Here is a 57671-nt window from a genome sequence, read left to right on the forward strand (position 1 = left end):
GTCTACGACGTGAACCCCGACACGGTGACCGCGCTCGCCGACGAGGGCGCCACCGGTGCGTCGTCGTACGCCGACCTGGCGTCGAAGCTGCAGGCCCCGCGCGTCGTGTGGCTCATGATCCCCGCCGGCCTCACCGGGCAGGTCGTCGACCAGATCGCCGAGGTGCTCGAGCCCGGCGACATCATCATCGACGGCGGCAACTCGAACTACAAAGACGACGTGCGGCGCGCAGCCGCCCTCGCCGACAAGGGCGTCCAGTACGTCGACGTGGGAACGAGCGGCGGCGTCTTCGGCCTCGAGCGCGGCTACTGCCTCATGGTGGGCGGGCCCGACGAGGCCGTCGCCACGATCGAGCCGATCCTTCGCACCATCGCCCCGGGCGTCGGCGAGATCGCCCGCACGCCCGGGCGCACCGGGGAGGTCGCACCCGAGGAACAGGGGTGGCTGCACTGCGGGCCGTCGGGCGCCGGACACTTCGTGAAGATGGTGCACAACGGCATCGAGTACGGCATCATGGCGGCGCTCGCCGAGGGACTCAACATTCTGCACAACGCCGATGCGGGCAAGCGCGAGGCCGAGCACTCGGCCGAGATCGCTCCGCTCGAAGAACCCGAGTTCTACCAGTTCACGATCGACACCCCGAAGGTCGCCGAGCTGTGGCGTCGCGGGTCGGTCATCTCTTCGTGGCTGCTCGATCTCACCGCCGCCGCGCTCGAGCAGAACCCCACCCTCGACGGCCTCGCCGGCCGCGTCTCCGACTCGGGCGAGGGCCGATGGACGGTGAAGGCCGCCGTCGACACCGGTGTTCCGGCTCCCGTGCTCGCCGCGTCGCTGTTCGAGCGTTTCGCCTCGCGCGGCGAAGACCACTACGCGAACCAGATCCTCTCGGCGATGCGCCTGCAGTTCGGCGGACACCAGGAGCTCCCCGCCGGCGACGTTCTCGAAGCCGGCGCCCGGAAGGCCGATCAGGGATGACGTTCGTCAACGCGGGCACCCTCGGCGCCGAGCCGGGAAAGCGCGACGAGCTCGCCGCGCACCTCACGCGGCGAAGCCCCGCTCTCGCCGACGCCGGATGCCTGGCATACGAGGTGGGCGTGATCGACGATGAGCCCGACACGGTGTTCGTCGTCGAGATCTGGACGGATGCCGCGGCGCACCGCGCCTCGCTGGAGCTGCCCGACGTGCAGGCCTCGATCGCGGCGGCGCGGCCGTTGCTGTCGGGGGAGTTCGGCGGGTTCCGCTTCGACGCGGTCGGGTCGCCGCTGCGCGACTGACCGAGGTGGACGAGGGGTCATGGACGATCGGACGAGCGCGGAGCTGACGTCGCTGCGCGCGCGGGCGTACGGTCGGGGGACCGGTCTTGAGGACGATCGCGAGGCGCTCGACCGGCTGGCGGAGCTGGAGGAGCTCTCGCTCGCCGAACGTGCGCCGACGCCGCCCCCGAGCGAGACGTACGCGCCCGATGCCGCGGGGGAACCCGTTCGCGGCGCCGATCCGGAGGTGTCGATCGACGGCGCCGTCGTCGGCCCCGAGACGGAGGAGGAGGCGCCCGAGCCTCGGCGGCCCCTCATCTGGTGGACGCGTCGGCGGATCGCCGCGGTGGGTGCGTTGGGGCTGGTCGCGGTGATCATCGCGGTCGCGGCGATCTCGGCCGCCTTCACGTACCGGCTGCAGGCCGACCCTCGTGAGATCGCGGTGCTGCAGATCGACCCGAGCGCCGAGTGGCCGGAGATGATGGGGAACCGTCCGGACGGGAGCGAGATCTTCGAGGAGTTCTACGGTCTGCGGGCCTTCGTCCAGGACAACGCACCGCGCTTGTCGGCCGTCGACGTGTGTCTGTCGGTGATCGAGGCGTCGGCGGTGACCGGGCGGAGTTCCTATAGCAACTTCTACATCGGTGCGTGCGGGGCCGGCGAGTTCCCGGCCACGGTCTCGATGCTCGTCAACAGCACCGCTCCCGACGAACTGCAGGAGCGCTTCCCGGCGGGCACCTCGTTGCAGTTCATCCTGCGCGGCGACGAACTGGCCGTCTTGAGCTCCCCGCCGGCGCCCGTCGCCGTCGACGAGGCCGCCGACGCGGGCTGAGCCAGTCAGACCACGTAGGCGACGACGTTCTCGGAGAGACGTACCGGGTCGCCGAAGGCGGATCCCTGCACGTCGCCCACGTAGACGGTCACGCCGCCCACGCCGCTGAAGCCGACGCTTCCGCGGCCCGTGGGGTTCTCCGAGCAGCCCGCGCCCGAGAGCACGTCGGAGCCCGCGACCCGCACGAAGACGCAGACGCCGGCCACGTCGGCCGGTCGCGCGAGGAAGACGTCGTAGCCGTTCAGTCGGGCGATGAAGCGGGTCGACGACAGGTCGATCGATTCTGCGACGGGATCCTCGGGTGCCGCGGCGATCACGTCCTCCTCGGTCTGCGGCAGGAGGAGCTCGGAGAAGTCGTCGGGGGCGGCGGGAGTGGCGACGACGAGGCCGGCGGCGAAGGCGGCGCCGCCCACCGCCGCGGCCACGACCGTGGCCGAGACCGCGGCGCGCCACCGGGAGCGGCGCGGCGCGTGCTCGGCCGGCGCGGGGGGTGTCGGCTCGTAGCCGGACGTGTCGGGGATGTGCTCGTCGCGCATGGCCGGAGTCGTCTGGCTGGTCGCCGGGTCGGCGGCAACGGATGCGGCGTCGCTCAGCGCCCCCGGGTCCCGGAATGCCGCTTCGAGCTCGTGGAGGCGTGCGATGTCGGCGTCGCTCGGGTGACCGCCGGTGCCGTAGACGCGCTCCCGCAGCCGTCGGAGTTCGTCGTCAGGCGTCATGCGACAAGTCTCGCGCAGCATCCGCTCTCGCGAACACACGGGTTCGGCGCCAGCGCACGGCCTGCGCACGGGCCGCGGCCGTGTGCTCGGGCACAAGCCGTGTGCGGGGGCGATGGGGCGCGCGACTACGCTGGTGCAGTGACCCGAGCGATCGTCGTGCTGCCGTGGCGCCCCGCGCCCTCCCGCATCCCCGCCTACGAGCGCGTGCGCGACTGGTACGCGATGCAGCTGCCGGAGCTCGAGGTCACCACGATCGACACCGACGATCAGCCGTTCGTGCTCGCCGCGTGCCGCAACAAGGCGATGCGCGACGCGCCCGACGACACCGTCGTCGTCATCGGCGACGCCGACACCCTGCCCGAACCCGCCCCGCTGCGCGCCGCGATCGCGGCCGCACGGCACAGCGACCGCGTGCACCTGCCCTACGACGAGTACCGCTGGCTGGGCCGCCCCGGGTCCGCGCAGTTCGACGCCGGTGTGCCGCTCGCCGACTGCGAGTACGAGCTCGTGCTCGGCGCCTGCTCGGGCGTCTACGTCGCGACCCCGCGCACGTGGGCCGCGCACGGCGGGCAGGACGAGAACTTCCGCGGGTGGGGTTTCGAAGACGCCGCCTGGTTCCTCGCGCACGAGACCCTCCTCGGCGGTCCTCCCGTGCGGCACGCGGGCCGTGTCTACGCGCTCCACCACACCGGGGAGGTGCGTGCCGGAGCGCAGTACGACCTGAACGCCGCCCGCATGGAGCGATACCGGCAGGCGGCGGGCGACCCGGCGGCGATGGCTCAGCTGGTCGCCGAGGTGCCGGTCAGCGCCGCGTAGGCGATCGCCGGACCCGGTCGCTCCTGCTGCGCGCGGGCGATGTCGGCGAGGGTCGAAGACCCCGACCGCAGCACGGCGTCGATCGCCGCCGCAAGGTCGGCGGCATCCGCCCGGTTCGGGTCGAGTGCACGCCCGAGTCCGGTGCGTTCGATCGCCGCTGCGCCGGCGAACTGGTCGGTCGAGAAGGGCAGCACCACGAGCGGTACCCCCTGGCCGACGGCCTCGGTCACGGAGTTGTTGCCGCCGTGTGTGACTCCCGCCGCCGCTCGCCCCAGGAGGCGCACCTGGGGGAGGAACCCGCGCACGAGCCAGTTCGAGGGGATCGGGCCCAGCGCCGACGTCTCGGTGGCCCCCGTCGCTATCGCCGCACGCAGCCCGAGGCTGCGGAGCGCATCGGCCACCCGCGCGAGCACGTCGTCGCGCACCGAGAGGAAGCTGCCGAAACTGACGTAGACGAACGGTTCGTCGTCGGCGAGCCAACGCTCGACCTCGGCGTCGGCGGCCTCGTCGCGGCGCGTCGAGCCGAGGAAGGCGTGGGCCGGCAGTGCGCGTCCGTCGCCGTTCGCGAGCTCGGCGGGGTAGTTGTACAGCACGAGGTCGCCGTGGGAGGCGAAGGCGTCGGGGATGCCGGATGCTGAGGGGTCGAGCTCTCTCGCCGCGGCGTTCCACTGGTCGGTGAAGCGTCGCGAGACCTCGGTGCACAGCATCCGCAGGTCTTCGAGCTCGGGGGCGTCGGGCGCGAAAGCGGCCGGCCAGGCGGGAGGGAAACCGTAGACCTCGCCGGCGACCGGGAGGGCGCTCGGGTGACCCAGCACCACATCGGCGTAGGAGATGCCCGCCGTCTGCAGCGCCAGACGCGCACTGAAGGCGAGATGGTCGACGACGATCGCGTCGGGGGCGACGTCGTCGATGACCTCGAGCGTGCGTCGGGCGCGCCCGACCGGGTCCCACATCAGGTCGGTCAGTCGCTCGCGGGCCTGGTAGGCGAGGGTGGGCACCATGCCGCGTCGCGTCGCGTCGAAGAATCCCTGGAGCGAGGCCGCTTCGTCCGTGGGCTGTTCGCCGGGGCGCATCACGCCCGCGTTCGAGCCGCGCCCGAGCGGCAGGTCGACGCGGCGCAGTCCGAACTCGTGAACGATCGGCTCCGTCGCCGGGCCGGTCGCCACGACGACGTCGTCACCGGCGTCGCGCCAGGCCGTGGCGATCGTCGCGAGCGGCAGCAGGTGCGAGGCGTAGTCGGGCGTGATGACGAGCAGTGTCATGCGACCGGGCCCACGGTGCGCAGCAGCTCCGCCTCGGAGGCGGCGACTCCGCGGTAGACGGGGCCGAGGGCGGAGGCCATGCCCTGGATCGTGAAGCGCGCGGCGACCATGTCGTGGGCCCGCCGGGCGAGGTCGTCGTCGCCGCGTGCGGCGAGGTCGAGTGCGGCGGAGATCGCCGTCGTCAGCATCGCGGGATCCCACGTGGCCGTGAGCACCCCGGTGAGTCCGTCCTCGACATAGGTCGCAGGCCCGCCGGCGTCGGGGGCGACGACCGTGAGCCCGGTCGCCATGGCCTCCAGCAGGGCGATGCCGAACTCCTCCTTCAGGCTCGCGCAGACGTACACGCCGCGCGGTGCGATGATTCCGGGGATGCCGAACCGCACCGCCGCGAGCCACCGGGCGGCGACATCGTTGGGCTGATGCCCGGCGAGCAACAGCCCTGCCTCGGCACGACGGTCGGGGGAGAGGACGGCGTCGATGCGCTCGAGCTGCTCGCGCTCGTCGAGCGAGGGGTGCTCGAGGTCACCGCCGATCACGAGCAGATTCACGCGTTCGGCCAGGGCGCTCGTCGCCCACGCCTCGACGAGGGTCGCCATGCCCTTCACGCGATGCAGGCGCCCCACGGTGGCGATGATCGGCAGCCCGCGTCGGTGCGCGGGGAGGGCCTGGATCAGAGCATGCAGGTCGTCGAATCGATCGTCGCCCGCCGGGGTGATCGCGTGAGCGGATGCGTCGACCACCGCGCGGTCGACGACCTCCAGGTCGACGCCCTCGGCGACGATGGTGTGCCGCTCGGGGTAGGAGGCGATATCGATCCCGACGAGCTCGCGCATGTCGCGGGCGAGTTCGGGCCGGGGGAAGAGCACCGTGTGCGCGGCGTTCGCCGCCAGGTTCTGCACCAGCCGGGTGCGGAACCAGAAGTGCTCGCGCAGATCGGTCTGACCGAACGTCGTGCGGGTGAGGTCGCCCGAGCGGTCGAGCGCCTGGATGATCGAGTGCGGGTCGGGCGCGACGGTGAACACCACGGGGATGCCGAGCTCGCGGGCGACGTCGACCGCGGCGAGGCTGCCCACATCGGCCATGCGCAGGTGCAGCACGTCGACGCGACCGGCGGCGCGAAGGAGACGCCGGATGCCGCGACGCGCGGTGACCCGCAGGGGCCAGGCGGCGGCCGACGGCACGGCGGACGGAGCCAGCGGCACATGCCCGTAGACGTGGCCGGTGTCGCCGCCGACGGAGAGCAGGTCGGCGGCCGCGCGCGGCACGGCGCCGCGGGAGAGAGTCAGCACGCGATCGACGTGCGCCGCGGGATCGGCCACGAGCGCGTCGCCGAGGCGGACGAGCAGGGTGGCGATGCCGCCGTTGTCTCCGGCGCCGGCCGACGACAGGGTGGGGTCGATGTCGGCGTGGAGGAAGAGCTGGGCGACGGTGAGTGCGCCCTCCGTCTCGATGTTGCGCTGAGGAACCACCTGCAGGTCGATCACCGACAACCGCGCCACTTCGGCGAGGCGTCCCTCGCGCTCGATGAGGTGCTCCAGGCGATCGGCGATGTAGCGGGCCCCCGTCCGCTGACCGAGGGCGGCCACCGCCGCAACGCGGACGTCTTCGTGCTCGGCTTCGTCGAGCGCGATCTCGAGCAGCTGACGCTCGGCGATCGACTGGCGAACGAGTCCGAGCGTCTCGACGAGACGCGTGCGCGCGGGAACGTCGGCGACGCCGAGGAGAGCGCTCTCGATCGCGACCGCGAGGGTCTCGCCGATGGCGCCCGACCAGTTCTCGAGCGTGGTCTGTGCCAGCATCCCGGTGAACCCGCCATCGGTGACGAGACCGAGAAGCCGACCGACCGCGTCGTAGCGCGGGAGCGTCTCGGCCAGCGCCCACGCGGCGTGCTCGCGGATGAACGGACGTTCGTCGGAGAGGAGGTTGCTCAAGCTCTTCGACGCCTGCTCATCGAAGACGGCGGCCAGCGCGTGGACGGCGGCGATCGCGACGACCTGGTCGGATCCCGCCACGGCCCCCAGCAGGATGCGGAGCGTGCGCACGCCCGGATCGCGTCGCGCCTCGAAGGCGAGATCGTCGGCGAGGCGTATCGCGTCGATGATGCGGGGGGCGCCGGCGACGGCGTCGAGCGTGGTCTGAATGCCCATGTGCGGCTTCTTCTGTAGAGCGTGCCGCGATCGCGGTCGTTTCGAATGGTATCCGGCGAACCTGACGCACAAGTAGCGTGGAGAGGTTCTTCACATCTACCCGGAGGTTGTTGTATGTCCGTCATCGTCATCGGAGACATCGGCGTGGTCGATGGGATGATGCACATCGGCGACGAGGCGATGTTCGAAGCCGCCGCGACCGAGCTCTCCGCCCGGGGAGTCGACGTCGTGGGGGTGTCGTCCGCGCCCGACGAATCGGCCGCCCGTTACGGCGTCGGCGCCGTCCCCCGCCTGGGCTTCGCCGGTCTTGATCGCGCCGCAGCCGCCGCACGGTCGGAGCTGCTGGTGGCCGCCGCATCCGGTCGTCTCGCACTCCCGACAGGCGACCCCGCGACCGCCGTCGTCGAGGCCGTCCAGGCGGCGACGGGCGTGCTCGTGGCCGGCGGCGGCAACCTCGCCTCGCGGTGGCCGGTGCACATCCACGAACGCGGCACCCTCGCCGCGATGGCGCGGAGCCTCGGCCTCCCCGTCGTCGTGAGCGGCCAGACGCTCGGCCCCGACCTCATCGATACCGACGCCGCGGCCGTGCGCGAACTCCTCGGCACCGCGGCGCTCGCCGCCGTGCGCGAGCCGACGTCGGCAGCGCTCGCCGCGTCGTGGGACGTGCCGGTGCGCCTGGGCGTCGACGACGCGTCGTTCCTCGGCGGCGACGGAGCGGACGAGCGGTCGGGCATCGTGGTGAGCGTCTCGGGCTGGTTCGACCATCGCCCGCCGGCCGAGGTCGAAGCATCCATCGCCCGTCTCATCGACCACGCGGCGAGCGTCGTCGGGGGTCCCGTGCGCTTCCACGCCCACTTCGGCCCGCTCGATGCCGACGCCGAGCCGCGCGGTGACGCGGCGCTGCACGAGCGCATCCGCGCGCACCTCACGGCGCCGAGCGAGGTGGTTCCCACCGGCGACTCGCTGCATTCCGCCGCGCTCGCTCGCAGCGCCGCCCTCTTGATCACGAGCCGGTACCACCCGGCCGTCTTCGCGGCGCCGGCCGGTGTGCCGACGCTCGGGCTCGTCGCCGACGCCTACACGCAGATCAAGCTCAGCGGTGTGCTGGGCCACTGGGGCGAGCCTGCCACGGCCACGCTCGACGAACTCGACACCCGCGCTCGCACCCTCGTCGAGGGGCTGGATGCGGCGCGCCCCCGCATCCGCGACGAGGCCGACGCGCGGCGACCCGCCCACCGCGCCGCGTACACCGCCTGGTGGGACGACGTCGCCGGCGTGCTCGCCCCCTGACCCCCTCTTCCTCTTCCCTCTTCCCCAGCCCCGTCCCTCTTCCCCTGTCGCGAATGGCGAGCGGCACCCACCATCTGCGACGGGCGAGCGTTCCACAGTGCGCTCGCCTGTCGCGAATAGTGGGACTGGCCCGCCGAAAGCGACAGGGGAGCGCCGTCCGCGACGGACGAAGCCACCCCACCCAGAGGGAACGGTCGTACGATGGCTGACAATCGCAGTTCGAGCGCGACGGGAGGCACCATGGTTCAGGTCAGGGTGATCGGCGTCGCGCGCGACACCGAGCAGCAGCACGTCATTCTGCTCAAACCCGTCGACGAACCCGCAGCCGAGGGGCGGATGCTGCCGGTGTGGATCGGCGAGCAGGAGGCCACCGCGATCCTCGTGGCCGTGCAGGGTTCGATCACGCCCCGGCCGCTCGCACACGATCTCATGGCGAGCATGCTGCACGAGCTCGAGGCCGAGGTCGAGCGCGTGGAGGTCACCCGCATCGAAGACGGCACGTACTTCGCCGAGATCACGCTGTTCACCCCTCACGGGCTCCGCGTGATCGACGCCAGGCCGTCCGATGCGATCGCGCTCGCGTCGCGCACGCACACCTCCATCTGGGTGGCCGACGAGGTGCTCGATGTCGCGGGCGTCGAAGACACGGTCTCGGAGCCGGCGGCCGACGAGCACGAGGTCGACGAGTTCCGTCGCTTCCTCGAGGGCATCGACCCCGAGGACTTCAGCGACTGACCCGCTGTTCGTGCCGTGATGAGTCGGCCCGGAGAGGTGCGACGAGCCCCGCCTCGGGTTTCATCGCGCCGAGGCGCGGCGGAGGAAGGCGTACTGACCGGCGACCGCCAGGGCGATGGCCACGACGGAGGCCACCGCGAGCCACCACGGCTGGAACGCGTCGAAGACGGGTACGAGCACGATGGCGACGATGCCGAGGGCGATCACGGCGGCGGCGGCGAGGGCGGTGGGTCCGAGAGCACCGAAGCGCACCCAGGCGGCCGCCATGGCGCCGCCGACGGAGAGCACCAGCAGCGTGCCGAGGAACGCGGTGACGGCCAGCTGGAACGGGTTGCCCGAGCCGAGCACCACCACATCGGTCACATAGATGTGGAAGAACCAGTGGCCCGTCGCCTGTTCGAGGCCCAGCAGCACGAGCAGCAGCGCCGTGACGTAGAGCGAGAGAGCGATGTGCGTCAGCACCGTCCCCGCGACGAAGGTGCGCCGCGTGCTGCCGAGAGAGAGCGCGAGCGGGAAGGTCAGCGAGACGGTCTGCACGCCGATCCAGCCGAAGAATCCCGGGAGAGCCCACGTGACGGCCGGATTGTTGCGGCTGTTCGCGACCCATTCGGCGCTGCCGGGCTCGAACCCGAGACGCCAGAAGACGACCGCGATGATCGCGGTGATCACCAAGACCAGGAGCATGATGCCGGGAGGGGTGAGCAGCAGCATGGCGCGCTGGGCGAAGTGCAGCCGGAAGACGTCGACAGGCCCGGAAGCGCGGGAGGGGGCGAGGGCTGCGGCGGTCATGCGTGCGTTCCTTCCAGGGATTCGGCCTCGACGCCGTAAGCCGCGACGAGGTCTTGCAGGGTCGCGGGGGAGACCTGCGCACCGGCGCGGGTCGCACGCTCCGTGATGCTGTCGGCGTCGGTCGCCTCGACGACCACCGAGCTGAGTCCGCCGACGGTCCGGCGCTGCAGCACGCGATGCCCGGCGGCGAGGTCGTCGACGGTGGCGGTCAACCCGCTCAGAGTGATCGCGCTGCCGCGGAGCTCGTCGGCGGCGGCCTCGCGTACGAGTCGGCCCCCGTCGACGATCACGACGTGCTCGAGCAGCGGTTCCATCTCGTCGATGAGGTGCGTCGACACGATGATCGTGCGGGGGTGGTCGATGTAGTCCTGCATGAGGGCGTCGTAGAAGAACCGGCGGGCCGTAGCATCCAACCCCAGATACGGTTCGTCGAAGATCGTCACCGGAGCGCGCGATGCGAGCCCGAGCACGATGCCGAGCGACGACGCCTGACCTCGCGACATCTTCTTGACCGTGGTCTTGCGAGGCAGCCGGAACCCCGACACCAGCTTCTCGGCGACGTCGGCGTCCCAGCCCGCGTGGAAGAGGGGCGCGACCTCGAGCAGGTGACGGAGCGTGAAGTCCTCCGGATAGCGCTGGTTGTCGCGCACGAAGCTGATCGACGACATGACCGCCGCGCGCTCGAAGGGATCGGCGCCGAGCACCCTCACCGTGCCGGAGTCGGCGCGATCGTGCCCCGCGATGATCGACATGAGCGTGGTCTTCCCCGCTCCGTTGCGACCGAGCAGCCCCGTGATGGCGTTGTGGGGGATGTCGACGGTGATGGAGTCGAGGGCTCGGACCCGGCCGAAGTGCCGGGAGACCTCCGACAAGCGGATGGCGGGCTGTGTCATGACGCGGACCCTTCGTGATCGATGATGCGGTGGACGTCTTCGAGGTCGAGGCCGAGCGAACGTGCCTCGGTGAGCAGCGGGGCGACGAACGACGCGCGGAACGCGGCGGTGCGTTCATCGCGCACGCGCTGGCGGGCGCCCGCGCTGACGAACATGCCGAGACCGCGGCGCTTGTGCAGCACCTCGCGGTCGACCAGCACCCCGAGGCCCTTTCCCACCGTCGCCGGATTGATGCGGTGGAAGGCGGCGAGCTCGTTCGTCGAGGGCACCTGCGTGCCCTCGGGGTAGGTGCCGGCGAGGATTCCGTCGGCGATGCTCTCGGCGATCTGCTGGAAGATCGGCTTACCGTCGTCGAGCATGCAACCCCTTTGGTTCGTTACTTGAGTAATGAACCTACGAGGCTGGACAGGGCGTGTCAAGTCCCCCCAGCCGAAGGTGCCGTGGGAGTCGAGCGGGCGCGGCCGAGCGGCCCGTCGATGCGCGGTGCGGCCTCAGGGGCCGGAGAGGTATCCCGTGGCGGGGTCTATCCCGGCCAGGAAGTCGCGGATGGCGCGCACATGCCACTCCTCGCCGACCGGCGCGCCACCGCCTGACACGCTGAAGCCGTACCCGGGATTCGGCCCCGATATCCAGTTGTAGTGGTGCGACCCGTCGCTCTCACGTCGGCGCACGCCGAACGTCTCGCCGTCCACGATGACCGCGCCGAGATCGGTGTAGGTCTCGGGGTCGGGCAGCGCCGACGACGGGACGTAGACCCAGGCGTCGTCGGAAGGGCCTGCGTCGCTCGTCATGCGCCCGACCCTACCGAGGGGTCGATCGTGGCTTATGCACTGAGAGTCGCCGTCTTCGACGTCCATCCGAGTGCGGGCGCGACGTACTTCGCGAACGACTCGACGATGCGGAGGTTGAACTCCACGCCCAGCTGGCTCGGGATGGTGAGCATGAGGGTGTCGGCGGTGCGGATCGCGGCATCGTCGAGCAGCTGCTCGACGAGCACATCGGGCTCGGCCGCGTAGGTCTTGCCGAACGTCGAGCGGGTGCCGTCGATGATGCCGACCTGGTCGCCGTCCTGGCGGCCGCCGAAGTACATGTGGTCTTCGGCCGTCGTCAGCGGAAAGATGCTGCGGCTCACCGATGTGCGGGGAGTGCCCGCGTGGCCGGCGTCGCGCCAGGCGGCGCGGAACGCGTCGATCTGCTGCGCCTGCAGTTCGTCGAAGGGCAGGCCGCGGTCTTCGGTCAGCAGGGTCGACGACATCAGGTTCACACCCACGCGTCCGGCCCATTCGGCGCTGTCGCGGTTACCCGCACCCCACCAGACGCGCGACCGCAGGCCCGGCGATTGCGGCTCGATGGCCTGGCGGCCCACGCCGCCCCCGAACGGGCTGTGCGGATCGCGGTCGGCCAAGCCCTCGCCGTCGATCGCGCGAAGGAACGTGTCGAAGTGCGCGCGGGCGATGTCGGCACCGCGCGGGTCGGTCGACCCGGTGTAGCCGAACGCCTCGTAGCCGCGCACGACCGACTCGGGTGACCCACGGCTCACGCCGAGGGCGAGCCTTCCGTCGCTGATGAGATCGACCGCCGCGGCCTCTTCGGCGAGGTAGAGCGGGTTCTCGTAGCGCATGTCGATCACGCCGGTGCCGAGCTCGATGCGCTGCGTCTTCGCGGCGATCGCCGCGAGCAGCGGCATGGGCGATGCCTGCTGGCGCGCGAAGTGGTGCACGCGGAAGTAGATGCCGTCGGCGCCGAGCTCGTCCATGCCCTGGGCGAGGTCGATCGCCTGATGCATCGAGTCGCGGGCGGTGAGCTGATGGCCCCCGCCGAGCGGGCCGTAGTGACCGAACGAGAGTGTGCCGAAACGTTCCATGCTCACGACAACGGTCGCGGCCGCCGGAGTATTCCGATGAATGGATGCGGGAATAGCCGCGCGTCACGCGCGTTGACGCGAACATGTCACGAATCGGTAACAGCGACCTCGACGTCCTTCCTCTCTCCCTCGGCGGCAACGTGTTCGGCTGGACGGCCGACCGCGACACCTCGTTCGCCGTGCTCGATGCGTTCCACGCGGGCGGGGGAGACTTCATCGACACCGCCGATGCGTACAGCGCCTGGGCGCCGGGCAACTCGGGCGGCGAGAGCGAAACCCTCATCGGCGAATGGCTGGCCTCGCGCCGCCCCGAGAACGTCGTCGTGGCGACCAAGGTGAGTCAGCACCCGCAGTTCCGGGGGCTGTCCGCAGCGAACGTCCGCGCCGCCGCCGAAGCCTCGCTGAAGCGCCTGGGCGTCGACACGATCGATCTCTACTACGCCCACTTCGATGACGAGAGCGTGCCGCTCGAAGAGACCGTCGCCGCGTTCGGCGACCTCGTGAAGGACGGGCTCGTTCGCTACACGGCCGTGTCGAACTACACCGGACCCCGTATCCGCGAGTGGATCGACTACGCGCAGGCCGCGGGCAGCGCCCTCCCCGTCGCCGTGCAGCCGCACTACAACCTCGTGCACCGCAACGAGGTCGAGGAGGGCGTGGTGCCCGTGGCCGAGGAATTCGGCCTCGGACTCGTGCCGTACTCGGCACTGGCGAGCGGCTTCCTCACCGGCAAGTACCGCTCGACCGACGCGACGGGCCAGTCGTCGCCGCGCGCTCAGGGGGCGGCGAAGTACGCCACCGCGCAGGGACTGACGATCATCGACGCCCTCGAGGGCATCGGCAAGGCGCACGGCGTCTCGATCGCATCGACCGCTCTCGCGTGGCTGCGCGCGCAGCCGACGGTCGTCGCGCCGATCGCGAGCGCCAGCCGCGTCGACCAGGTCGGCGGCCTCCTCGACAGCGCGCGCGTGGATCTCACCGCCGACGAGATCGACGAGCTCACCCGCCTGTCGGAGTGGAACGCCGACCAGGGCTGACCCGGTCAGGCCCGACCCCGCTAGCGCAGGTGGTCGGGCCCGGCCCAGCCGCCGACGTGCGGCTCGACGCGCGGGTGCGGGCGGAGCGGGAAGGCCCCGTCGATCGCGATCGAGCCGACGCGCACCGCCGCCTCGTCGCCCCAGCGGGCACGCCGCGCGCGCGACCGACGACTCACGGCTCGAGCGAGCACGACGCCCTCGCTCGAGCGGATCTCCAGTTCGTCCTCATCGCCGGTGCCGAGCGCGCGCAGACGCTCGAGCAGGGCTTGATCGGCCGGGAGCACGACCGGGCCCGCCAGGTCGACCTCGACGCGAGCGGCGGGAGAGGCGGGGTCGATCGCTCTGACGCGGGGGTCGGCGGCGAAGACCGGAGCCGGCGCCCCGTGCTCGAGCTCGACCCGCGCCCGCGGAAACGCCGCGAGCAGCGCATCCACGCAGACGAATGTGGCGGCGTCGTCGAACCGCCCGTGGAGGCGGAACACGATGTCGGCGACGGGGGAGAGCACTCCCGTTCCCCGCGAGCCGTCGACGGGGATGCGTCCGCTCAGCAGCAGCGTCTGCACGTTGCCCCGGCGCACCCGTTCCTCGGGGTCGGCCATCCGCCCCGCCCACTCCGGACCGTCGTGCCACGCGACCGCGTCGGGCACGTGGGCGAAGATCGCCCCGATCTGCCACGCTCGGTGCGCCCACTCCCAGTCTTCGCCGCCGTACTCGTCGAAGCTCTCGTCCATTCCGCCGATCTCGTCGAAGAACCAGCGGGTGCAGGCGAAGGCGGCCCCGATGATGTACCGGTACGAGCGGTCGTCGGCATCCAGCAGATCTCGCGAGCGCTCGTAGGCCTCGGAGAGCCACGCGGGTTCCGGCAGCCGGTGGGCCGGTCCGGCCGTCTCGATCGGCGCGTCGACGGGCTGCTCGGCGAGCTCTGCGTGGCGACGGCGTCCGACCGTGACGGTCTCGGGCAGCAGCGCCGGAAGCCGCGTCATCCGCCGCACGTAGCCCGGCTCTGGCGACGTGTCGGCGTCGAGGAAGCAGAGCACGTCGCCGGTGGCCCGGGTCACCCCGAGGTTGCGGACGGCCGCAGCACGGAATCCGCGATCCTCCTGGCGCACGAGGTCCACTCCGGAGGGCACGTCGGGCGCCACGGCCGAGCCGTCATCGGCGACGACCACCTGCATGAGGGCGGCCGGATAGTCCTGGCGGGCGAGGGCGGCGAGGGTGCGGGCGAGCTCCCCGGGCTGCTCGAAATGCGTGACGATGACCGTGACCGACGGCCAGGGGTCGGGCGCCGCATCCGCCACCAGATCCCACCGGTTGCCGGGCACCGTCGTGCCGAACGGAGGTCTCACCACGCGAGCCCCGCCCACCAGTCGAGGTAGGCCTCGGCGACATCGCGCCGTCCGTGCGGCACCGTCGCGGTCGACAGCCAGGTGGATTCCGGATGCTGCGCCGCCCGGCCGACCGCGGAGGTCAGCGCTTCGGGGTCGGCGACGGTCACCGTGCCGGGGCGGAGCGCGGCCATCTCGGCGATGTAGCGGTTCGCGCTCGCCACGGGCCGGCGCCCGGCCGCAATCCACGAGCCGAGCGAGCCCGAGGCCGAGACGTGGCGGTGGGCAACGACGGGAACGCCGGTCGTCCGGCAGCGTCGCAGCAGTTCGCCGTCGTCGAGGTACCCCGTGACCTCGACCGCGACGCCCTGTGACGCGGCTCCCCGCACGAAGGCCTCGAGGTCGGCGGCGTGGCCGTCGGAGGCACGACCGAGGATCGACAGCGATCCGATCCCGGCGCCGGCGGCCGCCCGCAACGCTTCGTCGTGCCCCTTACCGGGGTAGAAGAACCCGAGCACTCCGACGCTCGCGTGGGTCGCGTGGGGCTCTCCGCCGGCAGCCAGGTCGACCGGCAGCGGGATCACGCCCACGCGCTCCGCACGCACGTCGTGCTCGCGGAGCAGCTCGGCCTCGTGCCGGCTGTTGACGACGACCCCCACCGCGCTTCGCGCGACGGCGCGGTAGCACGCGAGGCGGCGCGGGAGGTTGCGCTCGCCGTCGGACGGCTGCGGCACGTCGTGGAACGTGACCGAGAGCGGATGCTGCGCGGCCAGCCGCGTCACGATCGTCGCCGCGTCTTCGGGCGAGCCGGCCCACAGCCGATCGGTGAACTGCAGGTGGAGGGGAGTGCCGACGGCGAGGGATGCCAGCTCGCCGCGGAGCACCGCCAGGTCGGAGAATCCCGCGTCGGCGATCGCGTCGGCCACGTCGCGCGCGTAGGTCGCGACGCCGTGCTGATCGACGTCGTGCACGACCACCCGGGGGAGCCGTGCCGTCATCCGCGCCACCTCCGCAGCAACGGGGCGAGGCGCCCCACGGCGCGCTCGACGTAGATCGGGTGGTCGCGATACCAGGCGCCCTGTGCCTCGCGCACCTCGGCGGACGCGACCCGCTCTCCGGCGATCAGCCAGAAGTCGGTGGGTTCGTCGGCGAGGTCCCAGGCGTCGGCGACCCACGCCTCCCTCGGCGCCTGCACGCCCGCCAGCAGCGGGCGACCGGGGTCGGTCGCCAAATGGGGTGAACCGAGCGCCTCGAGCACGCGCGCCCCGAGCCCGAGCCAGATCGGGTTGCCGGGGTGGTTGACCGTGCGCATGTGATCGAAGGTCGGCCGGGAGAACAGATCCGATGCGGCGACGTCGAGGTCGTCCTCGCGGCGACGCAGCTCGGCCAGCGCGTCGTCGGCGACCGCGCGCACCGTAACGCGATCGAGCCGCTCCGCCAGCGGAAGACCGGCGGCGAGCGCCAGTTGTCGGATGTCGAGGTAGTCGACGTACGGCGGGAGCTCGGGCACCTCCGGCACCCGGATCACCCATTGGAAGGGCTGCAGCCCGGTGTAGCGCACGATGGGAACGGTCACCGCGCGTGCCCCGGCAGGCAGGAGCGCGCGCAGCTGCCCGGTGCCCAGGGGCAGGCCGTGGTAGTCGTCGCGCACCGGTTGCGCGACGAGGAACGACGCCCGCGAGATCAGTCGGTGCAGGAGCGGCACCTCGCTCGGGGCGATCTCGTGCACGGGCGGCACCCGCACCGTGGGAGTGCCGGGCGTGTCGATGACGATCCGCAGCGACTCCGCCTGGCAGTTGCCGACCACGACTCCGGCGCCGGCGGGGGCGTCGCGGAGACCGTAGAACTCGCCGTAGTGGAGTCGTCGCCCCTCGTCGTCGGAGGCTTTTACCACCGGGGTCGCCGATACCGCAACCGCCGGATGGGGAAGTGACGCCGGACTCATAGTGAGAAACGTATATCGTCGGAGTCGTCGCCTCCCTCGCCGAGGGATCGCGTTGCGAGGACTCCGCCCGTGCGGTAGGCCGCACGCGAGAGCTTCACAGCGAGGAGGACGACCATCGGTTCCCAGGCTCAGCCGTTCGTCCGCGTCGCCGCGGTTCCCGCGCAGCATCCGTACTCCCGGGCGATCATCGATGCCGATCGTGTCGCCGTCCTCGCCGACCCGCCCCCGCCGGGCGCCGCTGCCGGCCAGTGGTGGCCGCCGCAGATCCTCGATGCCGAGTGGATCCGTCGGCACAGTGACGAGTTCGACGTGCTGCACCTGCATTTCGGCGCGGAGTCGTATACGCCCGAGCACGTGCTCGCCGCCGTCCGGGCCGCCCAGCAGGCCGGCAAGCCCGTGGTCTACACGGTGCACGACCTCGAGAACCCGCAGCTGGCCGACCAGTCGGGGCACGTCCGCATGCTCGACGCGATCATCCCTGCCGTCGACGTGCTGGTGACCCTGACACCCTCGGCGCGCGATGAGATCGCCGAGCGCTGGGGGCGCGAGGCCGTGGTCATCTCCCACCCCACGCTGCTCGAGACGGGCGCCGTGACGGGGCGCCCGCGCCACGGTCGCCGGATCGGCGTGCACCTGCGCGACCTGCGTCCGAACATCGACGCCGTCGGCGTGGTCACGACCCTGGTCCGCGCCGTGGCCGAGCTGCGCGCAGCCGGGGGCGACGTCGTCGGGATCGTCCGGCTCAACGAGAGCGTGCGCGACGAGGAGACGGCGCGCATTCTCGAACACCTCGCCGGTGACGGCGTGGAGATCGTCCGCGCCGCGCGGCTCTCCGACGACGACCTCGCCGCGGCGCTCGCCGATCTCGACGCGTGCGTGCTGCCCTACGCGCACGGCACCCACTCGGGGTGGCTCGAGCTGTGCTACGACCTTGCGGTACCCGTGATCGGGCCGCGCGGCGGACATTTCCGCGATCAGCATCCATCCGACTACACCCGGTACGACATCGGCGACCCGCTCTCTCTCGCCGCCGCGATCGAGCACGCCACGCTCCCGGCGTGGTCGGCCCCGGGCTCCACGGCCCGCATCGCCGAGGTCGCGGCGCGTGCCGTCGACCGCGCGGCGCAACGCGTCGACGTGCGAGCCGCGCACGCCGATCTGTATCGAGACCTGACGACGCACAGGTCCGCCGCGTGACGGGGCGGGCACTGCGCGTCGCCGTCATCGCGCCGTCGCGGCATCCCATCCGCCAACCGCACCCCGGAGGCCTCGAGGCGTGCGTGTGGGAGCGCGTGCGGGGTCTGCGCGCGCGGGGTCACGAGGTCACGCTCTGCGGGCCCGACGGGTCGGACTTCCTCGACGGACCACCCGAGTTCGTGCTGCCGCGTCCGCACTGGGCGAGCGACGAGGAACCCTCCGACACCGCCTACCCCCGCGGCTACCTCGAGCGGATCGACGACGCGATGGAACGGGCCATGGGCCACCTCGCGCGCCACCGCGCCCGCTTCGACGTGATCGACAATCACAGCCTCCACGGCGCCCCCATCGCGTGGCGCGACCGGGTCGGCATCCCCATGGTCACTACCCTCCACACCCCGCCGCTTCCCGACATGATCGCCGCGGCGCGGTCGACGGCGGGCGCCGAGCACCGGTTCCTCTCGGTCAGCCGGCACACCGCTCGGGAGTGGGACGCCGCCGGGGTCGAGTCCACGGTCTTCCCCAACGGCGTCGACACCGACCGGTGGACGGCAGGACCCGGTGGCGACCGCTGGGTGTGGTTCGGCCGCATCGTGCCCGAGAAGGCGCCGCACCTCGCCATCGACGCCGCCCTTCTCGCCGGCAAACGCATCGTGCTCGCCGGCCGGGTCGGGGACGCCGAGTACTTCGAGACCGAGGTGAGGCCGCGTCTGGGCTCGCAGGCCCGCTACGTCGGGGCCCTCCGCCAGAGCGCCCTCGCCCGACTCGTCGGTCGAAGTGCCGTGGCCCTCGTCACCCCGATGTGGGACGAACCGTTCGGGCTCGTCCTCGCCGAGACCCTCGCCACCGGCACACCGCTGGCCGCGTTCGACGCCGGGGGCGTGCGCGAGGTCGTCGCCGCGGCGCCCGGGGCCATGGTCGTCTCGCGCGGAGACATCGACTCGCTCGCGCTGGCGGCCGCCGAGCTCGCCGAGAGGTCGGCCCTCGAACCGGGTTTGCGGGTGCAGATCCGGGCGGCCGCCGTCGCGCAGTTCTCTCTCGAACGGCGCCACACGCAGCTCGAGGGGCTGCTCGCCTCGGTGTCCGTGGGCGCCCAGCGTCTCGAGGTCGCATGACCGCGGTCGGCTGGTACGTGCACCATCACGGGCGCGGTCACCTCACGAGGTTCGAGGCCGTGCGTCCGCACCTACCCGGTCGGGTCGTCGCGTTCTCCTCGCTCGAAGCGCCGTCCGACCTGCCGCCCGACACGCGATGGGTCGAGCTGCCCCGTGATGACGCTGCGTACGTCCGCAACGGCGAGAGCATCGATCCGCGCTCGTCCGACCCGACGGCGGGGGGTCTGCTGCACTGGGCGCCGCTCGGCCACCCGGGGCATCGGCGACGGCTCGCCGCGATCGCCGCAGCATCCATCGATCTCGACGCGTTCGTGGTCGACGTCTCGGTCGAGGTGGCGCTGTGGGTGCGGCTGCTGGGTCTTCCGACCGTCGTCGTGACGCAGCCCGGAGACCGCACGGACGGCGTGCACGCCCTCGCCTATCGCGCGGCAGATCGCATTGTCGCGCCCTGGCCCGAGGGGTCGGTGCCGTCGGTCGCCCTCGACGAGGCGCGCGACCGTGTCGCGTGGGTGGGCGGCGTCTCGCGGTTCGCCGGGCGCTCCCGCACCGTCGTGCGCGAGCCGCGGTCGGTGCTGGTGCTCGGCGCCGCGCTCGCCGGCGGGGCGCTCGAGCGCGCCCGCGCCGAGGCCACGAACGCCGGGTGGACGTTCCGCACGGTCGGAACGGATGCTGCGCAGTGGAGCGCCGACCCGTGGGACGCCCTGTGCGCGGCCGAGGTCGTCGTCAGCGCGGCCGGCCAGAACAGCGTGGCCGACCTGGCCGCCGCCGGCGCGCGCGCCGTGGTGATCGCGCAGGAGCGCCCGTTCGACGAGCAGGCGGCGACCGCGGCGGAGCTCGACCGAGCGGGGCTCGCCGTGGTGTCGCACCCGCCGGAGCCCGGCGGATTCGTCGATCTGCTCGACCGGGCCCGCGCGCTCGACCCGCGGTGGGAGCGGTGGCGCACCGACGGTGCGCCCGAGCGCGCCGCGGCCGTGATCGCCTCGGTGAGGCGATGACGACGGCGGTGCTGACCGTCGCCTCGCGGGCGAGAGCCGCGCACGTCGAGCGTCAGCGCGCGTTCCTCGCGCAGCTCGATCGCCCCGACGTGCTGCGGGTGGAGGCCTGGCTCGACCCCGACCCGCCCACCGGCGACGGCGTTCTCGTGCACGTGCCGCCGGGGGAGTTCGGGTTGCGCGTGGGCGAGGGGCGAAACGCCGCTGCCGCCGCGGCGATCGCCGCCGGCGCCGACCTGTTGATCTTCCTCGACGCCGACTGTCTGCCGGGTCCGGGCCTGATCGAGCGCTACGACGCGGTGGCTCGGGAGCCCGGCCTCTACGCCGGGCCCGTGACGTACCTCGCCGAGGGCACCGTGCCCGAGAGCCTCCGCGCCCTCGAAGTGCTGACGCGACCGCACGCGGCGCGACCGTGGCCGGCCGACGGCGAGGTGCTCCGCGCCGACCCGGCGGCCTACGACCTGTTCTGGTCGCTCTCGTTCGCCGTGTCGGCGTCGACATGGGAGGAGCTGGGCGGCTTCTCCGAGGCGTTCCAGGGTTACGGCGCTGAAGACACCGATTTCGCCTGGCGCGCGCGAGAGATGGCCGTGCCGCTGTTGTGGGTGGGTGGCGCGCACGCCTACCACCAGTGGCATCCCACCTCCGATCCGCCCTGGCAGCACCTCGACGACATCCTCCGCAACGGTGCCGTCTTCGCCCACCGATGGGGTCGCTGGCCGATGAGCGGCTGGCTGGAGAAGTTCGAGCAGGCCGGCGCGATCACCCGCGACGGGGAGGGCTGGCGCCGCGTCTGACGCGTGGTCGCGGGCTACGCTCGAGACGTGGGGCGCTCCGGGATCTACGTCGAGACGACGATCCGGGCACCGATGGAGACCGTGTGGTCGCTGTCGCAGGACGCCGCGGCCCACCCCCGCTGGGACGTACGGTTCTCGCGGATCGTGCCCGTCCCCGGTGACGACGGACCGACCCACTTCACGTACGAACGGGGCGTGGTGGTCCACACCGTGCGCGGCACCGGCGTGAGCATCGGCGAGACCGAGCGCCCCGACGGCTCACGCACCTCGGCCCTGCGGTTCTCGACCGAAGATCGGCTCTCACCCATCCGCGAGGGGCGCGGGTACTGGCGCTACGTCCCGACCGCAGACGGGGTGCGGTTCGTGACCGGATACGACTACGACCCGGGGTGGGGGCGGGTGCTGGACGCCCTCGTGCGCCCGGCCCTCGGCTGGGCCACGGCGTGGAGTTTCGACCGCCTCCGCATCTGGGCCGAACGCGACGAGCCGCCCGAGCGGTGGCCGCTGCGCAGCATCCTGTGGTTCTGGCGTCCCGACCGTCCGCGGGCGGCCCGCTGCCGTCGCGCGCCGGCGGGCGGTCGTCGCCGCGGCGACCAGCTGACGGATGCGCCCCCGACGCTCGACGACCTGCCCGCGCCGAGGCGGCGACGGTGACCTCGATCTTCGAGACCGCCCTGGGCGCCGACTTCCAGCGGCTCCACCCCATGCTGCAGCGACGGTTCGGCGTCGGTCTCGAGACCGGCGAGGCGTGCGTCGGACGCGGGGTGATGGATCACATCCGTCGTGGTCCGTGGTGGACCGTGCCTTTCCTGCAGATCGGGCGACTGCGCAACATCCTCATCCCCGATACCGGTGTCGCGGTGCCGTTCGTCATCGAGAACTACCCGTACCTCGACCCGTTCGGCCGTGAGACGGTCACCTTCGTGCGCGAGTACGCGGTCGGCGAGCGCGTGAGCCGCTTCGACGCGACCATGATCCTCGACGACGGCCGCATCATCGACTATCTGGGCACCCACCAGCACCTCGCGGTCGACCTCGATCTGTCGGTCGACGACGACGGCTCGCTCGTGCTCCGCTCCGAGGCCCAGCGGTTCTACGAGGGGCCGATCGCCTTCCGCTTCCCGATGCTCTTCAGCGGACGCGCGCGCCTGCGCGAGACCTATGACGACGTCGCCGGGGTGTTCCGCATCGACCTCGAGGTGCACAACGATCGCCTCGGCTTCCTCTTCGGATACCGCGGCTCCTTCGCCTGCGAGTGGGTGGCCGCCTCCGACGCGCCGGAACGACTCAAGCCCCGCCGTCACGAGCACCGCACCTGAGCGGCGTCCCGCCCCGGCGAGGCGGCGACATCGGTTCAGAACGCAGGAGGAACGGCGTCGATCTGCGCCCGACCCGGCTCTCTTGCCGCATCCTTCCTGGATTCTGAACGCAGGCGGCGTGCGAAGTGCCGTGGCCGCCTCACCGCAGGTCGGTGACGGTGGCGGAGGCGGCGTCCCATCGCCGGAGCGACAGCCCGAGTCCGACGTGGGGGCCGCCGAGCAGGGCGAGCGCCTGGGCAAGGGTGTCGAGCCGCAGTCGGCGCGCGAGGGTGACGTGCGGGGTCCAGTCGCCGGGCGCGGTGTGCGCCGCATCTGCTCCCGGTCCGGCGGCGGCGTGGACGGCGGCGTGGAGGGCGACGAGCTCGGCGCTCGGCGCGACCCGCCACGCGAGGACTCCGCGGTCGCCGTGGCCGAAGACGACCGGTTCGGCGAGGGTTACGGGGACGGGCAGCCGGGCGATGGCGTCGTGGAAGGCGAACGTCACGAGCTCGGGGCGCACGAGCAGCGTGACGTGAGGGCGGTTCGTGGGGGAGTGGTACGCGCCGAGGCTCGACATGCCCGCCGCAGCAAGACCGTGCCAGTCGGCGCGCACCCGCGCCTCGGTGTCGGGGTCGAGGAGAAGCTCGATGCTGACGACGTCGCTCATGTCTCCAGCGACAGTACCGTCGCCCGCCGCTGCCCCGGCCGGCCTGAGTCGAGGGCAATCGGCCCGCGCGCGGGCAAACGGCGCCTGATTGCCCGCGCCCGGGCCGAAAGCCCGCGTCTCGGGAACGCTGCCCGCCAGGAACAGCCGCAGGCCCGATACAGAGAAGAAGACGCCGCCCCTGACGGGACGACGTCTTCTCTGCGGCGGAGGATAGGGGATTCGAACCCCTGAGAGCTTTCACTCAACACGCTTTCCAAGCGTGCGCCATAGGCCACTAGGCGAATCCTCCATGGCCTCGAAGGGCCGACGAACATCCTACCCCGGGTGCGGCACCGACCCGTGCCCGGCCCGGCGGATGCTCAGGCCGTCGTCTCTCGCGGGGGCCGCGTCCTCCCGCTCGCGAAGGCGCTGCCGGGCCGGATCACGAGCGAGCGTGGCAGCACTCGCGCCACGAATCGGCGGAGGGGCGAGGCGGCGCCGAGCAGGCTCGCGCGGGTCGACTCGACCGCATCCGCCCAGTGCGCGCCGTCGGCCGTGCGGTGATCGCCGGCGTAGCTCACGCGTTCGATGGCGCCGACCAGCGTCGCCACCGCCGCGGCATCTGCGCCGTCGTCGACGAGGCGGGCGCCGAACACGCGCGGCGATTCCGACGCGGGCGCCGGGATGCCCAGGTCGATCGCGAGCTCCTGCACCGATCCCCACGCGGCGGTCGCCTCGCCGCGTCCCGCGGCCGACAGCAGCCTCCGGCGCCGCACCTCGCGCGTCACGCCGGGCGCCGCCAGCACGAGCAGCAGGGCGAGCGACGCCGCGAGGGGCCAGAGGGCGACGGATGCGGCGGAGCCGCCCCGCCCCGCCGACGTGCCGTCCTGATCGTCGAGGGGGTCGAGACCGGCCGAGGAGGTCGGCGTCGGAGTGGCCGTCGGCACCGGTGCACTGGGCGCCGTCGTCGGGATCGAACCGGGTGCCCCGGTCGTGCCGGAGGCGAAGTTCGTCGGGCTTCCGAGGCTGTTGGTCGGCTCGAAGGCAATCCAGCCGATCCCCTCGAAGTGCACCTCCGGCCAGGCGTGCAGCTGGGTGCTCTCGACCGAGTAGACGGTCTCGCCGTCGTCCTGGGTTCCCGCGCTCGTGCCCGGAAGGTAGCCGACGACGATGCGCGAAGGCATGCCGAGGGTGCGCGCCATCACAGCGAATGCCGAGGCGAAGTGCACGCAGTAGCCCCTGCGGGCATCGAGGAAGTCGGCGATCGCGTCGACTCCCGTGCCGTCGAAGCCGTCCGAGACGGGGGCGTCGAGCGAGTACCCGAACAGCGGACCGCGGAACCACGACTGCAGCGCGACGAGGGCGTCGTAGTCGCTGCGGGTGTCGGCGGTGACCTCCTGGGCGGCCTCGGCGATCACCGACGGGATCTCGTCGGGAAGGTCGTAGAGCGTCAGGTCGCCGGCGCCGCCGGCCGACCGCGCGCGGATCTGCTCGAGGGTCGGCCGCGGAAGCGACGCCGAGACGTCGTAGGACTGCCCCTGCACCGACCCCGACGGCGTGTCCACCGTGCGGTTGTCGGTCTGGATCGACCATTCGCCGTCGAGTCCCGATACGTCCGTCGCCGGATACGACACCGGCGCCCACCGGCTGTTGAGGTTCACGATGTCGACCGTCGTCGACGAATCGACGATCTCGATCCCCTCGTCGACGGTGACGGCCGCGAGATCGGATGCGGCGTCATCGAGCCCGACGGCATCGCCCCCGTCGGGCTGCCAGACGGCGCCGTCGAACTCCGACAGCGTCGCCACCCGCAGGTAGGGAGCTCGCGCCTCGGTCGTGCTCAGTTGCAGCACCTCGACCGCACCCGGCTGACGCAGGTCGTCGCCGAGCTCGAGGGTGGGGTCGATCGTGGCGCCGCCGATGTTGCCGCCCGATCCGCCCGCGCGGGCGACGGGCGAGGGGAGGAGGGGCGCCGCGACCATCGCGACGATCACGGCGACCGCACCGATACCGAGGGCCGCGCCCGGCGCCACCGGCGATCGGCGGGCCGCAGCGGCGGTTGCGGGCGCGGCGGCGATCGCGGCCGCCCGTTGCCGCGCGCGCGTGTCGACGGCGAGGAGGAAGAGGATGCTGCCGGCGAGGAAGACGAACGCGATGATGTCGACGTCGCCGGGCACGGCGATCGACGGGATGATCGAGACGGCGATGACGCCCACGGCGGCCAGGAGCGGCATGCGGGCGGTCACCACGACGTGATCGAGGGCGACCGCGAGCAGGCCGATCGAGGCGACGATGAGGAACGACAGCGCAGCTCCCGCTTCGAGGGGAGCGGCTCCGAGGGTCACGTCGTCGACGGCCGTGCGCACCAGCACGTTCACGAGGGAGATCGTCTCGGGGGTCGGCACGACGCCGAGCAAGCCCGTGCCGCGGCCGAAGACCGCCGTGACGACGGCCAGCCACACCACGAGTTCGACGATGCTGACCACGACCGCCGGCAGGCGCAGGCGCCGCAGCGCGAAGCCGACGCCCAGGACGATGCCGATGAGGCCGACGCCCCCGGCGACCCATGCCCCCGGGTCGACGACCCGCAGCAGCGGCATCATGGCGGCCGCGAGCGCGAGCCACAACCCGAGGGCGAGCGCGAGGTCGACCGTCGCCGGCCGCGGTGCGGCGGGCGGGCGCCGCTCAGGCCCCGACACGCGTCGCCCCCCGCTGCATCGCCGTCTCCCAGGCGTCGCCGAGCTCGGCTTCCGAGAACGCCGCCCCCGTGTGCCAGCCGCGGTCGTGCAGGCGCGCCAGCGCATCGGACGACGGGGAGGCGGCGATCACCACCGGCATCGACGAGTGGTGCGCGAGAGGCGCGAGGGACAGGGCGTCCTCGACGCGGAGGCGACCCGTGACGACGATCACCGGACCCGTCTGGTGGCCCGCGAACATTCCCGCGGTGCGCGCGATGCCGTCACCGCGCCGGGCGGTGAGGGTCGCGAACTGCGTCGCCAGAGCGTCGATCTCGTGCAGATCCCCACCGGGCACGGGTTCGGCGAGGGCGGCGCCGTCGGTGTCGAGCACCTCGACCGTGTAGCCGTCGCGCACCAGCCGGGCGATGATCGAGACGGCGGCGGCCACCGCGGTCTCGAACGCGTCGTCGGCGCCCGGGGCCCGGAGGGCCTCGGGACTCCACTGAGCGGCGCTTCGGTCGAGGATCACGGTGGCCTCGGGGCTCGTCTCCTCCTCCTCCTGCCGCACCATGAGGGTGTCGCGGTGAGCAGTGGCACGCCAGTGGATGCGTCGCATCGAATCGCCGGGGGCGTACGGCCGGGCGACGAGGTTGTCGGCGCCCTGCCCCAGCTGGGTGCTGGCGGTCTCACGGGTGCCGCCCGTCTCGCCCGACGACCCCCGGAAGAACGGGAGATCGACCACGCGCGGCGCGACGGTGACCTGCGTCTTCCCGCCCAGCCGCAGGCGCCGCCGCGCGAGACCGAACGGGTCGGTGACGGTGAGCCCGAACGGGCCGAGGGGATGGATGCCGCGCACTCGCCCCTCGACGGTGTAGCGCAGCTCGACGGCGCGCTCGCCGCCGCGCATGGCCGACCCGACCGCGGGGAAGACGCCGCGGGCGCGGGCGACGAGGCCCGCCGGCACCGTGTCGTCCCAGGTGCCGGGCGAGGTCGGCAGGGCGTTGCGCACGGCGATGCGCACGGTCACCGTGCTCTCGCGCCCCACGGTGGCGACCTCGGGGGAGAGCGAGCGCGAGACCGCGTCGATGCGGCGCGTGAACCAGAGTGAGACCACGCTGAGAACCAGCACCGCCACGAGCAGCGCGGCGAAGTAGACGAGTTCGATGAGCCCGGCCTCGTGTGCGACGACGAAGCCCACGACGGAGAGCGCGAGCGCGCCGGTCCCTCGCAGCGTGAGCGGCCAGACCCGCCGCACGAACCCCCTCATGTCCGGACGGCGAGGGGCACCCGGACGCTCGCGGCGACCTGGGCGAGGACGGCGGCGACCGCTTCCGCGCCGGATCGTCCGCCGGCCGCCGCGCGGGTGGGGATGAGGCGGTGGGCGAAGACGGGGGCCAGCAGCGCGGTGAGGTCATCGGGGATGACGAACCCGCGCCCGTCGAGGGCGGCCCGCACCTTGGCGGCGCGGATCAGCTGCAGCGTGGCCCGCGGGCTCGCGCCCAGGCGAAGATCGGGGTGGGTGCGGGTGGCGTGGGCGAGGGCCACCGTGTATTCCTCGAGCGAGGGGGCGACGTGCACGGCGCGCGCCCACGCGATGAGGTCGCGCACGCGTGACGCGGTGACCACCGGCTCGACGCTCTCGAGGGGGTTGATCGTGTCGCGCTGGCGCAGCATGAGCGCTTCGGCCGCAGCATCCGGATACCCCATCGAGATGCGCATCATGAAGCGGTCCCGCTGCGCCTCGGGAAGGGCGTACGTGCCCTCCATCTCGAGCGGGTTCTGCGTCGCGACGACGAGGAACGGATCGGGCAGCACGTGGGTGCTGCCGTCGACGGTGACCTGGTGCTCCTCCATCGCCTCGAGGAGGGCCGACTGCGTCTTGGGCGAGGAGCGGTTGATCTCGTCGGCGATGACGATGTTGGCGAACACCGCCCCGCGCTTGAACTCGAACTCGCGCGCGACGGGGTTGAACACTGAGACCCCGGTGATGTCGCCCGGGAGGAGGTCGGGGGTGAATTGGATGCGGTGCACACTCGCATCGACGGAGGCCGCCAGGGCGCGGGCGAGCACGGTCTTGCCGACGCCCGGCACGTCTTCGATGAGGAGGTGCCCCTCGGCGAGCAGGGTGATCAGCGCCGTGCGGACGGCTTCGGGCTTGCCGTCGATCACCCGCTCGACAGACCGCGTGATCCCGCCGGTGAGGGCTTCGAACGAATCGGCCGTGATCGGCTGGCCGTCCGACTCCTCACGCGTGATTCGGCGTCGAGTGGCCGAGACGGTCTGATCCATGCGTCTTCCCCCGGGTGCGGACGGCGGGGCCGTTCCCACCGTTACGCAAGCGTAACCTCTGGCCGCGGGCCGGGGCCGGGAGGTGCCTGTGTGCGAAGTCGGTTAGACTCGTCGTCGGCTCTCCGCGTGGCGGCATCCAGGCCAACTCCCCCAGGACGGAAACGTAGCAAGGGTAACCAGGCTCTACCGGGTGCGCGGAGAGTCTTTTCTTTGCCCGTCAGCCGGTCGTCGAGCCCGTCGGCGCGTGCGTCCGGAACGGGCCGTCGAGCACCGCCCACTGCAACAGCATGATCGTCTTCGCGTCCTGGATGCGGCCGTCGCGGATGCGGGCGAGGGCCTCGTCGATGTCGAGCTCGATCAGTTCGATGTCCTCGCCCTCCTCGACGAGGCCCCCGCGGTCGCCGTCGCGCGATCCGCCGTCGTAGGCCGCCGCGTAGAAGTGCAGCCGCTCGGTGACCGAGCCCGGGCTCATGTAGACGTCGAAGACGTGCGCGATCTCCCCGATCGCGACCCCCGTCTCCTCCTCCGCCTCGCGCCGTATCGCCGTCTCGGGATCGTCGTCGTCGAGGAGTCCGGCGGCGGTCTCCACCAGCATCCCGTCGGGGTGGTCGTTGACGTAGACGGGATAGCGGAACTGCCGGGTCAGCAGAACAGTGCGCCGCTCGGCGTCGTACAGCAGCACGGTCGCGCCGTTGCCGCGGTCGTAGGTTTCGCGCTGCTGGGTCGTCCATTCGCCGTCGGAGTCCTGGTAGTCCAGCGTCGTCTTGCGCAGCACGTGCCAGCTCGACGCCAGCAGCTCGACGTCGCGCACGCGCACCCGGGGGTTGCGGTCGAGGTCGAGCCCCGTGCGGTGCAGGCCCGTGCGCCCGCGCGCGTCGGGAACGTCGGCGCCGGGGCGTACTGAGGAATCCGTGCTCACGAGGTGCTCCCGTCCGGCCCGCCGTTGCGATCGTGCGTGCGCCGTCTCACGCTACCGAGTGTTCTCACGAGGTCGAGAGATCCCCAGGTTCGCGCGGCCTGTCGCCGCCTACGCTGGAGTCGTGGCGCAGAGCATCTACATCACCTCGGCCGAAGGACACTCCGGCAAGTCCAGCGTCGCGCTGGGCGTGCTCGACGCGCTCAGCCGCGCGACTCCGCGGGTGGGGGTGTTCCGGCCGATCGCGAGATCGACCGTCGAGCGCGACTACGTGCTCGAGATGCTGCTGGCCCACGACGGCGTCGACCTCGACTACGACGAGTGCGTCGGCGTCACCTACGACGACGTGCGCGCGGATGCCGACGCCGCTCTCGCTCGCATCGTCGAGCGCTACAAGGCCGTCGAGGCGCAGTGCGACGCGGTCGTCATCATCGGCTCGGACTTCACCGATGTCGGCAGCCCGGCAGAGCTCGCCTACAACGCGCGGATCGCGGCGAACCTCGGGGCGCCCGTGCTCCTGGTCGTCGGCGGGCGCGCGCATCAGGGGCTCAGCGAGCACCTCGGCGCGAGCCTTCCCCGCACACCCGACGAGATGGGGCAGATCGCCTCGCTCGCGCTCGTCGAGGTCGTGCACGAGCGGGCCGAGATCTTCGCGGTGATCGCCAACCGCGTCGACCCCGAGGCGCTGGACGAGACCATCGCCGCCGTGAAGGCCGTCGCCGACGCTCAGCCGTTGCGCACCGCCGCGTCCGCAACGGGGATCCCCGTGTGGGCACTCCCCGAAGACCGGTTCCTGATCGCCCCGTCGGTGCGCGGCGTGCTGCGTTCCGTCGACGGCGAGCTGCTCAAGGGCGACCCCGAACTCCTCACCCGCGAGGTGCTGGGCGTCGTCGTGGCGGGCATGTCGATGGTGAACGTGCTGCCGCGCCTGACCGAGTCGGCGATCGTGGTCATCCCCGCCGATCGCACCGAGGTGGTGCTCGCCACCCTGCTCGCGAACGCGTCGGGCACGTTCCCCTCGCTCGCCGGAATCGTCCTGAACGGCGGGTTCGCCCTCCCCGAGACGATCGACACGCTCATCGACGGGCTCGGCTCGTCTCTTCCGATCATCGCCACCGACCTCGGAACGTACGAGACCGCGGTGCGCATCATGAACACGCGCGGCCGGCTGGCGGCCGACTCGCAGCGGCGCTACGACACCGCGCTCGCGATCTTCGAGAAGCACGTCGACATCTCGGAGCTGACCCGCACGCTCGGGGTCGCGCGGCCGTCGGTCGTCACCCCGCTGATGTTCGAGTACGCACTGGTCGAGCGCGCGCGCTCCGACAGGCGGCGCATCGTGCTGCCGGAGGGCGACGACGACCGCGTGCTGCGTGCCGCGGCGACGGTGCTCGCGCGGGGCATCGCGGATCTCACGATCTTGGGCGAGGAGATCGAGGTGCGCAACCGCGCGATCGAGCTCGGGATCGACATCCGCGACGCGGAGGTGCTGAGCCCCTTCGACGCGGTGCACGTCGCGAAGTTCGCCACCGAGTACGAGCGCCTGCGCGCCCACAAGGGCGTGACGTATTCGCAGGCGGCCGACACGGTGACCGATGCGTCGTACTTCGGCACGTTGATGGTGCATCTGGGCATGGCCGACGGAATGGTCTCGGGTGCGGCGCACACCACGGCGCACACGATCCGGCCCGCGTTCGAGATCATCAAGACCCGACCCGGCGTCTCGGTCGTCTCGAGCGTCTTCCTCATGGCGCTCGCCGACCGCGTGCTGGTGTACGGCGACTGCGCGGTGATCCCCGATCCGACGAGCGAGCAACTCGCCGACATCGCGATCTCGTCGGCCGCGACCGCCGAGCAGTTCGGCATCGAGCCTCGCGTGGCCATGCTGTCGTACTCGACGGGGGAGTCGGGCACCGGCGCCGACGTCGAGAAGGTGCGCGCGGCGACCTCGCTCGTCCGCGACCGCGCCCCCGAGCTGCTCGTCGAAGGCCCCATCCAGTACGACGCGGCCGCCGACGCCGCCGTGGCGAAGGCCAAGATGCCCGATTCCGACGTCGCAGGACGCGCGACGGTGTTCGTCTTCCCCGACCTCAACACCGGCAACAACACCTATAAGGCGGTGCAGCGCTCGGCCGGTGCCGTGGCGATCGGCCCGATCCTCCAGGGGCTGAACAAGCCGATCAACGACCTCTCGCGCGGCGCTCTCGTCGACGACATCGTCAACACGATCGCGATCACCGCCATCCAGGCCCAGAGCGAGAAGGGGGATGCTGCGTGAGCGCGGTCCTCGTCGTCAACAGCGGTTCCTCCTCGCTGAAGTACCAGCTGCTCGATGCCGACACCGAGGAGGTGCTCGCCTCCGGTCTGATCGAACGCATCGGCTCGTCGACGGGCGCGGGCGGCGATCAGGGCATCGCCACGCACACGGTGACCTCCGCCGCGTTCCGTCGTGCCGATTCGGCACTCGCCGACGGCCCGGCGGCGGCGCCGACGGTGCTCGACGCCACATCGACGATCGAGCGCGCGATCCCCGACCACTCCGCCGCGTTCGAGGTCATGCTCGACGCCTTCGCCGAGTACGGACCCACCCTCGACGAGTACCCGCCGGTCGCGGTGGGGCACCGGGTCGTGCACGGCGGAGCCCGCTTCTTCGAGCCGACCCTCATCACACCCCTCGTCGAGATCAACATCGACGAGCTCTCGGTGCTCGCACCACTGCACAACCCCGCGAATCTCGCGGGCATCCGTGCCGCTCGGAAGGCGTTCCCCGACGTCCCGCACGTCGCCGTCTTCGACACCGCCTTCCACCAGACCCTCGCCCCGGCCGCCTACACCTACGCCATCGACGCCGCACTGGCCGAGGCGCACCGCATCCGGCGCTACGGGTTCCACGGCACCTCGCACAAATTCGTCAGCGAAGCCGCCGCCGCCTTCCTCGACCGCCCGCTCGGTGAGCTGAAGCAGATCGTGTTCCACCTCGGCAACGGCGCCTCCGCGACCGCGATCGACGGGGGCCGCTCGGTCGACACGTCGATGGGCCTGACCCCGCTCGAGGGACTCGTGATGGGCACGCGGTCGGGCGACCTCGATCCGGCCGTTCTCTTCCACCTCGCCCGCCGTGCCGATATGTCCACGGGTGACCTCGACGACCTCCTGAACAAGAGGTCGGGCATGCTCGGCCTCGCCGGGGTCAGCGACATGCGCGACATCCAGGCGGGGGTCGCGCGGGGCGAGGGCGCCGCCACGCTGGCATGGAACGTCTACATCCATCGCCTGCGCGCCTACGCCGGCGCGTACCTCGCCCAGCTCGGGGGTGTCGACGTCATCTCGTTCACCGCCGGGGTCGGCGAGAACGCGCCCGATGTGCGCGCCGGGGCCCTGGCGACCCTGGGGTTCGCCGGGATCGAGATCGACCACGAACGCAACGCGGCCCGCAGCCGCGGCATCCGCGTCATCTCCACCGATGCGTCGCGCGTGACGGTGCTGGTCGTCCCCACGAATGAGGAGCTCGAGATCGCCCGTCAGACCCTGGACGTGGCCCGCACCTGACCGCTTGCCTCGGGCCGCTACGCTGTACGCACGGCACGACGGAGAGCCGCCGCATCCGTTCCCCAGGAGGTCCCGTGCCCGACGAGCTTTCCGCGCTGCCCGACCTCGCCGCGTACGAGGCGGTGCTGTTCGACCTCGACGGCGTGCTGACGCCGACCGCCGAGGTGCACATGCACGCGTGGCGGGTGATGTTCGAGAAGCTCTTCGCCGACTGGAACATCTCGCGGCCCTACACCGACGCCGATTACTTCGAGCACCTCGACGGCAAGCGCCGCTATGACGGGGTTGCGAGCCTGCTGCGCAGTCGCGACGTCGAGGTGCCGTGGGGCGAGCCGAGCGACCCGTCCTCGGCCGACACCGTGAGCGGCATCGGCAACCGCAAGAACGACGTCTTCCGCGAGGTGCTCGAGAACGACGGCATCGCCCCCTACCCGGGCTCGCTCGCTCTCGTCGAGCAGTTGCGCGCCGCCGGGGTTCCCGTCGCGGTGGTGTCGAGTTCGAAGAACGCCGAGGACGTCCTGACCGCCGCCGGCATCCGCGACCTCTTCCCCGTCGTGATGGACGGTCTGATCGCCGAGCGCGACGACCTCGCCTCCAAGCCCGCCCCCGACGTCTTCCTCGAGGCGGCACGGATGCTGGGGGTCGACCCCGCCCGCTCCGCCGCCGTCGAGGACGCCATCAGCGGCGTGCAGTCCGCAGCATCCGGGGGCTTCGCCCTCGTGGTCGGCGTCGACCGCGGCACCGGCGCCGAGGCGCTCCGCGAGGCCGGGGCGACCGTCGTCGTCGACGATCTCGCCGCCTTCGTAGACTGACCCACCGAGGAAACCCGAATCTCCCTCACCGGAAGGCATTCCATGATCGATCGCGGTCGCTTCCCCGTCGACGAGTGGCGTCTCGTCGAGACCGAGGGGTCGCTCGACGACGCCGGGGTCACCGAGACCCTGTTCTCGGTCGGCAACGGCTATCTCGGGTTGCGCGGCAACCATCCCGAGGGGCGGTTCGCGCACGAGTCGGGAACCTTCATCAACGGGTTCCACGAGACCTTCCCCATCCGCCACGCCGAGCAGGCCTACGGGTTCGCCGAGGTCGGCCAGACGATCGTCAACGCCCCCGACGCGAAGGTGATGCGGGTGTACGTCGACGACGAGCCGTTGTCGTTCGACGTGGCCGACGTGCGCGAGTACGAGCGGGTGCTCGACATGCGCGAGGGTGTGCTCCGTCGGCGCCTGCAGTGGTGCACGCCGTCGGGCAAGCTCGTCGAGCTCGAGGACGAGCGCATGGTGTCGTTCGACGAGAAGCACCTCGCCGTGCTGCGCATGACGGTGACCGTGCTCAACTCCGACGCCCCCGTCACGATCAGCTGCCAGCTCATCAACCGCCAGGACGGCGAGGGCATCTACGGCGGCCGCCCGCCCGGCAAGGCCACGGCCGGCTTCGACCCCCGCAAGCAGGACAAGCTCGAAGACCGCGTGCTGCAGCCCCTGGAGTACTGGCAGGACGGCGACCGCACGGCGCTGAGCTATCGCGTGGCGGAGTCGGGCATGACGCTGGCCGTCGTCGCCGACCACCTCATCGACACCGAGAACGACTACACCGCGCGTCGACTGATCGAACCCGACATCGCCAAGAACGTCTTCCGCGTGCAGGCCAAGGCGGGCGTGCCGACGACGGTCACCAAGCTCGTGAGCTACCACACGTCGCGCGGCGTGCCCGCCGGCGAGATCATCGACCGCTGCCGCCGCACCCTCGACCGCGCCCAGTCCCAGGGCGTGGGCGCGGTCTTCGCGCGGCAGCGCGCGTGGCTCGACGCGTTCTGGGAGCGCTCCGACGTCAAGATCGGCGGCCACCCCGATCTGCAGCAGGCCACGCGCTGGTGCCTGTTCCAGCTCGCGCAGGCCGCCGCCCGGGCCGACGGGCAGGGTGTGCCCGCGAAGGGTGTCACGGGATCGGGGTACAGCGGGCACTACTTCTGGGACACCGAGATCTACGTGCTGCCCTTCCTCGCGTACACGACCCCGCTCTGGGCGCGCAACGCGCTGCGGATGCGCTATCTGATGCTGCCGGCAGCCAGGAAGCGCGCCCACCAGCTGAACGAGGCGGGCGCGCTCTTCCCCTGGCGCACGATCAACGGCGAAGAGGCCTCCGCGTACTACGCCGCCGGCACCGCGCAGTACCACATCAACGCCGACGTGGCCTTCGCGCTGGCGAAGTACGTGCGTGCGACGGGCGACGTCGACTTCCTCGATTCCGAGGGCGTGGACATCGCGGTCGACACCGCTCGACTGTGGGCGACCCTGGGCTTCTGGCGATCGAGCGACGGCGTCCACGACGGCGACGGCGACTCGTTCCACATCCACGGGGTCACCGGCCCCGACGAGTACACGACGGTCGTCAACGACAACCTCTTCACGAACGTCATGGCGCGCTTCAACCTGCGCTTCGCCGCGCGCACCGTCCGCGAGATGGAGGAGGCCGACTTCCACGCGTACACGCGGATGGTCGAGCGTCTCAACCTCGATCCGTCCGAGCCCGAGCTGTGGGACCGCGCCGCGGACGCGATGCACATCCCGCACAGCGACTCCCTCGGCATCCACCCCCAGGACTCCGTGTTCCTCGAGCGCGAGATCTGGGACCTGGAGCACACCCCCGCCGACCAGCGGCCGCTGCTCCTCCACTTCCACCCGCTGGTGATCTACCGCTACCAGGTGCTCAAGCAGGCCGACGTGGTGCTGGCGCTGTTCCTGCAGGGCAACCACTTCACGGCGGGGGAGAAACTCGCCGACTTCGAGTACTACGACCCGCTGACGACCGGCGACTCCACGCTGTCGGCGGTCGTGCAGGCGATCCTCGCGGCCGAGGTCGGCTACCAGGACCTCGCGCTGGAGTACTTCCGGGAGTCGATCTTCGTCGACCTGGCAGACCTCCACAACAACGCGGCGGACGGCGTGCACGTGGCGTCGGCCGGAGGGGTGTGGACCGCACTGGTCTCGGGATTCGGAGGCATGCGCGATCACTTCGGCGACCTGACCTTCGACCCGCGTCTCCCGGCCGCGTGGCCGTCGCTGTCGTACGTGCTGCACTGGCACGGCACACGCCTGAACATCACGTTGACGGCCGACGCGATGACGGTGGAGGCAGGCGAGGGAGATCCGGTGGACTTCTCGGTGCGCGGTGTCGGGTATTCGGTGCACGGCGGCTCCACCGTCGTCGCGCCGCTCGACGGGCAGGGGCCGATCATCCCCGGAAAGCCCTCGATCCGGCAGTTCGCCGATGCTCGACGCGAGGACGGGTCGCTCCTGTCGGCGTCTGTGCCCACGGTCACCGCATCCATCCCGATCATCACCGATGAGGCCGACATCGCTGCAGAGCCGTCGCTCGGCGTCGACGCCTGATCGGCTGTGCGCCGTTTCCGCGTGATCACACCAGCCTGTGAGATCGCCTGTGATCTATGAATTCCCTGAGTATTTGACGAGGCCCCCGCTAGCGTGATAGATGGCCCATCTCGGGTCATTGTTCCCTCGCATTTCACGGGGGCTGATAAGGCGGTTCCCATGGGGACCCAAATATTCGTACGCCGTCAATCCGTGGGTTCCGTGCGCGCCGCGCAATCGGCGGCCGTCGCGCTCATCGTGAGCGGCCTGGTGCTCGTGGGTCTCACGGTCGGTGGCTCGAGCGCCGTGGCCGCGACGAGCGTCGGACTCGGCACGACCGAGCCCTACGTCGTGCTCGGCGGGCAGTCGGTGACGAACACCGGAAACAGCACCCTCGACGGCGACCTCGGCGTGTACCCCGGCACGTCGATCACCGGCTTCCCGCCCGGACAGGTCATCGGCGGTGGCGCGCTCCACCAGACCGACGCCAACGCCCAGCAGGCCCAGATCGACCTCGTCACGGCTTACAACTCCGCGGCCTCCCCAGCGCCCGACGCCACCATCACGGCCGACCTCGGCGGCCAGACCCTCGTCGACGGGGTCTACTTCTCCGCCTCGACGGTGGGACTCACCGGCACGCTGCGCCTCGACGGCCAGGGCGACTCCGGATCGGTGTGGGTGTTCCAGGTCGGTTCCGCCCTGACCACGGCCACGAGCAGCGTGGTGGAACTCATCAACGGAGCCCAGGCGTGCAACGTGTTCTGGCAGGTGGGCTCGTCGGCCACCCTCGGTACCGATTCGACGTTCGTGGGCACGATCCTCGCGCTGACGTCCATCACGCTCGAGACCGGCGCGACCGTCGACGGCCGAGCGCTCGCCCGCAACGGCACGGTGGCCCTCGACGACAACACGTTCGTCGATCCGGGCTGCGACGCCGGCCCGAGCCCGACACCGACGGTGACGCCTACCGTGACGCCGACGGTGACGCCTACCGTGACCCCGACGGTGACGCCGACCGTGACGCCGACGGTCACCCCGACGGTCACCCCGACCGTGACGCCGACGGTCACCCCGACCGTGACGCCGACGGTGACGCCGACGGTCACCCCGACGGTCACGCCGACGGTGACGCCGACGGTCACCCCGACCGTGACGCCGACGGTCACCCCGACCGTGACGCCGACGGTCACCCCGACGGTCACCCCGACCGTGACGCCGACGGTCACCCCGACGGTGACGCCCACCGTGACCCCGACGGCCACGCCTACCGTGACCCCGACGGTCACCCCGACGGTCACCCCGACGGTGACCCCGACGGTGACCCCGACCGTGACGCCGACCGCCACGCCGACCGCGACACCGACCGCCACGCCCACGGCCGGTATACCGCTGCTGCCCACGTCCGGCCCGACGGCCGGTGCGCCCACCGGCCCGGTGGTCGACGGCGGCGGCATGCTGCCTGCCACCGGTAGCGACGGCAGCAGAGCATGGATGCTGCTGGGCGCCGCGGCCGCGTTCCTGCTCGGCGGTTCGATCCTCTTCACGTCGCGTCGTTTCACGTCGCGTCGAGGCTGAGGCAACGCCCCCTCCGGACGGTATGTCGGCGGCAGGTCGTAGGCTGGGTACGTGACCACAGCCCTCTACCGCCGCTACCGCCCGGAGGCGTTCGGCGAGATGATCGGGCAGTCCCAGGTCACCGATCCGCTTATGACGGCGCTCCGGGGCGACAGGGTCGGCCACGCCTATCTGTTCTCCGGCCCGAGAGGGTGCGGCAAGACGACGTCCGCCCGCATCCTCGCCCGGTGCCTCAACTGTGCGGCAGGACCCACCGACACTCCGTGCGGCACCTGCGACAGCTGCGTCGAGCTCGGGCGTGGCGGCGGTGGTTCGCTCGACGTGGTCGAGATCGACGCGGCCAGCCACAACGGCGTCGATGACGCACGCGACCTGCGCGAGCGGGCGATCTTCGCCCCGGCACGCGACCGGTTCAAGATCTTCATCCTCGACGAGGCCCACATGGTCACCCAGCAGGGTTTCAATGCCCTGCTGAAGCTGGTCGAAGAGCCGCCCGACCACGTGAAGTTCATCTTCGCGACCACCGAGCCCGAGAAGGTGCTCGGCACCATCCGCTCCCGCACGCACCACTACCCGTTCCGGCTCGTGCCGCCGGCGGCCATGCTCGAGTACGTCCAGGAACTCTGCGAGACAGAGGGCGTCTCGGTGCAGGCCGGTGTCCTCCCGCTCGTGGTGCGCGCCGGCGGAGGGTCGCCTCGCGACACCCTCTCGCTGCTCGACCAGCTCATGGCCGGTTCCGATGTCGCCTCCGACGGCGCCGTCGAGGTCGCCTACGAGCGCGCCGTGGCGCTGCTGGGTTACACCCACGCCGAGCTCCTCGACGAGGTCGTCGACGCTTTCGGCGCGCGCGATGCGGCCGCCGCGTTCGCCGCGGTCGATCGCGTCATCCAGACCGGACAAGACCCGCGACGTTTCGTCGACGACCTGCTCGAGCGCCTCCGCGACCTCATCGTCGTCGCGGCCACGGGGCAGAGCGCCGGGTCGGTGCTGCGCGGCATCTCCGCCGAAGAACTCGAGCGCATGACTCGTCAATCGGGTCATTTCGGCACGCAACGGCTCTCGCGCACAGCCGATCTCGTCGTCACGGCGCTCGACGAGATGACCGGCGCGACATCGCCGCGTCTGCACCTCGAACTCCTCGTGGCCCGAGTGCTCGCCGACGCGGGTGCCGTGTCTGCCCCCGCGCCCGTCGCGGCACCGACGGCGGCCGCACCCGCAGCTCCCGTGTCGGCGCCGCAGACCCCGAGGGCGCCCGCGCCGGCGCCCGCGCGTGCGGAGGCCGGCCGTCCCTCGGCTACCGCACCCGAACCGGTGGCGCCGTCCGAACCGTTCAGCGAACCCGAGCCGCCCGCCGACCGAGAGCCCCCGACCGATTCCGATGCGCCGCCCGAGCCCGAGGGCGAGTTCGCCCCTCCCGCCGCGGCGGGGCCGCTCACCGTGCAACGCCTGCGCGACGCGTGGCCCGAGGTGCTCGCCCGACTCGAATCGATCAGCCGCACATCGTGGTTGATCGCGTCCGGTGCGCGGGTCGCGGCTCTCGACGATGACGTACTCACCCTCGCGTTCGCCAGCGCGACCGACATCGCGGCGTTCAAGAAGCGCACCGCCGGAGCCGGTCCGAGCGAAGACCTCCGCCAGGCGATCATGGGGGTGCTCGGCATCCGCGTGAAGTACATCGCGAAGCACGAGGGCGATGCCGGCGGCCCCGGTGACGCCGGTCCTTCCGCCTCGCCGCCTCCCGCGCCCGACCGTCAGGCGCGCGAATCGCCTGTCGCGCCCCCCGCCCCGCGCTCGAGCGCGGTCTCCGCGCCGTCGGCAGCTGCGCCCGTGACGGACTGGGCGGTCGCGCCGATCCCCACCACTCCCGAGGTCGACCCCGGCACGGCATCGCCGTCCGCGTTATCCGGCCCGCGCACGTCCGCCGCGCCCGGCGCACGTGCGGTCGGCCAGTTCCCGGTCGACGACGAGCCCGAAGAGGCATCGTCGGTGCGGGTGGCCACGCTCGAGCCGGTGCGCGACGGCTCGGTGCTCCCGGATCGCGACGTCGAGGCATCCGCGGTCGTCGACGACGACCCCGAAGACGAGCTGCCGCCCCCCGACGACGCGGTCGACGCTCCGGTGCCGCCGGTCGTCGCACCGCGCATCGCCCCGGTCATCACTACTCGCGGCGGCGTTCAGCGAGTGGGGGAGGCTGTCGTGCGCCAGGTGCTGGGCGCAACGTTCGTGCGTGAAGAGCCGTTCGAGTCGCCCACGAGGTTCGTCTGACCATGTACGACGGCATCGTTCAAGATCTCATCGACGAATTCGGGCGCCTGCCCGGCATCGGTCCCAAGTCGGCGCAGCGGATCACGTTCCATATCCTGCAATCGCCGTCCTTCGACGTCTCGCGCCTGTCGATCCTGCTCGGAGAGGTGCGCGACAAAGTGCGCTTCTGCGAGATCTGCGGCAACGTCTCGGAACAGGATCGGTGCGGTATCTGCCGCGACCCCCGCCGCAATCCGACGCTCATCTGCGTCGTCGAAGACGCGAAAGACGTCGCGGCCATCGAGCGCACGCGCGAGTTCCGCGGTCTCTACCACGTGCTCGGCGGGGCCATCAGCCCGATCGCGGGCATCGGACCCGATGACCTGCGCATCACCTCCCTGATGCAGCGCCTCGCCGACGGAACCGTGCAAGAGGTCATCCTGGCGACGAACCCCAACCTCGAGGGCGAGGCGACGGCCACCTACCTCAGCCGGCTGCTGCACACGCTCGAGATCCAGGTGACGCGACTCGCGTCGGGGCTCCCCGTCGGCGGCGACCTCGAGTACGCCGACGAGGTCACCCTCGGCCGGGCATTCGAAGGACGACGCACGCTGTGACCCTGGCACCGGTGGCCGGGTTCCCGACCCGCTTCACCGCACGTGCCTGGTTGCTGTTCATCGCCATGGCGGTGCTCTGGGGCATGCCCTATCTCTTCATCAAGGAGGCCGTCGACTCGCTGTCGCCGCCGGCGGTGGTGTGCATCCGCACCCTCGGGGCGGCGCTGCTGCTTCTGCCGTTCGCGCTGCGTCGCGGCGTGCTGGGTCCTGCTCTGCGCGCGTGGAGGTGGGTGCTGGTGTTCGCCCTCCTCGAGATGGCGGGCCCGTTCGTGCTGCTCGCGCACGCCGAGCAGACGCTCCCCTCGGGGATCACCGGGCTCCTCGTCGCGACCGTGCCGCTGTTCGGGGCTCTCGTCGCCTTCACGCGCGGCGACCGCACCGCCGTGCGCCCCGCGCGACTGATCGGACTCGGCCTCGGTTTCGCGGGCGTCGCGGTCGTCGTCGCCGGCCCGGGACTGTCTCTCGGCGACGGTCCGCTCGGTGTCGTCGCGGTCGGCGAGGTTCTGCTGGTCGCCGTCTGCTACGCCATCGCGCCCTTCGTCGTCGCGAAGCATCTGCGCGACGTGCCCGCACTCGGGTCGATCACGCTCTCGCTCCTCATGGTCGGGGTCGGCTACCTGCCGATCGCGGTCCTCACCACCCACAGCATGCCGACGACACGGAGCATCGCGGCGGTCGCCGCTCTCACGGTGCTGTGCACGGCGGTCGCGTTCCTGGCCTTCTTCGCGCTCATCCGCGAGGTCGGGCCCGCTCGCGCGCCGCTCTTCACCTACGTCAACCCGATCGTCGCCATCCTGCTCGGGGTGGTCGTACTCGGCGAGGCGCTCAGCGTCGGGCTGCTCGCGGGCTTCCCGTTGATCATCGTCGGATGCTGGCTCGCCGCGACCGGAGGGTCGCTCCGCGTCCAGCGTCGAAGCGGCGAGATCCCGCCCGTCGCACCCGGCTGAGCGCGCAGCATCCGCTCGTCAGCGGAGCACCTCGACCAGTGCCACCCACGACATGACGATCGCCGAAACGATCGCGACGATGCAACCGACGGCCGCGATGACCAGCGCGGTCGACGGGTCGAAGAAGACCGTCACGCCGGAGGCCGCGTACGCCGCGATCGGCACGAAACCCAGAGCGGCCTTCAGCACCCGGGCATGGTCGTCCGGATCCGGGTCACGCGCGATGACCGCCGCTGCGTGTGCCTGGAAGGCACCCGCGCCGAGGGTTGAGACGAGGACGACCGCCCCGTACGCACCGGCGGGGATGCCGGGGATCAGCGCCACGCCCGCGACGACGATCGCGAGGACGAGTCCGGCGATCGCGGCGGCGAGACGGGACGTGATCGTGGGGGCCTTCACGATCTGAGCGATATTCACACTCGAGGCGACGATCACGAGACCCGCGAGCGCCGCGGTCGCCCCCACCATGGCGACGTGGAAATCGGTCCACCCCTCGAGCGCGTCCATGCACGGATGCTAGCGCCGACCCCGATCGACCGCGACGCACGAGACGATCACCCTTCGTATACCGGGCGGCCATCTTTCGATGTGCCGCCGTACATGACGTGGGGCCAACTTCGAGCATCGACGGTTCTGGAGAATCTCAAGGGGAGTTCTCAGAGGGACCGCGCGATAGGACGACAGTGAGCGACGCGCTCCCACGACGAACGACCCATGCCGGCCGTATCGTCTTCGACACGTTCCGGTCGGCGTACGACCCGATGCTCAACTCGTGGCTCGTCTTCCGCGCGCAGATCCTTCAGGAGGTGCTGACCGTGCCGGCCGATGTGGCGGCGGCCGACACCGACGAGCGCGAACGCGCTCGGGCTGGCCGCTTCGGAGTGTGGCGCATCCTCGCCACCAACAACCGCGAACTCGGCCGAGGCTCGGGACTGTTCCCGACGCCGTCCGAGGCACTGGCCACCGTCGAGGCGCTCCAGCGCGAGGCCATGTCGCTCGTGGCCTCCGTCGTTCGGGGCTCGACGCCCATGACGCACGGCTGGGTGCTGCGTCGCGACGGCGAGGCCGTCATGACGTCGTCGCGGTGGTACGAGTCGGCGTCCGAGGCTGCCGCCGCAGCGCGAGCCGCGCGCGCGGTGCTGGCGACGGCGGCGATCGCGACGGGCGTCAACATCGGCACTCAGTCCGGGCGGCGCCTGCGGCGTGCCATCGCTCCCGTGAACCAGATTGTCTGACGCGGGCGACGGCGCGATGACCGACGGGCTCGTCGCGGGGCGCTTCCGAGTGCTCGGACTCCTCGGCTCGGGGGCGACGGCATCGGTGTACGACGCGCTCGATACCCGCGACGGTGGTCGCGTCGCGGTGAAGGTGCTGCATCCGCACCTCGCCGCGCGGCCAGAGATGCGGTCGGCATTCTTGAGGGAGGCCGAGCGGGTGGCGGCGCTGTCGCATCCGGCTCTGTGCGGCGTCGTCGGATCGGGGTCGGACGACCTCGGCGGAGAGGGCGAGACCTGGACGGCGTGGCAGCTCGCGCCCGGACTCACCCTCGGCGAGCAGGTGCGCGAGCGGGGGACGCTCTCGGCGCGCACCGCCGCGGACGTGGGGGCCAGGGTGCTCGACGGGCTGGCGGTGCTGCACGCCGCGGGGCTCGTGCACCGTGACATCTCGCCGTCGAACATCGTGGTCGACGTGGACTCGGCGGGGCATCTGCGCGACGCGCGCATCATCGATTTCGGGCTCGTGGATGAAGCGGGGACGACCACGCGCGGGGGCGACGTGCTGCGCAGCGAGGACGGCGACGGCGTCGTCGGCAACCTGCAGTACGCGGCCCCCGAGCTCTTGCGCGGTGAGGGCGTGGGGCCTTCCGCCGATTTGTACCAGCTCGCCGGGGTGCTCTACTTCGCCCTCGTCGGTTCGCCGCCCTTCGCGCGGGACTCGGCGGAGGCGACCATCCGCGCGCATCAGAGCGCGGCCCCGCCGACGGTTTCGGTGAGCGTCGGCGGGGTGCCGGTCGCGTTCGACCGTGTGATCGTCCGGGCCATGCTGAAAGACCCCGCCACGCGATTCGGTACGGCCGGCGAGATGCGCGACGCGCTCTCGTCAGCGGTGGCGTCACGCAGCAACACGGTCGCGGTGCCAGTGGACCGTACGACGCGCACGCGGGTGTTCTCTCCCGCCGTGAGCCCGGCCATCGACGCCGCCCAGCACGCATCCGTCGAGCCCGAGGGGCGGGGAGGATCGCCCTGGCTGTGGGGCCTCGGGCTCGTCGCGGTCGGGCTGGTGGTCGCCGTCGTCGTCGCGCTGTCGTCGGGGAGCCAGCCCACCACCGCGCGGGAGACCCCGGCGCCCGTCGTGTCGAGTCCGGCCGTGACGGCATCGCCTCCTGCTCCGACGCCGGTCGTGCAGACGCCGCCCCCGCCCGTGATGGCAATGGTCCCCTCGCTCGAGGGGATGGATGCGGATGCGGCGACTCGCGCGCTCTCGGCGGCCGGCCTCGCGGTGGGCGAGATCATGAGCGTCGACTCGGTGAGACCGATCGGCACGGTTCTGGCGAGCCAGCCCGCCGTCGGCACGACCCTGGCGGCCGGAGGGTTCGTGGCGCTGACCGTTGCCAGCGGGGCGAACGCCGTTCCCGACGTGGTCGGTGCTCCCGAGCAGTCGGCGATGGACGCCGTCGTGGCCGCGGGCTTCGTGCCCGTCGTCACCCGGCAGAGCAGCAGCGCACCCACCGGCACGGTGACCGCCGTGCAGCCTGCCGGTTCCGCGAGTCTTCCTCTGGGGACGACCGTCTCGCTCGTGGTGGCCGCGCCCCTCCCGGCTCCGTCGCCGACCACCCCTCCGGTCACGCCGACGCCGACGCCGACGCGCACGCCGACACCGGGGGCAACGCCATGACGTCCCGCGCTCACGACCGCGACAGCCGTCCTTCTCCGATCCTTCGTGGGTTGTTCACCTTCGGCGCCCACGATGGCGAGGATCCGGCCGGAACCCGCCGCCGGTCGTTCCGCTCAGGAAGCCCCATGAGACGCGCTTTCCGCCTGCCCTCGCGCACGTCCGAGGTATGCGCATGACGAATGTCGGCTCCGACGACCTCACGCAGCTGCTGACGCCGACCGAGCCCGAACAGTCGTCCGTGGCGGATGCTGCGGAGCAGAAGCCGAAGGTCGCGGCGCGCTCGCTCAAGGCCGCGCCCTCGGTCTCGGACGCCATCTTCCGCTCGGGGTCGTTCCTCGCCGGCGGGATCACCGTGGCGATCATGCTCGCGGTCGGACTGTTCCTGACCCTTCGCAGCGGAGAGGCGCTGGGAGTCGCGGGGCTGTCGTTCTTCTGGACCCAGGAGTGGTCGCCCGAGACCGGTCAGTTCGGCATCGTCGCCGTGCTGTTCGGCACCGTCTCGATCGCGCTGGTCGCGATGGCGTTCTCCGTGCCGCTCGCCCTCGGAACGGCGCTGTTGATCTCGGAGATCGCCCCGCCTCGCCTGAAGTCGATGCTCATCACCCTGGTCGACCTGATGGCCGCCGTGCCCAGCGTCGTCTACGGCCTCTGGGGGGTCTTCTTCCTGCAGGAGGCGGTCATCCCGGTCGCCCAGTGGATCTCCACCTACTTCGGATGGATCCCGGTCTTCGCGGTCACCGATCCGGAGGGCGCGCGGCTCACCGAAGCGGGCGCCTTCACCTCCTCGGCGTTCATCGCGGGAATCGTCGTCGCACTCATGGTGTCTCCGACGCAGACTTCGGTCATGCGCGAGGCCTTCTCGCAGGCCCCGGTGGGGGAGCGCGAGGGCGCGCTCGCTCTCGGCTCGACGAGATGGGGGATGATCCGCACGGTCGTGCTCCCCTTCGGGCGAGGCGGCGTCATCGGTGGAACCATGCTGGGTCTCGGACGAGCTCTGGGCGAGACGATCGCCGTCTACATGATCATCTCCCCGATCTTCACGATCAACTGGGAACTGCTCAGCAAGGGCACCAACTCGATCTCCGCGCTGATCGCCCTCCGCTACGGCGAGGCGAGTCAGTTCGGGCTCTCGGCGCTGATGGCCGCCGGTCTCACCCTCTTCGTCATCACCCTCATCATCAACTTCACCGCTTCGTCGATCGTCGCCCGATCGCGTTCCGGTGCGGAGAGCGACGGATGACCGTGACCATCGACACCACCATCACCACCGTCATCGATCCGCTCGAAGCCCGCTGGGACACGGCTGACGAGGGTCTCGCGACCGAGCGCGTCGCTTCGGCCCCGCTGTCGTCGTCGGGCGGAACGTTCCGCCCCGATCCGGGCGACGCTCCGATCGGACCCCGCCGCCAGATGCGCGGGACCCCCGCCGAGGAGCGATTCAACCTGGTGGGTGCGCTCGCCGCAGCACTGGCGGTGGCGACCCTGCTGTTCGGCTGGCTGACACCGATGACGGGCGCGGTCGGCTGGGCAGTGGTCGCCTATCTGTCCTTCATCGCGATCTACGCGCTGCTGATCATCCTGCGGGCCGACCGGCTCGAGGTCGCCGACCGGGTGATGACCGCCCTGCTGTACAGCGCCGGGGCGATCCTCCTCGCCGCGCTCGTCTTCGTCGTCGTCTTCACGGTCGTCCGGGGCATGCCGGCGATGTTCTCGACGTCATGGCCGTTCATTCGTTTCAATTTCTTCTTCGAGACGATGCAGTATGCGGGTCCGCTCGACCCGCTCGAGGTCGGCGGGATCGCGCACGCGATCGTCGGAACCCTGATCCAGATCTCGATCGCACTGCTCATCTCCGTGCCCCTCGGCATCGCCACCGCCGTGTTCATGAATGAGATCGGCGGGCGCTTCGCCCGTTTCGTCCGGACGATCTCCGACGCGATGACGGCGCTGCCCTCGATCGTGGCCGGCCTGTTCATCTACGCCGCCGTCATCACGCTCGTCACCCAGGAGCGCTCCGGCTTCGCCGCATCCCTCGCGATCACGGTCATGATGCTCCCGATCATCATCCGCGCCTCCGACGTCGTCCTCCGGCTCGTGCCCGGCAACCTGCGCGAGGCGTCGTACGCGCTGGGCGCCTCGCGGTGGCGCACGGTCTGGACCGTCGTGCTCCCCACGTCGCGTTCCGGCCTCGCGACCGCGGTGATCCTGGGCACGGCGCGCGGGGTGGGGGAGACGTCCCCCGTGCTCCTCACGTCGGGCGTGACCGCGGTCATGAACTGGAACCCGTTCTCGGGCGCGATGATCTCGCTTCCCCTCCAGGTCTTCGACATGGTGAAGTCGCCCGAGCCGACGATGATCGCCCGGGGATTCGGGGCTGCCGCGACCCTCATCGCCCTCGTCCTCGTGCTCTTCGTGATCGCTCGCATCGTCGGCGGGAAGGGACCGGGGCAGCTGAGCCCGCGCCGACGCCGGGCGCGCGCAGCTGCGTCGCTCGCCGACCTCGAGCGGATCGAGAGCGGGGCCGCCGTGAGGTCGTCGATCGAGGCCGCCGTGTTCGCCCCGGTCGCCACGCGCGCACCGGTCTCGGCCGAACCGCAGCCGCTGGAGTCGTCCGACGAGGACGACGCGCCCGACACGCCCTCCGATCCGACGATGACCTCGCACGACATCACCGACGTGATTCGACCTGATTCTTCCGATACCCCCGACACCCCGAAGGAGCGCTCGTGATCCGCCGACGTTTCCGCCCTCTCGCGACGGCGCTCGTCGCGCTGCTCGTCTCGACCGCCGCCGTCACCGGCGGCACTGCATCGGCGCAGGCCGCGGCGGAGCCGTATGCGAACATCTCCGGTTCGGGATCGACATGGTCGCAGAACGCGCTGGACCAGTGGCGCCGCAACGTGCAGACGACCCGAGCGATGACGGTGGATTACCGCGGACTCGGCTCGACGGCGGGGCGCAGCGATTTCATCAACCGCACTGTCGATTTCGCGATCAGTGAGATTCCGTTCCAACTCCAGCCGACGGAGGTGGGTGCGCAGCCCGAACGCCCGGAGCCGGGGGGATACGCCTACATGCCGATCGTGGCAGGTGGTACCGCGTTCATGTACAACCTGAAGATCGGTGGCAAGCGCGTCACCAACCTCCGCCTGTCGGGCGCGACCGTCTCGAAGATCTTCGCCGGTCAGATCACGAACTGGAACCACCCCGAGATCCAGGCCGACAACCCCGGCCTCGCGATGCCCGACCGTGCGATCCAACGCGTCGCACGATCCGACGGCTCCGGATCGACGGCGCAGTTCACCATGTGGATGTCCAAGCAGCACGGTGACATCTGGACATCGGGCATGACGTCGCAGTTCCCCGGCAACGTGGGAGCGACCCTGCAATCGGGTTCGCTGGGCGTTGCGGGATACGTCAGCCAGAACTACGGCGAAGGAGCGATCACCTACGTCGAGTACTCGTACGCCGTGAAATCGGGCTTCCCCGTCGCCAAGGTGTTGAACGCGGCAGGTTATTACATCGAGCCCACCGCGTCCTCGGTCGCCGTGGCCATGCTGAAGGCGCAGATCAACAACAACGCCAGCTCCCCCGACTACCTCACCCAGATTCTCGACGGCGTCTACGGCAACACCGACCCGCGCACCTATCCGCTGTCGAGCTACTCCTACATGATCGTCCCGACGACCGTTCGCGGAACCTTCGACCAGGCCAAGGGGCGCACCCTCGGGGAGTTCGCCCGGTACGTGTTGTGCGAAGGTCAGCAGCAGGCCGAGCAACTCGGCTATTCGCCGCTGCCGATGAACCTCGTCATGGCCGGCGCCGAGCAGATCAAGCGGATCCCCGGCGCGGAGGGCTCGGGCGTCGATATCAACAATTGCAAGAACCCCACCTTCGAGCCCGGGGATTCCCCCGAGAGCAACCGGCTCGCCCAGACGGCGAAACAACCCGCGGAGTGCGACCGGCAGGGTCCCGACCAGTGCACGACCGGAACGGCCGGAGCCTCCGACACCGACACCGACGTCACCGGGTCCGGTGGCGGCGGCTCCGCAGCCGGGGCGGAAGGAACGGGAGCGGCCGCCGCAGCATCGGGGGGTGCGGCCGCCGCCGACCCCGCTGCGGTGGACGCTGGCGCGGTCGGTGGAGACGCCGTGTACGACGCCAATGGAGCACTGGTCTCCGGGTCGGTGGCGGGCGGTCGCACGGCGGTGTCGTCGCCGTTCACGATCCCCGATCCTGTCTGGGGCGGCCCGCAGCTGCTGATGCTCGCGGCCGCGATCCTTCTGCTCGGGTCGATCGTCCTGCCTCCGGTGCTCTCTCGCAGGCTCCGCGGGGGCGGGCGCAAGACGGGCTGACGCGCTCGCCGCACACGGTGACGACGTCACCGTCGATCGGCGTGCAAAAAGCCCGGTCGAAGGGCAGAAACCAGTCGCTCGACGCGCCGTTTCAGCACGCCATGCACACGCGGTCCGTCGTTGACGGATCGTTCATCTAAACGTCATGACCCGCCCATACTTTCATCGCTGTCGGCAGACACCCGCTGCCGCGAATTCGTAGGAGAACCCTTGCGTACGGCTGCACCCGAACGTCGCGCGCGGCGAGGCCTCGTCTCCGGCCTCACCGGCGTGCTCATCGGCGGTCTCGTCTTCACGGCGATGACCGCCGGCGGTCTGGCGACCCCGCCTGCATCGGCCGCGGCCGACTCCGAGGCAGATCTGCGCCCGGTTACGATCTCGGCGACGGAGTACTACGCGAACAGTCCGTACGGTGGCTCGGCCGCCGAGGGCGCCCCCCTCCCCGACCTCGAGATCACGGTGTCGCAAACCGCCGGTCTGACCGCGCAAGGCATCGAGATCACGTGGAAGGGAGGGAAGCAGTCCAGCCCGCCGAGCAACCAGGTCGGCGGCGAGAACTTCCTCCAGTTCGCGCAGTGCTGGGGCGACGACCCGCTGAACCCGGGCACGCCCGACCGCACGACGTGCCAGTACGGCGGAACGGCGACACCCGGCACGGGGCGCGTCGGAAGCCGACCGTTCGACCAGGAGATCCCCGCGCAGGACCGCTACTACACCGTCGCCGGAACCGACCCGAACAACCCGGCCGAGACCGCGATCCCGTTCGTCTCCTCCACGTCGCGCGACGGCGTGAACGACAGGGTGGAGCGCATCGCCAACGGTGCGTACGTCGAGCCGGATCGCCTCAAGCGCGCCGACCTCAATCAGAACCAGTTCATCTCGCAGTACACCACCAACGAGGTCTCGTGGGCGGGGTCCGGCGCCAACGGCGAAGGCAGCGCGAAGTTCGAGGTGCAGACGGCCGTCCAGTCGCGCGGCCTCGGGTGCGGGCGCAGCACGCAGGCGGCCGACGGAACGGCGGCGGCGCAGCCGTGCTGGCTCGTGATCATCCCCCGAGGGACGGCCGACAACGGCGAGAACGCGATCACCCAGCCGGGCGTCTTCTGGGACAGCTGGCAGCACCACATCGCCGTGAAGATGAATTTCCGGCCGATCAGCGGCGCGTGCGAGGACGGTGCGAACGAGCGGCAGCTCGTCGGGAGTGAGTTGATGGCGGGAGCCGTGACGTCCTGGCAGCCGAGTCTCTGCGCGGGCGGCGGCGACATCTACAACATGATCACCGGCACCGAGTCCGACGCCGTGACGGCGGCGAACCTCGCCACGGTCTCGGCGCCGCTCGCGCTCACCTCTCGTCCGTACTCGGGCGAGGACGCCGATGACCTGATCTACGCTCCGGTCGCGCTCTCGGCCGTCACGGTCGCCTTCTCGATCGACCGGTTCCCCGACGGGTCGAAGGCGTCGGAGGAGGAGCAGGCGCGCGCGGGCCTGCCGTTCACCTCGATGAAGCTGACCCCGCGCCTCATCGCCAAGCTGCTGACGTACTCGTACGTCGACGCGCTTCCGTCCGAGACCTCGAAGGATCACCTCGCGGGCAACCCGCGCAATCTGCTGTTCGACGAGGAGTTCCTCGAGATCAACGACCCCGAGTGGAGGAAGCAGGCCATCGCGGGGGTCGGCGTGTCCGACATGCTCCTCCCGCAGGGGCGTTCGGACGTGGCACTCGCTCTGTGGAACTACGTGCTCGCGGATGCTGATGCCCGCGCCTTCCTGAACGGCGAGCCCGACGCGTGGGGCACGAAAGTCAACAAGTACAGCTCCACAAACGCCGACGTGAACCCGAGCGGTGCGCTGATTCTGCCCGTCGACAACTTCCCGAAGGCCGATCCGACCAAGCGCGAGGCGATCGCCGGCGGTGCGGGCGAGCTCAACCTCATCACCTGGCGGCCCTACACGAACGATCTCGATACGTCGGGCTACCTCGCTCTGCGCGGCGACGCGCAGCTCGTGGATCGGTGGGATGCGCTCGCCGCGCCGCCCAGGTACCTGCGGGTTCCGCGCAGCCTCCAGGGGAGCCAATCGGTCATCGCCCTGACCGACAGTGCAGCCTCGGAGAAGTATCAGATCGTCACGGCCGCGCTCGAGAATCCGGCCGGCGAGTTCGTCACCGCCTCCACCGGGGCCATGACGGCCGCCGCGGGGGCGATGACCTCAACAACCGCCCAGACCCAGGTGCGCGGGTTCAATGTGTCCTCCGACGCGGCACGCTCGGCGACGGGTGCCTACCCGCTGACGATGCCCGTGTACGCGGCGGCGAACCCCTACATGAGCGACGCCGACGCCCGGTCGAGCTACGCCGACTTCATCCGCTACGCCGTCGGGTACGGCCAGGTGCCCGGAGTGCAGGTGGGGCAGCTGCCGGTCGGGTACGCGCCCATCCCCGAATCATGGCGATCCCAGTCGATCATCGCGGCGAACGTGATCCAGGGCGGCCTGACGCGGTCCACCGCTCCTGTGTCGAGCGGCAGCAACGGCAGTGGCGGTGCCGGCCCCGCGACCGGGAGTATCCCGAGGTCGGCCAACAGCGCCGCATCCGCCGTTTCGGGCGCCGCGTCGTCGTCGGCCTCCGCGACCACCGACACCGGACCGACCGCGTCGGGCGCGGTGGCAGGTGCGCTCGCGGGGGCGCAGACCCCCGCCGACCCGAGCAGCGGCGGTCTCGGAACCGTGCTGCCGGTGAGCCTCCTCGCCGGGCTCATGAGCGCTGCCGCCGTTCTGATCATTCCCCGACTTCCGCGTCGTACCTGACGCGGACACCCGACTTCTCTCTCCGCATTACCCGTATGCACTACTCACCACACACAGTTAGGTATCCAGTGAAGCTCAAGAAGATCGCCGCGCTCGGCGCGGCTGTCGGCCTCGTCCTTTCGGGCATCGGCCTTGCCTCCACCGCCTCGGCCGAGCCGGTGTCGAACAGCTACGTGGCTGTCGGCTCCGACACTCTGCAGGACGCGATGAACGCGCTGACCAACGGCACCAACGCCTCCGGCTCCTACGTCCGCATCCTCGCGGACGGACAGACCATCGGAAACTTCGACGCGTTCGGCTCGCCGGCCATCCAGACGAAGTCGGGCGGCCCGTTCTTCGCACGTCCCAACGGTTCGAGTGCCGGTCGCGACGCTCTGCGTCGTTCGATCGACGGCGCGAACTGGTCGGCGTCGGGCAACACCACGCCCGCTCGTCCGATCACGGGTCAGGTCGACATCGCGCGTTCCTCGAGCGGTGCGGGCACGAACGCGAACGCCGAGGGTCGCCTCCTCTACGTGCCGTTCGGCCGCGACGCGGTGGCCTACGCCTACAAGGGCGGCAACGCCGAGTGGGCGAACCTCACCGCTACCCAGCTCAAGGGCATCTACGAGGGCACGATCACGTCGGTCGGCGGCGCGACCATCAAGCCGCGCCTGCCCCAGACGTCGTCGGGCACCCGCTCGTTCTTCCTCGGTGCGATCGGCGTGACCAACCCGTCCGGTGTGGCCGACGCGTCGAACACGACGGTCCCCGAGAACGACGCGACCATCCTCGGCGACGGCGAGATCATCCCGTTCTCGGCCGCCAACTGGGTCGCTCAGTCCAACAACGTCGCGAGCGTCAACACCATCGCCGCCTCGACGGGCGTCTCGCTGGGCTCGCCCGTCAGCGGCGCGGTTCCCTTCACCGGCACGGCCCCGTCGCTCGTGCCGAACGCCGCCTTCTACTCGAACACGACCTTCGGTCGCGACACCTACCTGATCGTCCAGCGCGCCCGCGTGCAGTCGAGCTTCACCTACACCGGCGCTCCCTCCTACGACCCGGTTCTCGCGAACCTCGTCAACTCGGCCTCCATCACGAGCCTGACCTCCTTCAGCCTGTCGCCGCTGGCGGCAGGTTCGGTCAAGCGCAAGTTCGGCTTCCTCGCCCCCAGCTCGACCACCCCTGTCGCCGCGTACGCGCAGGGCTGATCGGCACTGAAACGACTAGGACACACACACTCATGTTCAAGCTCACCACCGTCAAGGCCGCCCTCGTCGGCGCCGTCGCGGTCGCGCTGATCGGAGGCGGAGTCACCTCCGCGTCCGCCGCGATCACCCCCTCCGGTTCCACCTCCGCCTACTACGTCTTCGACGCCGCCACCGAGGCGCTCGTCGCCGACGGCGCGCCGATCGCGTTCGACCAGCTCGTCGCGGGTTACCCCAGCGACTCCGGCTTCTCGGACTACAACCAGATGTTCACCGGTCCGGCTGCGGCCACCGAGGTGTACGTCTTCGTCTCGCCGCGCGGCGACGAGCGCGACACCTCCAAGTGGCTCGGTCGCCAGATGAACGGCTTCAACGACCCCGCCGCGAAGACGGTCCTCACGCCGGCGATGCTGCTCAACAACCTGGCGGGCTCGAACTACGCGTCGGTCAAGGCGAACGGCGGCACCTTCTCGGCTGGTATCGCCTTCACCTCGAGCTACGGCGTGACCGTCGAGGACGCCGCGTTCGTGCACATCACGGTGCAGCCCGGCGGCAGCTGGAGCTACGTCGCGACCAAGGACGACGCGACCGGCCCGGTCGACCCGACCGACCCCAGCACGACGGGCGAGATCGATCTCGAGGCGACCACCATCGCCCCGACCGACGGCAGCCTGTCGCTCGTCGTCCCCGCCGACGCGAAGGCGACGTTCGGCGAGGCCACCCTCGTCAACGGCAAGTCGACCTCGACCGCGTCGCTCCCCGAGGTCACGGTGAACGACGAGCGCGTCGTCTCGCGCAAGGGATGGACGCTCACGCAGTCCGTCGCCGACTTCACCAACGGCACGGAGACCATCGGAGCGACCAACCTCGGCGTCGCGCCCAAGGTGAACGCCACCGGCACCACCTCGACCGGTGTCTCGCCTGCTGCGGCTCAGGTCGCCGGCGCGGCGACCTACCCGGCCCCGTTCGCTCAGGCGGCCGCGGGCGCGGGCGTCGGTGTCACGAAGCTCGGCGCCGACCTCACGCTGGTCGCGCCGTCGGACGCCCCGGCGGGCACCTACACCTCGAAGATGACGCTCACGCTCGTCTCGAAGTAAGCCCCATCACGCGGGGGCGGCGCTTCGGCGCCGCCCCCGTCGTGCGTCTCTCGTCCGTTCCGAGTTCAACCCTCGTTCATCCGTGGGACCGATCGCGGCAAGCAAATTCTGTGGAGATAGAACGTGCTCAAGATCACCTTCTCCGCGCGCCCGAACGCGCGGGGCCCTCGCTCCCTCGCGATCGCTCTGATCGCCGGGATCGCGCTGTCGCTCGCCGCTCTCGCCCCCGCCGCCACGGCCGCCGACGAGGCTGCCCCCGAAGACACGATCGGCATCTCGGCGAAGCCGCAGGCCGCTGATGAGAACTCCGCCGGGCGCACGCGCTTCAGCTACCAGATGAGCCCCGGCCAGAACCTCGATGACGTCTACGTCGTCACCAACTCCGGCACGACCGCCCAGACCTTCACCGTCTTCGCCACCGATGCCTTCAACACCGCCGAGGGCGGCTATGGTCTCCTCGACACGGGTGTTCAGCCCGCCGATGCCGGCGCCTGGGTGCGGTTCGGCGGCGAGACCTCTGTCACGGCCGCCCTTCAGCCCGGCGAGTCCCGTGAGATCCCGTTCTCGCTGGTCGTCCCCGCCGACGCGTCACCGGGAGACCACGCTGCCGGCATGGTCGTGTCCGCGCTGGCCGATGACGGGCAGGTGCTCGTCGACCGTCGCGTGGGCACGCGACTCTACGTCCGCGTTCCGGGAGACCTCCAGCCGAATCTCACCGTCGACGGCATGAGCGCGTCGTACACCCCCAGCATCAACCCTCTCGCCGGCGAAGCGACCGTCACCTTCACCGTTCGCAACGCCGGGAACGTCGCGCTCTCCGGTGATCTCAAGACCGAGATCAAGGGTCTGTTCGGTATCGGCCTCGCCCCTGCGCTCGAGACCGAGGTCGACGAGATGCTCCCGGGGAGCACGCGGACGGTCACGACGACCGTGTCGGGCGTCGGACAGTGGGTCTTCCTCAACCCCGTGGTCACCCTCTACCCGTCGGTCGACGCCGAGGCGCTCAACCCCGGACCGCTGACCAGCGTCACTCGCGACACGATCCTGTTCGCGGTGCCCTGGGTGCTGCTCGGGCTGATCGTGCTCGGCCTCGGAATCTGGGGCTGGATCGTCTTCAGCCGCCGCCGCGACGCGCGTCGGGCGCGGGCGTGGATCGAGTACACCGAGGCCGAAGCGCGCCGCAAGGCGGAATACGAGCGCGAGCCCGCCGTGGTCGCCGCTGCCAGCCCGACACGATCGGAATCCTCGTGAGGCACCGTGCGGCTCGCGCCGTTCGCCTGGGCCGCGTGGTCGCGATCCTCGCAGCATCCGTCATCGCCCTCGTGGCTCTTCCCCTGGGCTCGGCCGTCGCGTCCTCGCCGAGCACGGTGACCTGCTCGACATCGTCCAGCCCGGCACCGAGCGAGGGCGGGGTCGACATGTCGGCCACGATCGTCGGTCCTGCCACATCACCGTGCGACGCGAAGCCGAGCGGCACCGTGTCGGGCGGTTCCGGACCCGCCCCCGTCGGCACGTCGACGCGCCAGAACGGACCCGGCACCGGGGCGGGCGTCGATCCGGCGGGCGTCGTCACCGACGGCGAACTGCCGTCCCTCACGCTCGACGAGGTCGACCTGGGCGGGATGCTGAGCATCGGCGGGCTCTCGACGTCGTACCGCCCGTCGTTCAACCCCTTCGGCGGAGATCTCGAGCTGTCGTTCACGGTGCGCAACACCTCGCAGTCGACGGTCGACGCGACGGCGGACTTCTGGATGGAGGGTCCGTTCGGGCTCCGCATCTCGTCGGCCGACGATGTCGCCGTCGCTGCCCTCAAGCCGGGGGAGACCCGCACCGTGAGCGCCTCGCTCCCGGGCGTCGGCCAGTGGACGGTCCTGACCGCCCACACCACCTTCACGCCGCCCGAGATGGTCGACGACGTGCAACTGACTCCCCTCACGCGGGACGCCACCGTGTTCGCCCTCCCGTGGTTCGTCGTCCTCCTCGTGGCGCTCGGGCTCGCTGCGTGGGTCGTCGTCCTGGTGCTGCGCCGTCGTGAGGGCGCCGAGCCGATCGGGGCGTGGGCATGACGATCGCCGAGTCGCCGGTCGAGCCGGAGGTCGCCGAGCCGGATGACGCCGCGCCCCCCGCGAAGAAGGGACGCATCCGGCCCCCCGCCCCGCCGAAGCCGCCCCGCACCCCACGGCCGCCTCGCCGACCGCCCGTCCCCCCGCGGGTGCGCCCGCCCCTCACTCGAGGCGAGGCCCTCGCCCGAAGCATCGCGGCCACTCTCGCGCTGATGCTCCTCATGTTCGTGCTGAACCTCACGGTGTTCAGCCACCTCCAGCACCACGTCTCGCAGCAGCGGTTGTCGGACGAGTTCCGTCTGCAGTTGCAAGCAGGCACCGCCCCGGTCAGCGAGGGCACGTTCGACGACGTGCTGCTCGCGGACGGCGCGCCGGTCGCGATCATGGAGATCCCGAGCATCGGGTTCTACGACGTCGTGGTGGAGGGCTCGTCCTCCGCCGAGACGGCCCTGGGCGTCGCGCATCGCCGCGACACCGTGCTGCCGGGTCAGGCGGGAGTGAGCTACCTCATGGCCCGCTCGGCCGCGTTCGGCGGTCCGTTCTCGGTGATCCCATCGCTCGATCCCGGCGAGACGATCCTCATCCGCACCGGGCAGGGGCTGCAGACGTTCGAGGTGATCGGAGTGAGATACGCCGGCGACCCGACACCGCCGAACCTCGCCCCGGGTGAGAGCAGGCTGATTCTGCAGACCTCGCGCGGCGCCCCGTACGTCCCGTCCGGGATCGTCTACGTCGACGCCCGCCTCGTCTCGGACGCGCAGCCGGCCGGTGTGCGTATGACCACGCCGGGACTGCTCCCGCCCGAAGACAGGGCGATGGCCACCGACACGACGACGGTGTGGGCGCTCGTGTTCGCCCTGCAGTTCCTCATCGCCGTCGAGATCGCCGCGGTGTGGTCGTTCCGACGTTTCGGTTCTCAGAAGACGTGGATCGTCTTCGTTCCCGTGCTCGCGCTGGCGGGATTCTTCATCGCGGACCAGGTCACGCGCCTGCTGCCCAATCTTCTCTGACCACCCCGAAGGAAGCCGTCACCATGTCCGACGACATCACGACCGTGATCGATCCGGTGCCCGAGTCGCGTCGGAGCGACTCCGCCCGACTGCGCCGCGATCAGGCGGGCTACGTCCCCGCCCCCTCGACGCCGAACTATCCCGCGGCGCCCCTGCCGACGGCGGCGGCGCCCGTCTTGCCGGCCGAGCCCCTCGCCTCTCTCCAGGCGAACGCGATCACGGCGTGGTTCGGTGACCACCAGGTGCTCGACCGCGTCTCGCTGACGATGCCCGCCGGGCAGGTCACCGCTCTCATCGGGCCGTCCGGATGCGGCAAGTCGACCTTCCTGCGCATCCTGAACCGCATGCACGAGCTCGTGCCCTCGGCCTCGCTCGCCGGGGAGGTGCTGCTCGACGGCGTCGACATCTACGACTCGAGCCGCAAACTCACCGAGGCGCGGCGCGACATCGGCATGGTGTTCCAGAAGCCGAACCCTTTCCCGGCGATGTCGATCTACGACAACGTCATCGCGGGTCTCAAGCTCACGGGTGTGCGGGCCTCGCGCGACGAGAAGGACTACCTCGTCGAGCGCTCCCTCACCAGCGCAGGACTGTGGAAAGAGGTCAAAGACCGCTTGCGCGCGCCGGGCGGCGGCCTCTCGGGCGGTCAGCAGCAGCGTCTGTGCATCGCGCGGTCGCTCGCCATCAAACCGAAGGTGCTGTTGATGGACGAGCCGTGCTCGGCGCTCGACCCCACCTCGACGCGCGTCATCGAGGAGACGATGGGCGAGCTGCAGAAAGAGGTGACGATCGTGATCGTCACGCACAACATGCAGCAGGCGCAGCGCGTGTCGCAGCAGTGCGCGTTCTTCCTGGCGTCGCAGGGGCAGCCCGGCCACATCGTCGAGCACGGTGACACCGGAGCGATGTTCGGTGCCCCGATCGACCCGCGCACCTACGACTACGTCAACGGACGCTTCGGGTAGACGCGATCAGATCGGCGCCAGGGTCGCCGCGCCGAACGAGACGGCGAAGCGCGCGCACCAGATCGACACGCTCTGGAACCCCGCGAGATCGGCATCGGCGGGGATCTCATACACCTGGTCGCCCAGATTGCCCTTCAACGCTCCCAGCTCGAGATAGCGCCC

Annotated in this window: 51 protein-coding genes, 1 tRNA gene and 1 other RNA gene (2 of these 53 cut by a window edge); 34 read left to right on the top strand and 19 right to left on the bottom strand. The window is 71.1% G+C overall.

Annotated elements, in window-relative coordinates:
• The 3 genes in view from gnd to DEA06_RS10030 are tightly spaced (at most 19 nt apart) and all read left to right on the top strand, a layout consistent with a single transcriptional unit that may run on beyond the window.
• Positions 1-975, top strand: partial view of a phosphogluconate dehydrogenase (NAD(+)-dependent, decarboxylating) gene (gene gnd / locus DEA06_RS10020; RefSeq protein WP_116647846.1) — the 3' portion only. The gene continues 81 nt to the left of window position 1, outside the view; the window shows 975 of its 1056 coding nt (coding positions 82-1056); its start codon lies off the left edge, out of view; the stop codon is at positions 973-975.
• The gene (locus tag DEA06_RS10025) at positions 972-1274 is read left to right on the top strand and encodes a putative quinol monooxygenase (protein WP_116647847.1); all 303 of its coding nucleotides are present in this window, start codon (positions 972-974) and stop codon (positions 1272-1274) included. Before gnd ends, DEA06_RS10025 begins: the two co-directional genes overlap by 4 nt.
• A gap of 19 nt (positions 1275-1293) precedes the next feature.
• Positions 1294-2085: a hypothetical protein gene (locus DEA06_RS10030; protein ID WP_116647848.1), complete on the top strand. Its 792-nt coding sequence runs from the start codon at positions 1294-1296 to the stop codon at positions 2083-2085.
• Positions 2086-2090: 5 nt separating this feature from the next.
• Here DEA06_RS10030 and DEA06_RS10035 read toward each other — a convergent pair whose 3' ends face one another.
• Positions 2091-2801 (bottom strand): hypothetical protein, encoded by a 711-nt coding sequence (locus DEA06_RS10035; protein WP_116647849.1) that lies wholly within the window; start codon positions 2799-2801, stop codon positions 2091-2093.
• A 138-nt stretch (positions 2802-2939) separates the two neighbouring features.
• Between DEA06_RS10035 and DEA06_RS10040 the strand changes: the two genes are divergently transcribed.
• Positions 2940-3617, top strand: a complete 678-nt coding sequence (locus tag DEA06_RS10040; RefSeq protein WP_116647850.1) for a hypothetical protein — start codon at positions 2940-2942, stop codon at positions 3615-3617.
• Here the strand turns inward: DEA06_RS10040 and DEA06_RS10045 are convergent.
• Both DEA06_RS10045 and DEA06_RS10050 read right to left on the bottom strand, forming a co-directional pair.
• Positions 3581-4879 carry a glycosyltransferase gene (locus DEA06_RS10045; RefSeq protein ID WP_116647851.1) on the bottom strand — a complete coding sequence of 433 codons (1299 nt, stop codon included), beginning with the start codon at positions 4877-4879 and terminating at the stop codon, positions 3581-3583. The two genes, DEA06_RS10040 and DEA06_RS10045, sit on opposite strands and share 37 nt — an antisense overlap.
• Complete coding sequence (locus DEA06_RS10050) at positions 4876-7026, bottom strand: glycosyltransferase (RefSeq protein WP_116647852.1); 2151 nt, start codon at positions 7024-7026, stop codon at positions 4876-4878. The genes DEA06_RS10045 and DEA06_RS10050 overlap by 4 nt, the downstream gene beginning before the upstream one ends.
• 114 nt (positions 7027-7140) lie before the next feature.
• Here DEA06_RS10050 and DEA06_RS10055 point away from each other — a divergent pair, with 114 nt between their 5' ends.
• Both DEA06_RS10055 and DEA06_RS10060 read left to right on the top strand, forming a co-directional pair.
• Positions 7141-8316 (top strand): polysaccharide pyruvyl transferase family protein, encoded by a 1176-nt coding sequence (locus DEA06_RS10055; RefSeq protein WP_165817965.1) that lies wholly within the window; start codon positions 7141-7143, stop codon positions 8314-8316.
• Between the two features lie 201 nt (positions 8317-8517).
• Entirely contained in the window at positions 8518-9051 is a 534-nt protein-coding gene (locus tag DEA06_RS10060) for a bifunctional nuclease family protein (RefSeq protein ID WP_240606897.1), read from the top strand.
• A gap of 60 nt (positions 9052-9111) precedes the next feature.
• On the opposite strand, the gene DEA06_RS10065 is transcribed toward DEA06_RS10060, so the two are convergent.
• The 5 genes from DEA06_RS10065 to DEA06_RS10085 all read right to left on the bottom strand — a co-directional run bounded on the left by DEA06_RS10065 (position 9112) and on the right by DEA06_RS10085 (position 12597).
• Positions 9112-9840, bottom strand: a complete 729-nt coding sequence (locus tag DEA06_RS10065) for a hypothetical protein (protein ID WP_116647855.1) — start codon at positions 9838-9840, stop codon at positions 9112-9114.
• Entirely contained in the window at positions 9837-10733 is an 897-nt protein-coding gene (locus DEA06_RS10070; RefSeq protein ID WP_116647856.1) for an ABC transporter ATP-binding protein, read from the bottom strand. The genes DEA06_RS10065 and DEA06_RS10070 overlap by 4 nt, the downstream gene beginning before the upstream one ends.
• A complete protein-coding gene (locus DEA06_RS10075; protein ID WP_116647857.1) occupies positions 10730-11092 on the bottom strand; it encodes a GntR family transcriptional regulator in 363 nt (120 codons plus the stop codon). Before DEA06_RS10075 ends, DEA06_RS10070 begins: the two co-directional genes overlap by 4 nt.
• 132 nt (positions 11093-11224) lie before the next feature.
• Positions 11225-11524 carry a hypothetical protein gene (locus tag DEA06_RS10080; RefSeq protein ID WP_116647858.1) on the bottom strand — a complete coding sequence of 100 codons (300 nt, stop codon included), beginning with the start codon at positions 11522-11524 and terminating at the stop codon, positions 11225-11227.
• Positions 11525-11556: 32 nt separating this feature from the next.
• Positions 11557-12597, bottom strand: coding sequence for an LLM class flavin-dependent oxidoreductase (locus DEA06_RS10085; RefSeq protein ID WP_116647859.1), 1041 nt, complete (start codon positions 12595-12597; stop codon positions 11557-11559).
• A gap of 83 nt (positions 12598-12680) precedes the next feature.
• On the opposite strand from DEA06_RS10085, the gene DEA06_RS10090 reads away from it, so the two are divergent.
• A complete protein-coding gene (locus tag DEA06_RS10090) occupies positions 12681-13634 on the top strand; it encodes an aldo/keto reductase (RefSeq protein WP_116647860.1) in 954 nt (317 codons plus the stop codon).
• 20 nt (positions 13635-13654) lie between these two features.
• On the opposite strand, the gene DEA06_RS10095 is transcribed toward DEA06_RS10090, so the two are convergent.
• From DEA06_RS10095 to DEA06_RS16560, 3 genes are read right to left on the bottom strand one after another with little or no spacing between them, the layout of a single operon-like run.
• Entirely contained in the window at positions 13655-14980 is a 1326-nt protein-coding gene (locus DEA06_RS10095) for a glycosyltransferase (protein WP_116647950.1), read from the bottom strand.
• Complete coding sequence (locus DEA06_RS16555) at positions 14977-15957, bottom strand: glycosyltransferase (protein ID WP_165817966.1); 981 nt, start codon at positions 15955-15957, stop codon at positions 14977-14979. Before DEA06_RS16555 ends, DEA06_RS10095 begins: the two co-directional genes overlap by 4 nt.
• Complete coding sequence (locus DEA06_RS16560; protein WP_165817967.1) at positions 15954-16853, bottom strand: WcbI family polysaccharide biosynthesis putative acetyltransferase; 900 nt, start codon at positions 16851-16853, stop codon at positions 15954-15956. The genes DEA06_RS16555 and DEA06_RS16560 overlap by 4 nt, the downstream gene beginning before the upstream one ends.
• 237 nt (positions 16854-17090) lie before the next feature.
• Here DEA06_RS16560 and DEA06_RS16695 point away from each other — a divergent pair, with 237 nt between their 5' ends.
• Genes DEA06_RS16695 through DEA06_RS10140 form a run of 6 tightly spaced genes read left to right on the top strand, consistent with a single transcriptional unit; the run spans position 17091 to position 22321 of the window.
• Complete coding sequence (locus DEA06_RS16695; protein WP_240606910.1) at positions 17091-18101, top strand: glycosyltransferase; 1011 nt, start codon at positions 17091-17093, stop codon at positions 18099-18101.
• Complete coding sequence (locus DEA06_RS16370) at positions 18098-19216, top strand: glycosyltransferase (protein ID WP_165817968.1); 1119 nt, start codon at positions 18098-18100, stop codon at positions 19214-19216. Before DEA06_RS16695 ends, DEA06_RS16370 begins: the two co-directional genes overlap by 4 nt.
• Entirely contained in the window at positions 19213-20211 is a 999-nt protein-coding gene (locus DEA06_RS10125) for a glycosyltransferase (protein ID WP_116647864.1), read from the top strand. The genes DEA06_RS16370 and DEA06_RS10125 overlap by 4 nt, the downstream gene beginning before the upstream one ends.
• The gene (locus DEA06_RS10130) at positions 20208-21002 is read left to right on the top strand and encodes a galactosyltransferase-related protein (RefSeq protein WP_116647952.1); all 795 of its coding nucleotides are present in this window, start codon (positions 20208-20210) and stop codon (positions 21000-21002) included. Before DEA06_RS10125 ends, DEA06_RS10130 begins: the two co-directional genes overlap by 4 nt.
• 27 nt (positions 21003-21029) lie before the next feature.
• The gene (locus tag DEA06_RS10135) at positions 21030-21656 is read left to right on the top strand and encodes an SRPBCC family protein (RefSeq protein WP_116647865.1); all 627 of its coding nucleotides are present in this window, start codon (positions 21030-21032) and stop codon (positions 21654-21656) included.
• Positions 21653-22321 (top strand): DUF4166 domain-containing protein, encoded by a 669-nt coding sequence (locus DEA06_RS10140; protein ID WP_116647866.1) that lies wholly within the window; start codon positions 21653-21655, stop codon positions 22319-22321. Before DEA06_RS10135 ends, DEA06_RS10140 begins: the two co-directional genes overlap by 4 nt.
• Before the next feature lie 139 nt (positions 22322-22460).
• Here DEA06_RS10140 and DEA06_RS10145 read toward each other — a convergent pair whose 3' ends face one another.
• From DEA06_RS10145 to DEA06_RS10165, 5 genes are all read right to left on the bottom strand, one after another.
• Positions 22461-22967, bottom strand: coding sequence for a 2'-5' RNA ligase family protein (locus DEA06_RS10145; RefSeq protein WP_116647867.1), 507 nt, complete (start codon positions 22965-22967; stop codon positions 22461-22463).
• Between the two features lie 204 nt (positions 22968-23171).
• A tRNA-Ser gene (locus DEA06_RS10150) sits at positions 23172-23256 on the bottom strand.
• Positions 23257-23326: 70 nt separating this feature from the next.
• Positions 23327-25645: a DUF3488 and transglutaminase-like domain-containing protein gene (locus tag DEA06_RS10155; RefSeq protein ID WP_240606898.1), complete on the bottom strand. Its 2319-nt coding sequence runs from the start codon at positions 25643-25645 to the stop codon at positions 23327-23329.
• Positions 25632-26891, bottom strand: a complete 1260-nt coding sequence (locus tag DEA06_RS10160; protein WP_240606899.1) for a DUF58 domain-containing protein — start codon at positions 26889-26891, stop codon at positions 25632-25634. The genes DEA06_RS10155 and DEA06_RS10160 overlap by 14 nt, the downstream gene beginning before the upstream one ends.
• Positions 26888-27913: a MoxR family ATPase gene (locus DEA06_RS10165; RefSeq protein ID WP_116647870.1), complete on the bottom strand. Its 1026-nt coding sequence runs from the start codon at positions 27911-27913 to the stop codon at positions 26888-26890. Before DEA06_RS10165 ends, DEA06_RS10160 begins: the two co-directional genes overlap by 4 nt.
• A 113-nt stretch (positions 27914-28026) precedes the next feature.
• Between DEA06_RS10165 and ffs the strand changes: the two genes are divergently transcribed.
• Positions 28027-28123, top strand: an RNA gene (ffs, locus tag DEA06_RS10170) — signal recognition particle sRNA small type.
• Positions 28124-28130: 7 nt separating this feature from the next.
• On the opposite strand, the gene DEA06_RS10175 is transcribed toward ffs, so the two are convergent.
• On the bottom strand, positions 28131-28832 hold the full coding sequence (locus DEA06_RS10175; RefSeq protein ID WP_116647871.1) for an NUDIX domain-containing protein: 702 nt from the start codon (positions 28830-28832) through the stop codon (positions 28131-28133).
• Between the two features lie 121 nt (positions 28833-28953).
• Between DEA06_RS10175 and pta the strand changes: the two genes are divergently transcribed.
• The 8 genes from pta to DEA06_RS10225 all read left to right on the top strand — a co-directional run bounded on the left by pta (position 28954) and on the right by DEA06_RS10225 (position 41132).
• Entirely contained in the window at positions 28954-31107 is a 2154-nt protein-coding gene (gene pta, locus DEA06_RS10180; protein WP_116647872.1) for a phosphate acetyltransferase, read from the top strand.
• On the top strand, positions 31104-32378 hold the full coding sequence (locus tag DEA06_RS10185; protein ID WP_116647873.1) for an acetate kinase: 1275 nt from the start codon (positions 31104-31106) through the stop codon (positions 32376-32378). Before pta ends, DEA06_RS10185 begins: the two co-directional genes overlap by 4 nt.
• 74 nt (positions 32379-32452) lie before the next feature.
• Complete coding sequence (locus DEA06_RS10190; protein WP_116647874.1) at positions 32453-33190, top strand: beta-phosphoglucomutase family hydrolase; 738 nt, start codon at positions 32453-32455, stop codon at positions 33188-33190.
• Positions 33191-33232: 42 nt separating this feature from the next.
• Complete coding sequence (locus DEA06_RS10195) at positions 33233-35770, top strand: glycosyl hydrolase family 65 protein (RefSeq protein ID WP_116647875.1); 2538 nt, start codon at positions 33233-33235, stop codon at positions 35768-35770.
• Positions 35771-35962: 192 nt separating this feature from the next.
• Positions 35963-37324: an ice-binding family protein gene (locus tag DEA06_RS16700; protein ID WP_240606900.1), complete on the top strand. Its 1362-nt coding sequence runs from the start codon at positions 35963-35965 to the stop codon at positions 37322-37324.
• Positions 37325-37375: 51 nt separating this feature from the next.
• Positions 37376-39589, top strand: coding sequence for a DNA polymerase III subunit gamma and tau (locus DEA06_RS10215; protein ID WP_116647876.1), 2214 nt, complete (start codon positions 37376-37378; stop codon positions 39587-39589).
• A 2-nt stretch (positions 39590-39591) separates the two neighbouring features.
• Positions 39592-40185 carry a recombination mediator RecR gene (recR, locus tag DEA06_RS10220; RefSeq protein ID WP_116647877.1) on the top strand — a complete coding sequence of 198 codons (594 nt, stop codon included), beginning with the start codon at positions 39592-39594 and terminating at the stop codon, positions 40183-40185.
• Complete coding sequence (locus DEA06_RS10225; protein ID WP_240606901.1) at positions 40182-41132, top strand: EamA family transporter; 951 nt, start codon at positions 40182-40184, stop codon at positions 41130-41132. The genes recR and DEA06_RS10225 overlap by 4 nt, the downstream gene beginning before the upstream one ends.
• 18 nt (positions 41133-41150) lie before the next feature.
• Here the strand turns inward: DEA06_RS10225 and DEA06_RS10230 are convergent, their stop codons facing one another.
• Positions 41151-41639: a hypothetical protein gene (locus DEA06_RS10230; protein ID WP_116647878.1), complete on the bottom strand. Its 489-nt coding sequence runs from the start codon at positions 41637-41639 to the stop codon at positions 41151-41153.
• A 176-nt stretch (positions 41640-41815) separates the two neighbouring features.
• Here DEA06_RS10230 and DEA06_RS10235 point away from each other — a divergent pair, with 176 nt between their 5' ends.
• From DEA06_RS10235 to DEA06_RS10290, 12 genes are all read left to right on the top strand, one after another.
• On the top strand, positions 41816-42367 hold the full coding sequence (locus DEA06_RS10235; protein WP_116647879.1) for a hypothetical protein: 552 nt from the start codon (positions 41816-41818) through the stop codon (positions 42365-42367).
• Positions 42360-44027 (top strand): serine/threonine-protein kinase, encoded by a 1668-nt coding sequence (locus DEA06_RS10240; RefSeq protein ID WP_133241741.1) that lies wholly within the window; start codon positions 42360-42362, stop codon positions 44025-44027. Before DEA06_RS10235 ends, DEA06_RS10240 begins: the two co-directional genes overlap by 8 nt.
• A gap of 172 nt (positions 44028-44199) precedes the next feature.
• Positions 44200-45267, top strand: coding sequence for a phosphate ABC transporter permease subunit PstC (gene pstC, locus DEA06_RS10245; protein ID WP_116647881.1), 1068 nt, complete (start codon positions 44200-44202; stop codon positions 45265-45267).
• Between the two features lie 2 nt (positions 45268-45269).
• Positions 45270-46757: a phosphate ABC transporter permease PstA gene (gene pstA, locus DEA06_RS10250; RefSeq protein WP_240606902.1), complete on the top strand. Its 1488-nt coding sequence runs from the start codon at positions 45270-45272 to the stop codon at positions 46755-46757.
• On the top strand, positions 46754-48382 hold the full coding sequence (pstS, locus tag DEA06_RS10255) for a phosphate ABC transporter substrate-binding protein PstS (RefSeq protein ID WP_240606903.1): 1629 nt from the start codon (positions 46754-46756) through the stop codon (positions 48380-48382). Before pstA ends, pstS begins: the two co-directional genes overlap by 4 nt.
• A 210-nt stretch (positions 48383-48592) precedes the next feature.
• The gene (locus DEA06_RS10260) at positions 48593-51187 is read left to right on the top strand and encodes a hypothetical protein (protein ID WP_116647882.1); all 2595 of its coding nucleotides are present in this window, start codon (positions 48593-48595) and stop codon (positions 51185-51187) included.
• Positions 51188-51255: 68 nt separating this feature from the next.
• Complete coding sequence (locus DEA06_RS10265; protein ID WP_165817969.1) at positions 51256-52377, top strand: substrate-binding domain-containing protein; 1122 nt, start codon at positions 51256-51258, stop codon at positions 52375-52377.
• Between the two features lie 32 nt (positions 52378-52409).
• The gene (locus tag DEA06_RS10270; RefSeq protein WP_116647884.1) at positions 52410-53471 is read left to right on the top strand and encodes a WxL domain-containing protein; all 1062 of its coding nucleotides are present in this window, start codon (positions 52410-52412) and stop codon (positions 53469-53471) included.
• 123 nt (positions 53472-53594) lie between these two features.
• Positions 53595-54722 carry a DUF916 domain-containing protein gene (locus tag DEA06_RS10275; RefSeq protein ID WP_116647885.1) on the top strand — a complete coding sequence of 376 codons (1128 nt, stop codon included), beginning with the start codon at positions 53595-53597 and terminating at the stop codon, positions 54720-54722.
• Positions 54719-55537, top strand: coding sequence for a hypothetical protein (locus DEA06_RS10280; protein ID WP_116647886.1), 819 nt, complete (start codon positions 54719-54721; stop codon positions 55535-55537). Before DEA06_RS10275 ends, DEA06_RS10280 begins: the two co-directional genes overlap by 4 nt.
• Positions 55534-56544, top strand: a complete 1011-nt coding sequence (locus DEA06_RS10285) for a sortase (RefSeq protein WP_116647957.1) — start codon at positions 55534-55536, stop codon at positions 56542-56544. Before DEA06_RS10280 ends, DEA06_RS10285 begins: the two co-directional genes overlap by 4 nt.
• A gap of 23 nt (positions 56545-56567) precedes the next feature.
• Positions 56568-57509, top strand: coding sequence for a phosphate ABC transporter ATP-binding protein (locus DEA06_RS10290; RefSeq protein ID WP_116647887.1), 942 nt, complete (start codon positions 56568-56570; stop codon positions 57507-57509).
• 6 nt (positions 57510-57515) lie between these two features.
• Here the strand turns inward: DEA06_RS10290 and DEA06_RS10295 are convergent, their stop codons facing one another.
• Positions 57516-57671: the 3' end of a DM13 domain-containing protein gene (locus tag DEA06_RS10295; RefSeq protein ID WP_116647888.1), read on the bottom strand. The gene runs 423 nt beyond the window's last position; only the last 156 of its 579 coding nucleotides appear in the window; its start codon lies beyond the right edge, outside the window; it ends in the stop codon at positions 57516-57518.

The organism is Microbacterium sp. Gd 4-13 (assembly GCF_003095395.1).
Taxonomy (GTDB): Bacteria; Actinomycetota; Actinomycetes; order Actinomycetales; family Microbacteriaceae; genus Microbacterium.

Bases quoted from the DNA above. Each gene is read 5' to 3' on its own strand.
- DEA06_RS10055 (WP_165817965.1), top strand. From the start codon at position 7,141: ATGTCCGTCATCGTCATCGGAGACATCGGCGTGGTCGATGGGATGATG.
- DEA06_RS10165 (WP_116647870.1), bottom strand. From the start codon at position 27,913: ATGGATCAGACCGTCTCGGCCACTCGACGCCGAATCACGCGTGAGGAG.
- DEA06_RS10195 (WP_116647875.1), top strand. From the start codon at position 33,233: ATGATCGATCGCGGTCGCTTCCCCGTCGACGAGTGGCGTCTCGTCGAG.
- DEA06_RS10060 (WP_240606897.1), top strand. From the start codon at position 8,518: ATGGCTGACAATCGCAGTTCGAGCGCGACGGGAGGCACCATGGTTCAG.
- DEA06_RS10045 (WP_116647851.1), bottom strand. From the start codon at position 4,879: ATGACACTGCTCGTCATCACGCCCGACTACGCCTCGCACCTGCTGCCG.
- DEA06_RS16555 (WP_165817966.1), bottom strand. From the start codon at position 15,957: ATGACGGCACGGCTCCCCCGGGTGGTCGTGCACGACGTCGATCAGCAC.
- DEA06_RS10065 (WP_116647855.1), bottom strand. From the start codon at position 9,840: ATGACCGCCGCAGCCCTCGCCCCCTCCCGCGCTTCCGGGCCTGTCGAC.
- DEA06_RS10075 (WP_116647857.1), bottom strand. From the start codon at position 11,092: ATGCTCGACGACGGTAAGCCGATCTTCCAGCAGATCGCCGAGAGCATC.
- DEA06_RS10285 (WP_116647957.1), top strand. From the start codon at position 55,534: ATGACGATCGCCGAGTCGCCGGTCGAGCCGGAGGTCGCCGAGCCGGAT.
- DEA06_RS10035 (WP_116647849.1), bottom strand. From the start codon at position 2,801: ATGACGCCTGACGACGAACTCCGACGGCTGCGGGAGCGCGTCTACGGC.
- DEA06_RS10070 (WP_116647856.1), bottom strand. From the start codon at position 10,733: ATGACACAGCCCGCCATCCGCTTGTCGGAGGTCTCCCGGCACTTCGGC.
- DEA06_RS10080 (WP_116647858.1), bottom strand. From the start codon at position 11,524: ATGACGAGCGACGCAGGCCCTTCCGACGACGCCTGGGTCTACGTCCCG.
- DEA06_RS10025 (WP_116647847.1), top strand. From the start codon at position 972: ATGACGTTCGTCAACGCGGGCACCCTCGGCGCCGAGCCGGGAAAGCGC.
- DEA06_RS10160 (WP_240606899.1), bottom strand. From the start codon at position 26,891: ATGAGGGGGTTCGTGCGGCGGGTCTGGCCGCTCACGCTGCGAGGGACC.
- DEA06_RS10145 (WP_116647867.1), bottom strand. From the start codon at position 22,967: ATGAGCGACGTCGTCAGCATCGAGCTTCTCCTCGACCCCGACACCGAG.
- DEA06_RS10090 (WP_116647860.1), top strand. From the start codon at position 12,681: ATGTCACGAATCGGTAACAGCGACCTCGACGTCCTTCCTCTCTCCCTC.
- recR (WP_116647877.1), top strand. From the start codon at position 39,592: ATGTACGACGGCATCGTTCAAGATCTCATCGACGAATTCGGGCGCCTG.
- DEA06_RS10290 (WP_116647887.1), top strand. From the start codon at position 56,568: ATGTCCGACGACATCACGACCGTGATCGATCCGGTGCCCGAGTCGCGT.
- DEA06_RS10270 (WP_116647884.1), top strand. From the start codon at position 52,410: ATGTTCAAGCTCACCACCGTCAAGGCCGCCCTCGTCGGCGCCGTCGCG.
- DEA06_RS10050 (WP_116647852.1), bottom strand. From the start codon at position 7,026: ATGGGCATTCAGACCACGCTCGACGCCGTCGCCGGCGCCCCCCGCATC.
- DEA06_RS10125 (WP_116647864.1), top strand. From the start codon at position 19,213: ATGACCGCGGTCGGCTGGTACGTGCACCATCACGGGCGCGGTCACCTC.
- DEA06_RS10030 (WP_116647848.1), top strand. From the start codon at position 1,294: ATGGACGATCGGACGAGCGCGGAGCTGACGTCGCTGCGCGCGCGGGCG.
- DEA06_RS10085 (WP_116647859.1), bottom strand. From the start codon at position 12,597: ATGGAACGTTTCGGCACACTCTCGTTCGGTCACTACGGCCCGCTCGGC.
- DEA06_RS10230 (WP_116647878.1), bottom strand. From the start codon at position 41,639: ATGGACGCGCTCGAGGGGTGGACCGATTTCCACGTCGCCATGGTGGGG.
- pstC (WP_116647881.1), top strand. From the start codon at position 44,200: ATGACGAATGTCGGCTCCGACGACCTCACGCAGCTGCTGACGCCGACC.
- DEA06_RS10130 (WP_116647952.1), top strand. From the start codon at position 20,208: ATGACGACGGCGGTGCTGACCGTCGCCTCGCGGGCGAGAGCCGCGCAC.